Genomic DNA, 57,671 nt, shown 5'->3' with positions numbered 1-57,671 from the left:
TGACCAAACAAGCTCCAGCGCGAGAAACGGTTATCGGCGGCAACCGCCAGGTTCATGGCGACGGACTCATCAATAAAAATGCCCTCTTTGCGCCGCTCCTCCGGCACCAGCGCCAGCCCGCGCGTCACCGAATCAACCGGGTCTTGCGGCGTCCACGGTTGATGATTGAGTTCGCCGCGTTCAACGCGGCTTTTCGACGCGCCGAACAGCGCCTTGCACAGCTCGGTTTTCCCGGCACCCGCCAGCCCGGCGATGCCGAGAATTTCACCTTTACGCAGGTGCAAACTGATATTTTTCAGCAGCAGTTCATCGTGCAGCCCTTCCACGCGCAGCAGCGTTTCATCAGCATGCGGCGGGCGTTTTGGCGGATAGATATCGTTTAACTCATGACCCAGCATCTTCTCGACGATGGCGTCAGCGCTCAGTTCCGCCATCGGCCCGGACTCAATCAACTTGCCATCGCGCAGTACGGTTAAGGTGTCGCAAATGGCCTTTAGCTCATGAATGCGATGGGAGATAAACACCACGCCGATCCCCTGTTGTTGCAGGCGTTTCACCACGGCAAACAGCCGTTCGCTTTCATGCTGATCGAGCGGCGCGGTGGGTTCATCGAGGATCAGAAAACGACAGTGGTGCGAGAGCGCGCGGGCCAGCAGGATCTGCTGCTTTTCGGCGAGCGTGCACCCATCGATGACCCGGCGCACGTCCAGATGAATATCGAGCTGGGCCAGCGCGTCACGCGCCTGCTGGCGAATAGCACGCCAGCGGTAGCGGTGTCCCGGCTGCGCCAGCTGATCGAGCATAATATTTTCCGCAATACTCAACCCCGGGATCAGCGCAACATCCACCTCCTGCTGCACCAGATGAATGCCCAGCCGTTTGGCGTCCAGCGGTTCGCGTATCGGCACCGGCTGGTTATTAATTGCAATTTCCCCTTCGTAATGATCGTGCGTGCCGCAGAGCACCGCCATCAGCGTGGATTTCCCCGCACCGTTCGCCCCCGTCAGCGCGTGCACGGAACCGCCCGTCAGGGTGAAATCAACGCGGGAAAGCGCCTGAAAGCCGGAAAAGGCCAGGCTGATACCACGCATGTCGAGGCGACTGGAGAGCATCCGCTGTAAATCCTTTCTGATAATCATTTGATTTACGAAATTTTTCACAGCTCTCCCTGACTGACAACGACATAAAAAGCATAAGATAAAGCAAAATATTATTAGCCATCCAGATGTCTATGAATGACATCGGGTTAGCCCATCGCAAAGGGATCGCATCATGAGTAAGAACACTGACCACAACGCGGCAACGGGCTTCGCGGAGGGGGCTAAAACCCATCAAGGAAAGCGGGCATTTATCAGCCCTAATAAATCAGCTCTTTTTTATCTTTTAGATTTAGTTTAAGTCGATATATATCAATTCCAGATTATCAACCTGCATTTATGTGTTTCATATTTATGACACGCCAGGTTTATTAAAAATAAAAATTCATTTGAAGTGCTTTCATATAAATGATGATTAGTAGAGAATGTAACACCTCAGATAAAACCGCCATTTACTATTATTTACCTGATGCACAATAGGTGAAATTTGCATTTTATATAAATAGCGTCATGGAGTTTTCATGAAAAACAACACAGCTGTCACGCAAAAAGAATATTTGCTTAACAATAAAACAACGTTATTATCAACCACAGATAAAGACAGTCATATTACCTATGCTAACTCTGCATTTATCGACGCCAGCGGATTTAATGAAACGCAGTTAATGGGTAAACCACATAATATTATTCGCCACCCGGACATGCCCTCTGCCGCTTTCGCTGACATGTGGCACACGATACTGCAAGGCGATAGCTGGACCGGGCTGGTCAAAAACCGGCGACAAAACGGCGATCATTACTGGGTACGCGCAAATGTTACCCCTGTCTGGCAAAATGAAAAATTAACGGGGTATATTTCAGTACGCACCGTGCCTTCCCGGGATGAAGTTTCGCACAGCGAACAGCTTTATCAGAAAATAAACAATAATGGAATTAAAGGGTTTCGACTTTTTAAAGGCATAATTATCCGTCGCGGAGCGCTGTCCTGGCTTTCGATGTTTAAATGGCTGTCGGTTAGCCAACGCGTCAATTATGCTTTAGCCATCACCAGTCTGACAGCCCTGTTATTTATTTTCTTACCTGTTCCTCCTGCTATTCAGGGGGGCAGCATCATCGTATTATTTTTGCTCCTGGCTATTTACCTTAAGGTTCAAATTTGTCAGCCGGTTAATACGCTGCTGGTGCAGATGCAAAAAGTGGTTTCGGGCCGTAAACCCGATAATTGCCATTTGCAGCGCGTGGACGAAATAGGGATGCTCATGCGACTGGTGAATCAATCGGGGCTTAATCTGCGCTCCCTGGTTGATGATGTCAGCACGCAAATATCCGGTATTCAGGCTATCAGTCAGCGCGTGTCTCAGGAAGGCACGGCATTGCAGAGCCGTTCAGAAGAGACATCTGCCGACCTGCAACAAACCGCCGCTGCCATTGAAGAGATCGGTAGCGCAGTGCAACAAACCGCAGATACCGCAGCCCAGACAATGACGATGGCCGACAGTACCAGCGCCAATGCGACTGAAGGCGGCCACATCATGAAGCAAACCATCACCATGATGCAGGCTATCTCGCGCGATAACAATCAAATCGTGGACATTATCGGCGTCATTGACAGTATTGCTTTTCAGACCAACATCCTGGCGCTGAATGCAGCGGTCGAAGCGGCCCGCGCCGGTGAATCCGGGCGCGGATTTGCGGTCGTTGCCGCAGAGGTGCGTAACCTCGCCCAGCATTCTGCGTCTGCGGCAAAAGAGATCAAACAGCTTATCGAGAAAAACGTCACTAACGTCAATACGGGAGTGCAAATGGTCGAGCAGACGGAAACACACCTTACCGGAATGATCGATGACGTGTTGCAGATGTCTACCATGATCAAAGAGATAAGCCTGGCGACGCGGGAACAAACTTTAGCGCTCGAACAGATCAACAATTCAATTTCACGAATTGGTTCCATGACGGACAACAATGCGGAGATGGTGGAACAGGTGACGGATGCCGCGGGGGATTTAACGGGACGCGCGTCACGGCTGCAACAGGCCGTACAGGTTTTTGGCGCCTCACGATAGCAGCGAAAAGCAAAAAGCCCTCAGCATACGCCAGGGGCTTTTCTATTTATCGCGTTCTCAACGCGCAGGGTAATCGCGGTTAATCCACGCGTGATCGTCTTCCCAGGTGAAAATCCATTTGCGCACCGGGCCTGCCATCACATTCAGGTAATAACTGTCATACCCGGCCATTGTCGCCACCGGGTGATAGCCTTTCGGCACCATCACGACGTCACGATTGTAGACCGCCATACACTCATCGAGCGAGCGATCGTCGGTGTATACCCGCTGCATACAAAATCCCTGTTCCGGGTTGAGGCGATGGTAATACGTCTCCTCAAGAAGGGTCTCGTAAGGCGGATTGTCAGTGTCGTGCTTGTGGCTCGGGTACGAACTGCTACAGCCTTCGTGAGTCCACACTTCCACCACCAGCAGACTATCGGCGGGTTTATCTTCCGGCAGAATGTTGTGTACATAGCGCTGGTTATGCCCCTTGCCCCTTGCCTCGCCGTCGATATCCTGCGGCGCAATCAGGCGGGTGGGATACGTCCCCTTGCCCGGCGCGGCGCATACCGCCAGCTCCAGCTTCGTTAACGCCTGTACCTGTACCGTTTCTCCGGGCGTAACGTATACCGCCCACGGCTTAATACGCTCGAACGGGCTCATCCGCTCGCCAATCTCTGAAAACTGCGCGGTTGGCGTGGTGACAGACGCCCTCCCCGCCACCAGCACCAGACAGCGCTCTTCAGCAACGGCGGGAAGATGCAACTGCTGCCCCTCTTCAAGCTCAAACGCGTCAAAACCGACGTAGCCCCAGCCTGCCCGCTCCGGGGTGACGGACTGGGTACGTCCCTGCGCGTCAGGCTGTTGCCAGCGTGACAGTAAACGTGACATAGCGCCTCCTCAGATAAGACCGGCATCCCGCGCCAGGCGGCTCAGGTTGTTATATCCCAGCCGCGCGTAAGTCAGCGGATGGGCAATCGCCGGGTCCTGCTCCGCCTCCACCACCAGCCAACCCTGATAATCGTGCTCTTTCAGCAATCGCATAATCGGCGGGTAATCCACGCAGCCGTCGCCCGGTACGGTAAAGACGCCGCTGAGCACCGCATCCAGAAAGCTGGTTTTACGGTTTTTCACATCTGCCAGCACGTCGGCGCGCACGTCTTTACAGTGCACATGATTAATACGGCTCGCCCAGCGTTGCGCCACCGCCAGCGGATCGGCGCCAGCAAACGTTAAATGACCGGTGTCGAGCAGCAATCCAACCTCATCGCCGGTATGGGTCATCAGATTGTCCACATCCTCTGCGGACTCAATCACCGTCCCCATATGGTGATGATAAGCAATCTGCACTCCCTGCTGCTGTGTATAGCGGGCGAACGCGGTGAGCTTCTCGCCATACTCCGCCCAGCGCGCCTGCGGGAATCGCGGACGCAGGTGAACCGGCGTCTGCTGTTCGCCGTGAATGCAATGGCTCACCTCAGCGAAAACCATCACTTTCGCCCCCAGCTCGCGCAATAACGTCAAATGCGCCTGCGCCGCCGCAATCTCTTCTTCTACGCTCCGCTCCAGCAGGCGACCGGAATACCACCCGGACACCAGCTTCAGATCGTGGCGTTGCAGGATTGGCCCCAGCAGACGCGCCTCGCGTGGGAATTTATTACCGAGTTCAAAGCCCGCAAAACCAGCCTCTTTACCTTCGCTCAGACAGGTATCCAGCGGCGTTTCCGCGCCAAGAGAGGGCAAATCATCATTGGTCCATGTCAGAGGATTAATGCCTAATTGCACAGCCATAATGTTCTCCTAAAGTTATGCCTGCCCGCGCTCGCGCCACCAGGCGATCAGTTGCAGATAGTTATCCCGAATGCGCGTCACCAGTTGCGCATCGTCAATGTCATGTTTCAGCCATGCGCGGGAAGCCTCGCCAAACAGCGTGCGCCCCACCGCAAACCCCTTCACCAGCTCATGTCCGGCAGCGGCTCTGAACCCTGCGCGTAACTGTTCAGCTGGCGCATCCAGCCCAAGAATCACCACGCCACGGCAGTGCGGGTCGCGGCGTTCGATAATGTCACTCAGCGCCGTCCAGCCGTCAGAGGAGAGCGGCGGCAGTTTCCACCAGTCGGGATAAATGCCCAGGTTGTAGAAGCGGGAGATAGCCCGCAGGTAAAGCTCATCGCTGCGCGGCATACCCACAGGTAAAATCACTTCCAGCAGCAGCTCATGCCCCGACTGACAGCAGGCGTGATACACCTCGGCGATTTTCTGTTCCTGCTCCAGGCGCAGGCCGTGGGCATCTTCCGGGTGGAAAAAGACCAGGCACTTCACCACATGCTCCTGCGGCCAACTGATAAGCTGAGTGCCAATGTTGCCGTGCTCCATCTCCAGCGGCCGTGAACCGGGAAGCTCAATCGGGCGGCCAATCCACCACCCTTCGCCGGTTATCGCATTCAGCGCGTCCTGGCCAAACGTTCCGTCGCACAGCAGACCGGCTTTTCCTTCCAGCCCCGCGCTGTTCGCCGCATCGCGGCTGGCCTGTAAGATCAGCGTTTTCAGCGCCGGAATGCGCTTCAGGGAGGCACCGCACTGTAGCGCCATCTCTTCAAGCTGACTGCGGTGATCAAACGCCATCACGCACAGTTCCGGCCAGTTACGCCGACGCGTTGTGACGCGATGCAGATGATTAAGCCGTGGATCAAGATCCGGGCGTGGCACCTGATGCTCGCGGGAGAGGTAGTCATCCAGCTCCACCTTACTCGGCATCGCGGGCGCGCAACCGTGGCGCGAAACCACCAGCGCGCCGCAGGCGTTGGCGTAGCGGCAGGCCTGCTCCCAGCCTTCATCATTGAGATAACCGCGCAGCAGCCCCGACATAAACGCATCGCCCGCGCCGAGCACATTGAGCACCTCGACGCGCACGCCGGTCACCGTCAGCCCGTCATCCAGCGATGGCGGAATCGCGTCGGTATACACCGAGCAGCCCAGCGCGCCGCGTTTACAAACCAGCGTCGCCGCGCTTACCTCACGCACCTGCGCCAGCGCCTGCACGGTATCGGTAGCGCCGCCCGCAATATGAAACTCCTCCTCGGTGCCGACGATCACATCAAACAGGTGCAATACCGCCTGCAACTGGCGAGTGACCTGCTCTGCGGCAATAAAGCGCGTTTCGCCGTCGCCCAGCGAGGTCAGCCCCCACAGCACCGGACGATAGTCGATATCCAGTACCGTGCGCACGCCGTGACGGCGGGCACAGGTCAGCGCGGTCAGCACCGCGTCGCGGGTTTGCGGATGAGAAAGATGGGTCCCGGTGATGGCGAGGCAGCGGGATGAAGCGATGTACTGCTCGTCAACATCGCTGGCGGTAATCGCCATATCCGCGCAGTTATCGCGATAAAAAATCAGTGGAAAGGTGTCCCGGTCTTTAATGCCGAGTAGCACCAGCGCCGTCAGGCGTTCTTTATCCGTTATCAGATGGCTGGTATCGCAGCCAACATGGTTAAGCTCTTCGCGCAAAAAGCGCCCCATATGTTCGTCGCCCACTCTTGCCAGCATTGACGAACGTAGCCCCTGGCGCGCGGCGCCGTAGGCGACATTCCCTGAGGAACCGCCGAGGTATTTGGCAAAACTTGAGACATCCTCCAGCCGTGCGCCAATCTGCTGGCTGTAGAGGTCAACCGCCACGCGGCCCATGCATATCACATCAAACTGCTTTTCCACGTTGATACCTCGTCAGACAATATCGTTCACATTCAGCCAGCGGCCTTCCTGATGCGAGAGCGCGATGGCGTCCAGCACGCGCGACACTTTCCAGCCCTCTTCAAAATCCGGCCACATCGGCGCATCGGCGGCAACGCCGTTCACCAGGTCGCGGATTTCCACCGTTTTCTGATCGTTAAAGCCGATGCCGTGCCCCGCCCCCATGCAAAACGCGGCATAGTCCGGGTGCGCGGGCCCCACCAGCAGGGTGCGAAATCCCTGGCGGTTAACCGGATCGTCATGCAGATAGAGCTTCAGCTCGGCCATTCGCTCCTGGGTAAAACTGATGGTGCCTTTGGTGCCGGTAATCACGTATGACAGCCCCATTTTGCGCCCGCAGGCCACGCGGGAGGTTTCGAGCACCCCCTGCGCGCCGCTGGCGAATCGCACCATCGCGTGCGCCTGATCTTCATTTTCCACGGCCACCTTCTGCGCCGATCCCGCGCTGGCCGGGCGCTCCGGCACCACAATTTTCAGGTCGCCGCAGACCTCGCGAATATCGCCGACCAGGTAGTGCGCCATATTGACGATATGCGCCGCCAGATCGCCCAGCGCCCCTAACCCCGCCGTCTCCTTAAAGCAGTGCCAGTGAATAGGGGAAAGCGGGTCGGCCATATAGTCCTCGTTGTGGGTGCCGTAGAAGTGGATCACATCGCCTATCTCCCCTCGCGCGATGATCTCTTTCGCCAGCGCCGCCGTCGGGTTCTTCATATAGTTAAAACCCACCAGCGTTTTCACCCCGGCCTGTTTTGCGGCCTCAACCATTTCGCGGGCATCGTGAGCGTTCAGCGCCAGCGGCTTTTCCGAATAGACGTGCTTACCGTGGCGAATGGCCGCCAGCGCCATCTCTTTATGCAGATGGTTGGGCGAACAGATATCCACCACATCGATATTCGGGTCTGCCACCAGCTCACGCCAGTCGCCGGTCGAACGGCGAAACCCGAATGCCTGCGCCCGTTCCGCCGCCAGCTCCGGCGTCACTTCCGCCACCATTTCGCGCACCAGCTGGCCTTGCAGGTTGAACACCGTCGGCGCCTGGGCATAGGCAATGGCGTGCGCCTTGCCGATGTATCCCGTCCCAATCAATCCAATTCGCACTTGTTTCATTATTTATCCCTCACAGCGCGCCACGACGGCTCTTGGCATAGGTATCAAACGCCACCGCCAGCACAATAATCAGCCCGGTAATAATTTGTTGGTAGTAGGCGGAGACGTTCATCAGCACCAGACCGTTTATCAGAATGCCCATAATGATCGAGCCGATAACGGTGCCGCCGATGCGACCATAGCCGCCCATCAGCGATGTCCCGCCAATGACCACCGAGGCGATAACGCGCAGCTCAAAGGAGATCCCGGCCACCGCCTCCGCGCTGCCCAGACGGGCGCTCAGTACAAACCCCGCCAGCCCGGCCAGACAGCCAATCACGACATACACGCTGACCAGCACACGTTTGACGTTGACCCCGGCAAGACGCGCCGCCTCCGGGTTGCCGCCAATGGCGTAGACGAAACGGCCCCAGCGCGTTTTGTGCAACGCCAGATAACCGCCGATCGCCACCAGCGCAAAAATCCAGATCGGGATGGAGATACCGAGCAGTTCGCCACGCCCCCACCAGCGGTAGCCCTGATCAAAACCGGCAATGGGCGCGCCGTCGTTAATCACCAGCGTCAGGCCGCGCCAGATGGTCATCCCGCCGAGGGTGACAATGAACGGCGGCAGGCGCAGGCGGGTCACGCCCAGGCCATGCAGGAAGCCAATCGCCGTCCCCATCGCCAGGCAGATGCCGAGGCCAATCAGCCAGCTCATCCCGCCCCAGGCGCTCGGGTCTACAGTGGTGAAGTTATCGCCTTTAATCACGTATGCTGCCGTCATGGCGCATACCGCCAGAATGGAACCGACAGACAGATCGATTCCGGCAGTCAGAATGACGAACGTCATTCCCACGGCCATGATCCCGTAGATCGACACCTCAGTCAGGATGTTGAAAATATTGCGTTCTGACAGGAAGTTACTGTTCTGCGTCTGGAAAAAAATCAGCAGCAGGAACATAAAAATCAGTACTCCAAAGCGCTCGAAAAAAGCGATCGGATCGATACGTCCGTTACGTTTGGCAGGGGGTTGCGTTTTGGTCACTATCTGCGTCATGTGAAACTCCGTTATGCCGCGTTCAGGGCGTTATGGTTGATGGCCATCATCATCATGAGCCGCTCTTCGGTGGCGTCATCGCCGTGGATTTCACCGGTTACCCGGCCTTCGCTTAAGGTGATGATCCGGTCGGAAACCGCCATCACTTCGGGCAGATCGGAAGAGATCACAATCACCGCCACGCCCTGTTTCGCCATATCAAACAGCACCTGGTGCACCTCGGATTTGGTGCCCACATCAATGCCGCGCGTCGGTTCATCAACAATCAGCACCCGTGGATTGAGCGCCATGCAGCGCGCGAGGATCACTTTCTGCTGATTGCCGCCGGAGAGCTTGCGCACCTCCTGCTCGCTGTTGACCATCTTGATTTGCAGCGCCTGGCGGTAAGATTCGATCAGGTCATCTTCCTTGCGGGTATTGACGAAAAAGCGCCAGCGCAGCAGCGAAGATAGACTGGAGAGCGACAGGTTGTCGCGAATAGACAGTCCCAGCACCGCCCCCTCTTTTTTGCGATCTTCCGGCACCAGCGCCACGCCCTGATCCAGCGCGTACATCGGGTCACGGGGGTGATACGCCGCGCCGTCCAGCTCGAACGTCCCGGAAGTAAAGCCGTCAGCGCCAAAAAGACAGCGCGCCACTTCGGTACGCCCGGCGCCGACCAGCCCCGCAATCCCCAGCACCTCCCCGGCATGAACGTGAAAGCTGATGTCGTGCAGCGCAATGCCGTGCGGGTCCAGCGGCGGCTTTTCGCGACACAGCCCCTTCACCGCAAGGCGAATCGGTTTGTCTTCATGATGGGTTTCGCTGGGGGGGCGACGATTAAAGGCCACGTCTCGTCCCACCATCAGGCGGATCAGCTGTTCCACGTTGGTTTCCGCGACCGCGCCGCTGCCGGTAAAGCGGCCATCCTGAAACACGGTAAAGCGATCGCAGAGCTGGAAAACTTCATGCAGGCGATGGGTGACATAAATAATGCTCACGCCCCGACCTTTAAGTTCCCGCACGACGCGGTGCAGGCTTTCCACTTCGCTGTCGCTCAGCGCGGCGGAAGGTTCATCCATAATGATGAGCTTCGCGTTCAGGGTCAGCGCGCGGGCGATCTCCACCATTTGCTGCTGCGCCACGCTCAGGCGGGCAACCGGCGTGGTCGGCGCGACATTCAGTTGCAGATAGTCCAGCACCACCTGCGCCTCCTGGTTCACGGCCTTCGCATCGACGATCACATTACGTTTACGCGGCTCGCGCCCGAGAAACATATTTTCCGCAACGGTCATGTTGGGCAGCAGATTAAATTCCTGATAGATGGTAATGATGCCTTTGTTTTGCCGCTCAACCGGCGAGTCCTCCACCGGCAGCGTTTCGCCATTGAACCAGATGTCCCCACGGGTCTGCGGCTGCGCCCCTGCCAGCGCTTTCAGCAGCGTGGACTTCCCCGCGCCGTTCTCGCCAAGCAGCGCGTGAATCTCCCCCGTCCCGACGGTCAGTTGTACGTTGCTCAACGCCCAGACGCCGGAAAAGCTCTTTGCCAGATCGGTAACGTTCAGTAAGGGTTGCAACATCGGTCTGCTCCTCCTTTAATGCGAGCCGCCGCAGCGACGGCGGCTCCGGGCAAATCAGTTACCGGCTTCGCCGATACGCTCGGCCTGTTGCAGGTTCTCTTTGGTGATTAACGTCGGCGGATAATCCGCACCGGTGATGGCTTTCTTCTCACGCACGTTCGCAACCAGTTGGCTCATCGCCGTCTGTACCGCGAAACCCGGACGCTGATCCGCCGTCGCCGCCATCCAGCCGTCGCGCACCCGCGCCAGCGCTTCCGGCACCGCGTCAAATCCCGTCACCAGAATTTCGCCCGGTTTCACCCCCTGCCCCTGCAACGCTTCAATCGCGCCCAGCGCCATATCATCGTTGGCGGAGAGGATGACCTGCGGACGTTTTTTCAACGACGGCAGCACGCTTTCAACAATGCGCATTCCTTCCGAACGCATCCAGTTACCGGTCTGGTCAGCAACAATGCGGTACGTATCGCCCCCCGCCTTCAGGCTGTCGCGAATGCCTTTGGTGCGTTCAATATTGGAAGAAGACCCCGGCTGGCCGGTCAGCAGCACAATGTCCGCGCCGTCAGGAAATTTGCTTTTGACAAAGTCGCCAATGGCCTGGCCGCCCTTGTAGTTGTTCGCGCCAAAATGCGGAACCTGCTTCTGGCTATCGACGGAGCGATCGAGCGTCACCACCGGCAGATTAGCGTCCTGAATCTCATCCACCGCGCTGGAAACTGCGTTGACATCATTCGGGGAGACGATGAATCCCTGGGCGCCACGGGTGATGGCGTTTTCCAGATCGGCAACCTGCTTCGGCGAACTTCCCTGCCCGTCCAGAACCTGTAGGCTGACGCCCATCTCTTTCGCGGCTTTCACCGCCGTGCGCTGCATGTGAACTTCAAACGGCATTGCCAGGTTCGGCGTGCTAAAAACAATTTGTTCGTTCTCGGCCATTGCCGCCCCGGCTGTCATGGCGATGAAGGCGGCTAAAATCAGCTTTTTCATTGTTATGTCTCTCTGTGTAGGGTGTGTTGTTATGGAAAATCAGAGGAGAACTTCACGCTGGCTGTGCAATGACTCCAGCGCTTTATCAGCCAGATACAGCGCACGCTCACCGTCATCACCGCTGCACTCCGGCACTGCCTCGCCGCGCAAGATGGCGACAAAGTGCTCCCACTCGGCGGCATAGGCAGCCTGATAACGTTGCAGGAAGAAATGCTCAGGCAGCGCGCTGGTGCAGCCGTTCTGGCCAAAGTGCTGCACCTGGTTTTCGAGAATATTGCCCGCCGTAAGCAGACCTTCGGAACCGTGCAGTTCCAGACGCTGGTCATAGCCATAAGACGAGCGACGGCTGTTAACGATGGTCGCCAGCGCGCCGGAGGCATACTTGAGCACGATAAACGCGGTGTCGATATCGCCTGCCGTGCCAATTGCCGGATCGACCAGATTGCTTCCCTGGGCGTAGACCGAAACAGGCTCTTCCCCCATGATGAAACGCGCCATATCGAAATCGTGGATGGTCATATCGCGGAACATCCCGCCGGAGACGCGCACATATTCCGCAGGCGGCGGAGAAGGATCGCGGGAGATAATCAGCAATGATTCCGGCTTGCCGATGCGCCCGCTCTGCGCTTCGGTTTTAACGCGGCGGAACTGTGGGTCGAAACGACGGTTAAAGCCGATAAACAGCGGTACGTCGAACTCTTTGACCACTTTCAGGCAGTCGCACACGCGGGCAAGATCAAGATGTACGGGCTTTTCACAGAAAATGGCTTTGCCGTGGCGGGCGGCCAGTTCAATCAAATCGGCATGGGTATCCGTGGCGGAGGCAATCAGCACGGCATGAACATCAGGATCGGTCATCGCCTCATCAAGACTTTGCTGACGGGCCTGATATTGCGTAGCCAGGCGGGAGGCAAAGGTCTCGTTCGGATCAACGACAGACCACAGGGTAGTCTCTTTGTGGGTTGCGATGTTAGCGGCATGTACCTGACCAATTCGGCCAGCTCCCAGTAAAGCAATGTTAAACATAACGGCTCCCGGTGTTGGTGAATGCGGTGAACTAACGACCCCTTAAATAAAACATTTATTTCATTTTTATAAATAGTGAAAATTATGTTTTTGCGCGCAAGTTAACATTCTTGTGATGATTGAGGTAAATTTTGTTATCAATCTCACAACACAACGATGGAGAAGATGCAGAAATTGGCCCCCTTTCATTCAGAAAGAGGGCGAGGAATGAAAAAACAGGAAAAATGAAATGAAAATTTCGTTGTCGCAGGTTGCCGGATGGCGGCGCGAACGCCTTATCCGGCTTACGGGTTAGCGCCATCCGGCATTACTCACTCAATACTGACGCGCCTTTTTCACCTGATCGAACGTCTGCTCGGCGGCTTTTCGCACCGACGGTGAATCGGCCACCTGCGCATCGCCGGTGCGCCACCATGAGGCGTAATCGTGAGTCATCGTTTTTGGCAGCACTTTAATATCCAGCAGCGTCGGCCCCGGATGCGCGCGCGCCGCCTCCAGCGCCGTCAGCAGGCTCTGCTCATCATGTACCCGCCACGCCCGGCAGCCGTAGCTTTGCGCATTTTGGGCGAAATCAACCGCCACCAGCGGGCCGTCCAACTGACCGGATTGTGGTTGACGGGCGCGATTCTCGGTGCCAAAACTGCCCATCCCATGCCCCATTTGCAGGTTATTGATGCAGCCAAACCCGCCGTTATCAAACAGCAGGATGGTGATTTTTATCCCCTCCTGCACCGCCGTTTGCAGCTCGGAATGCAGCATCATGTACGAACCGTCGCCCACCATCGCATAGACCGGCTGCTGCGGCTTCGCGAGTTTCGCCCCAAGCGCGGCCGCAATTTCATACCCCATACAGGAATAGCCGTACTCCAGGTGGTAGCTGTCGGGCGTTTTCACCTGCCAGAGACGCTGCAAATCGCCCGGCAGCGATCCCGCCGCGCCGACCACAATGGCGTCATCCTCAATGTGCTGGTTGATAATCCCCAGAACGCGAGTCTGAGTCAGCCGCGTGTTCAGCGCTTCACTGTATTCCGCCAGTTGCGCATCAAGGTGCCCGGCAATTTCCGGCGCGTCATCCGGGCGCCACTGGCGAGACCACAGCCGGTGGCACTCCTCGTCCCAGGCCGATTTCGCCTGCGCCACCTCGTCTCCCCAGCCGCTGCGATAATCCTGAAGCCCTTCCGTCAGCGCCGTCAGACCAGCGCGGGCATCGGCCACCAGCGCCGTGGCGTCCAGTTTGAGGGCATCGAACTCGGCGACATTCAGCAGGAGAAATTCTACGTCCGGGTGTGCAAACAGCGCTTTCGAACCGGTGGTGAAATCGGTCAGACGCGTGCCGACGCCGATAACCAGATCGGCCTGCGGCGCAAGCTGGTTTGCCGCCAGCCCGCCGGTAACGCCAATACCGCCCAGATTCAGCGGATGGTCGCTGACCAGCGCGCCTTTCCCGGCCTGGGTTTCCGCAAACGGCAGGTGCAGGTTTTCCACAAACTGACGAAACGCGTCGTGCGCGCCGGAATAACGCACCCCGCCGCCGCAAACCACCAGCGGGCGGCGTTTACGGGCAATCAGCGCCCGCGCCTGCGCCAGCCGGTGTGGGTCCGGCGGTCGTCTTTCAATATGGTGAACGCGACGGACAAAGAAACTCTGCGGGTAATCCCAGGCTTCGCCCTGCACATCCTGCGGTAAACAGATCGTCACCGCGCCGGTATCAGCCGGATCGGTCAGGGTGCGCATGGCGTTAAGCATCGCGCTCATCAACTGTTCCGGGCGGTTGATACGATCCCAGTAGCGCGAAACCGGGCGAAAGCAGTCGTTGGTGCTGATACTGAGATCGTGGTACTGCTCGATTTGCTGTAATACCGGGTCCGGCTGGCGGCTGGCGTAGATATCGCCCGGCAACAGCAGCAGCGGAATACGGTTCGCCGTCGCCGTGGCCGCCGCCGTCACCATATTAGCCGCGCCGGGCCCTACCGAAGAGGTGACGGCGTAAATGCGCTGGCGACGGTGCTGTTTCGCGAACCCTGTCGCCATGTGCGCCATTCCCTGTTCATTACAGCCCTGATGCACCCGCAAATGCCCGGCGTCCTGCTCCAGCGCCTGCCCGATGCCGAGTACGTTACCGTGGCCGAAGATGGTCGCCACGCCTTCGATGAACGGCATCTCCTGCCCGTCTACATCGACGTACTGTTGATTGAGAAACTTGACCAGCGCCTGCGCCATGGTCATACGTACGGTTGTCATAAGTCCCTCCGTCAGCCCAGCGTTGGCATGGAGAACGCGGCGCCGCTATCCTGCTGCATCTCCGGCCAGCGGGCGGTAACGGTTTTCATGCGGGTATAAAAACGCACGCCGTCATTACCATGAACGTTAAGCGGACCAAAAATAGACCGTTTCCAGCCGCCGAAGCTGTGGAACGCCATCGGCACCGGAATCGGCACGTTAACGCCGACCATCCCGGCCTGCACCTCTTCACAGAAACGACGCGCGCAGCCGCCGTCGCGGGTAAAGATCGCCGTCCCGTTGCCATATTCGTGGCGATTAATCAGATCCACCGCGCTGGCGTAATCCTTCACCCGCACCACGGAGAGTACCGGGCCAAAGATCTCTTCTTTGTAAATCGTCATCTCAGGCGTGACGTTATCAAACAAGGTCGGCCCGACGAAAAAGCCCTGCTCGTGGCGCTTCACGCTAAAGCCGCGACCATCCACCCGCAGCCGCGCGCCCTGCGCCTCGCCGCTGTCGATATAGCCCAGCACTTTACTGCGATGTGCGGCGGAGATCAGCGGCCCCATCTCATTTTCCGGCGTTTGATCAAGCCCCGGCCCAACGCGTAACGCGGCGATCTGCGTTTCCAGCCGCGCGCAAAGTTCGTCCGCCGTGTTATCCCCCACCGCCAGCACCACGGAGAGCGCCATACAGCGCTCGCCCGCCGCACCATACGCCGCGCCCATAATCGCATTGGTTGCCATATTCATGTCGGCGTCCGGCATCAGAATGCAGTGGTTTTTCGCCCCGCCCAACGCCTGACAGCGTTTGCCGTGCGCCGACGCCGTCTGATAAATATATTCTGCAATCGGCGTCGAGCCGACAAAACTGACGGCCTGAACGCGCGGATCGGTCAGCAGAACATCCACCGCTTCTTTATCGCCCTGCACAACGTTAAAAACGCCATCCGGCAGACCGGCCTCTTTCAGCAGTTTTGCCAGCGCAAGCGGCAGCGAGGGATCTTTTTCCGACGGCTTAAGCACAAAGGTATTGCCGGTAGCCAGCGCGATGGGGAACATCCACATCGGCACCATCGCCGGGAAGTTGAACGGGGTGATCCCGGCGCACACGCCCAGGGGCTGCATCAGTGAATGGCTGTCAACGCCGGTGCCGACATTCGCCGAATGTTCGCCTTTTTGCAGGTGTGGAATGCCGCAGGCAAACTCGACCACTTCCAGACCGCGCGTCAGTTCGCCCACCGCATCAGAATACACTTTGCCATGTTCTTCACTGACCAGCCGGGCGAGCGAATCCATGTTCTGCTCCAGCAGCGCTTTAAAACGAAACAGCACTCGCGCGCGTTTCAGCGGCGACTGCCTTGACCAGGCGGCAAACGCCTGCTGCGCAGCGGCAATGGCTCGCTCCGTTTCCTGCGCCGTGCTCATCACCACCTGACGAATTTGCTCGCCCGTGGCGGGGTTGAAGATCGCCTGAACGCGCTGGCCTGAGCCCGTAACACATTCGCCGTGAATAAAATTCGCTACCGTCTCCATCCTGAACCTCTCGCTGTTAATACGTGACTGTTACCCGAACACTGTATATGAAACAAACGTTCTATTTTAAGTTGAAATAAAATAAATATTGATTATTGTGATCAGGAATGGATTTTTATGTTAACAGGCTGCATCGCCGGGCCGGATGTATCACTAACATTTAAAATGTACGGTTTTGCGTTTAGAATCAGAAAACTAAGTATGGGGGATAACATGACGACAGCATCCAGTCTGAGCGAGCTACAGCAGCAAATTCGCGACCGTTACGATAGTCTCAGTAAACGATTGCAGCAGGTGTCCCGCTATGTGCTGGATAACACTAACAGCGTAGCGTTCGATACCGTCGCCGTCATCGCCGAACGGGCGGACGTGCCGCCATCGACGCTTATCCGTTTCGCCAACGCGTTTGACTTCACCGGTTTCAACGAAATGAAACAACTGTTTCGTATGAACCTGGTGGAAGAAACGGCCAGCTACAGCGATCGCGCGCGGCTGTTCAGAGAGATGGAGAGCGAATCCGTACCGGAAACGCCGTTAGACATCCTGCAAGAATTTGCCCGTTCGAATGCTCAGGCGCTGCAACAGCTGGCGTCGCGTACCGATCCCGACATGCTGCAACGCGCCGTTCAATTACTGGCGGAGGCCGACACGATTTATATCGCAGGCCTGCGGCGCTCTTTTAGCGTGGCCGCCTATCTGACTTACGCGCTCAGCCACCTTGAATGCCGCCCAATACTGCTTGATGGCATGGGGGGGATGCTGCGAGAGCAAATCAGCCGAATCAAGAGTCGCGATATCGTTATCTCCATCAGCTTTTCCCCTTACGCAGAAGAGACGGTCATGGTCAGCGAAACCGCAGCCAGCGTCGGCGCAAAGCAAATTGTCATTACCGACAGTCAGATAAGCCCACTGGCGACCTTCAGCGATCTCTGCTTTGTAGTCAAAGAGGCGCAGGTAGACGCTTTTCGCTCACAATCCGCGACGCTTTGTCTGGTGCAGTCATTGGTTGTCGCTCTGGCTTACAGGCAGGGAAACAGTCATAAATAATCGTTAAGGCGTGGACGAAGATAATATTGCTTAAAATAGCGTTATTTTTTGATCATGCGTTAATTCAAAATGCCCCTTTACAGGGGCACAAACGCAATGCTTTTCGTGTGTAGTGTTACTCTTTATTTATCTTTTCGCTGGCGCGAAAACTTTTTCATGTAAATCCAGATATAACTCATCAATCTGCGTAAACGGATTGATACAATCGTTCTTCTCAAGCCATGCTCTGAGCCTGGCGCTTTCCTCACACGCCTTAAGACCATTTTTCTTTATTAGGCTATAGAGTCCATTATACTTTTCGCTATAATCTTTCAAATGCGTATTTTTAAGGTATTCCTTGCAGTTCTGTGCCGCGCTTTTATTTGCTTTAACAAATGGCCGTCTTAACACTTCATAATGGAGTAAAAACCAGACCTCGATGCAGGGATCAGAACGCAGGATCTTCGCCTGAGGATACCGGTCGCCACCAAGGGACTTTTTACGCCGTGAAAAAGTATGTTCTTTTAACATACTGGATGCCAGGTCAATATCTTTCCCAAACTCATCCGTATCAATTAGGCAATAGATCAACTCAAATTCAAGATCCTGCTCATAAAGATCAATGGCGGTGCGTACAACGCTACTTGGGTTTGAATGGCGCCCAGGTTCAATATAAACGTCTGTATTCGCTATTTTAAGGTCTTTAACCATATCCTTAAAATAGGTTGGTTCGGTCTCCGTACCTTCGCAAACGATCAGGGTTTTCTTACGTTCAGATTTAACTTTACCGCTGCCTCGTTTTTTCAATGCAGAAGGAGAAATTAACTCTTTCATTTTCCTGGCCATCATTCACCCCAAAAAAGGAACGCCACCAAATTTACCCAAATCCCAGCCTTTTATAATAGAGTCCTCAAACCTGGGGGCAAAATCGCTCAGTGGATAAAGCACGGTTTCAAGCTCGCTATTTTTCTCCAGGAACCATATTTGATCCCGTCTGACGAGTTTTTCCGTATCTAATAGAACGTTTGAATGCGTTGTGAGAATCAGCTGCAAAAGACGTTCAGAGTGTTTGACCATTAACTCAAAAATCGCTCTGACGATATAAGGGTGGAGCGATGATTCAAACTCATCAAGAACCAGTACGCTTTTTTCACCGGCCTCACAGCACAGTAACAGAATGCCTGATAGATCGAATAACTTCTTCGTTCCCGAAGATAATCTTTCATAAGGGATGTTTTTCTTGATACCGCTGGACGTCGTATGTTCTAAGACAATTTGAAAACCGACATCGCTCAATATCATTTTTTTCATTTCTTCTGGCATCTCATCAGGTAACGTCACATTCTTTTTCGTTACCGAAATATCAGAAATAGAAAGATCAAACTTGTTTAAAAACTCAAGTATTTTATTTTTTTTCTGTTCATCGCCATCAGCCAGATCGTCTAAAAAAGAGTATCTGGATGCCATTCGGAAAACATCATCATTGCGATTACTGGATACAATTAAATCGCCTCTGAACCAGTTAATAAACTCATCCAGTTGTGAGACATCATAAGCATGCAGAATGGATACGAATGGCGAGCGTTTGCTGTTATTGGCTTTTTCTATCGCCACTTCATACGTTTTTTTATCTATCTGCAACGATGGGCAGTAGTATTCGAACTCATTGGTTTCAGCATTATATACTCTGGAGATAATCGTCTTTGGTCTTACCCCTTTTTTTGAGTAAACCCATAAACCTTCAGCTTCTATCGCGTCTGTACCGATAGATAACGTATACTGATATCGTTCACCGGTCGTGCCGATAAAACTGATCTCAAAATCAGTAGGCGCGGTTAACTGTTCCTCATCAAAAATAAATTTAGGTATTTCTCTGTCGATAAACCGCGTTCTTATTGAATCATTCTGTGAACTATCAGCAAACCCTCTAAGGATATAGGATTGCAGAAAATCTAAAGCTTCAACAAAACTACTTTTGCCTGCGCCGTTAGCACCATAAATTACTGCGACCTTATTAATCAGCAGATCATCAAAATGCTCAGCTGTTGCCGTCGTCTCTGGATGCTCTTTATAAGATTTTTTAGCAGCCATCGATAAAGTTTGTTTTTGGCTAAAAACTTTAAAATTCTGCACTGAAAATTCAATAAGCATTTATAACTCCTTTTTTTGTGAAAAAATCACAAATTTTCCGGTTAAAGCCTATCACGCAACCTTCCCGATTGCCAGATCAACGTTGTCTGATTGTCAACCCATATGACCGCTTATCACGGCAGTTTCTACAATATTCACGACCCCCTACGGAGCCCCCGTCTCTCCCGCCGCCAGACCTCATTGATTCAATTACAGTTTATTCCTAAAGCCACCGCCTTTCTGCCGTGTCATGCTTAACCACGCATATAACTGATAACGTTAAGCGAGGTTCTTATGAAAAAAACAATGATCGCCTTATCTGCACTTCTGCTGGCTTCCCCTGTTTTTGCTGCGACCACACACGCGACCGATAACGACGTTGCAGCCGCTCATGAAAGCGCAAATACCGCCAAAGAGAAACTGCACCAGGCGCAGAATCAGGGTGAAGAGCTGAAACTGAAATCTGAACATGCCGCTGAAGGTAAAAGCGACAACCTGAGCAGTAAAGTGAGTGAAGGCTCGCAGAAGGCCTGGAATAAGACCAAAGAAGGCACCGAAAAAGGCTGGAATGCCACGAAAGAAGGTGCTGAGAAAGGCTGGAACAAAACCAAAGAAGGCGCAGCAGAACTTGAGAAAAAAGTCAGCGAATAATTTTGCCTGACATGAGAAAAAAGCCGCTAATGCGGCTTTTTTTATTCCTGCGAATCACCCTTTATCCGGCCTGCGGTGATGACCTTTTTATTTACTGCGCCGTCGTTAAAAACCGTACCCGCACACGCAGACCGCCCAGCGTTTCACTGCGCGACAGCTGTGGATGGGTACGGTGCAGGCGGGCAATGTCGTTAACCAGCGCCAGACCGATCCCCGCCCCGCTCTCATTCCCCACGTTAGCAAGCCGATGAAACGGCATCAGCGCCTGCGGGATCTGCTCAGCGTCAATCCCTGGCCCATTGTCTTCCACCACCAGCACAACAGCCTCGCCATCCCGCAATAGCCGTGCCGTTACCGTTCCCTGCGACGGCGTATATTTCAGCGCATTATCCAGCAAATTCGCGCACAGCTCGCCGAGCAAAACGTCATCCCCTTCAATCCACACCGCCTCTTGCTCACCTTCATACCCCAGATCGATAGCCTTGCTGCGCGCCTGCGCCAGACGGCTAAAACAGCTCATCTGCACCACCTCATACAGATTAACCGGCAAGAACTGTCGCTCCCCCTGCTCTTTACGTTTCACCGCCGACAGTTGCAACAGCCGCTCCGTCAGCAAAATCGTGCTATCCAGCGTCGCGCTCATCGCCCGTAAACTTTCGTGCCACTGCTGCGGCTGTTGACTGGCTAACGCCACCGCCGCCTGCGTTTTCAACACGGCCAGCGGCGTTTTTAACTGATGGGACGCATCGGCGCTAAAGCGTTCCTGACGGGAGATCAGCGCGCGCAGGCGATCAATGTAGCGGTTAAAGGCGACGATCAGCAGCCGGGTCTCTGACCAGGGCAACAGTTCCGGCAAGGGCGTCAGCAAGCCCGGTTCACGACGCACCATCAGCGAGGAGAGCTGGCGCATCGGCTTCAGAATGCGTCGCAGCAGCCAGCCAACGAGAATCAATGTCAGCAGCACCAGCAGCCCTTGCGACACCCATGAGGAGAACAGCAGTTGCCCGGCCAGATAGCGCCGGGACTGTAGCGTCTCGGCAACGTAGATCTCCGCCATCCCGAATATCGCCCCTTCATTTACCGGCTGGAGCAGACGCGCCACGCGGATCGCCTGTCCGCGATACTGGGTGTGATAAAACCACGCCAGCGCCGGGTAGAGCCGGGTTCGCGAGGTGGAAGGCGGCATCGCGGGCAGATCGTCATAACCGGAGATCACCTTGCCGCCCGGGTCCACGACTTTGTAATAGAGACGGTCGTTCATGTTGAGTTCAAAGCTGTCGAGCACCACCCAGGGGACATTCACCTCCAGTTTGTCGTGGCGCACCACCAGCCGTTCCGCCACCGTTCTCGCAGAAGAGAGCAGCGTCCTGTCGTAGGCCTGCGTCGCCGCCTGTAACGCGCTAACGTAGCTGTTAAATGCCGACAATCCCCACAGCAGCACCAGCGGCAATCCGAGGAACAGCAACAGTTGCAAGTACAGCGACTGGGGTTTAGCCCACCTCATCGCCGCACTCCAGCACGTAACCCAGCCCACGCAGGGTGGTGATCCGCACGTTACTGCCCTGTAATTTTTTCCGCAGACGATGGATATAGAGTTCGATGCTCTCCGGGCTGACCTCATCGCTCAGGCTGAAGACCTGTTCAAACAGCTGCTGGCGCGACACCGGTCGCGTTCTGCGGTACATCAATACCGTCAGCAACGCCTGCTCACGCGGGGTCAGCGCCAGCGGCTGCGCCTGAAGCAAAAAGTAACCTTCATCGTGAAACGCCAGATCGCCAAGCTGCTGTAACTCCTGCACCTGACCTGCGCTGCGCCGCAGTAATGCCCGCAGCCGCGCATCAAGTTCTTCAATCTCAAACGGTTTTGGCAGATAGTCATCCGCTCCGACGTTCAGCCCTTTCACCCGATCCGCCACCGCGCTGCGCGCCGTCAGCAGCAGCACTGGCAGCGTTTGTCCACGCTTGCGCAGGCGCTGCACCACTTCCAGTCCGTCCAGCCCCGGCATGTTGATGTCGAGCACCGCCAGCGCATAGGTTTCAGTGTGCAGAAGATGATCGGCCGCCTGGCCATCAAATACGCAGTCCACGGCAAAACCGTTCTGCACCAGCGCTTTTTCCAGCCAGTGAGCCAGTTCACGGTTATCTTCCGCTAATAAGAGACGCATATCACATCCTGTAAAGTTTCTGCCGCATTGAAAGGGAATTGAAAGGTTATTGTTTTAACAATCACGCAACCGAACTGCTACATGTCGGCTCACATAATCACAAAAATCTTCTTCCGTATCTGAAAACTCGGACGTCCGCGTGAGGATAAACAATGAAAAAACAATTACTTCGTGCCCTTACTGCCAGCGTTTTACTGATGAGCACCGCTGTGCTGGCGCAGGACGCGCCGTCGCGTACTGAGTGTATCGCCCCGGCCAAACCCGGCGGCGGGTTTGACCTCACCTGTAAGCTAATTCAGGTGAGCATGATGGAAACCGGCGCTATCGAAAAACCGATGCGCGTCACCTACATGCCGGGCGGCGTCGGCGCGGTCGCCTATAACGCTATCGTCGCCCAGCGTCCTGGCGAACCGGGGACGGTCGTCGCCTTCTCCGGCGGCTCGCTGCTTAATCTGTCGCAGGGGAAATTTGGTCGTTACGGCGTGGATGACGTGCGCTGGCTGGCGAGCGCCGGTACTGATTACGGCATGATCGCCGTGCGCGCCGACTCCCCGTGGAAGTCGCTAAAAGATCTGCTCGCCGCGATGGAGAAAAATCCTGACAGCGTGGTGATTGGCGCTGGCGCATCGATTGGCAGCCAGGACTGGATGAAGTCGGCGCTGCTGGCGCAAAAGGCCAATGTCGATCCGCACAAGATGCGCTACGTGGCGTTTGAAGGCGGCGGCGAGCCGGTCACTGCGCTGATGGGCAACCATGTGCAGGTGGTTTCCGGCGATCTCAGTGAAATGGTGCCTTACCTGAGCGGCGATAAAATTCGCGTGCTGGCGGTATTTTCTGAAGAACGCCTGCCGGGTCAGTTAGCCAACGTCCCGACCGCCAAAGAGCAAGGATACGACCTGGTCTGGCCGATCATTCGCGGCTTCTACGTGGGGCCAAAAGTCAGCGATGCCGACTACCAGTGGTGGGTAGAGACCTTCAAAAAGCTCCAGCAGACCGACGAGTTTAAAAAGCAGCGTGAGTTGCGCGGCCTGTTTGCATTCGACATGACCGGCAAGCAGCTTGACGACTACGTCAAAAAGCAGGTCGCCGATTACCGCGAGCAGGCGAAAGCCTTCGGCCTCGCGAAATAAACCTGGAGGCAATCATGAGCGATCGTATTTTTGCAGGTATCTGGCTGTTGCTCTGCGTTGCCGGGCTGTTCATCGCCTGGCAGATTCAGAGTGAATACAGCTACGAACCGGTCGGCCCTCGCCCGTTTCCGCTGGGCATTATCGGTCTGATGGCGCTCTGCGCGCTGGCGCTGTTATTGCGTCATCCCGATACCGTTAGCTGGCCTCACCACCATGTGCTGCAAAAGCTGCTCACGATGGTGATTGTCCTGCTGATGTACGCCTGGGGATTTGAGTGGCTGGGCTTCCCGATTGCCACCGCCATTCTCACCCTGGTCATCGGCATTCTGTTCGGCGCAACAATCCCGGCTGCGGGCATTTCCGGCGCGGTTCTCGGCATCCTGCTGTGGTATGCCTTCGACCGTCTGCTTGACGTCACCTTACCTCTCGGCGCCTGGCTGAGTTAACGGAGAAACGATGGATACCTGGATATATCTTTCTCAGGGTTTTGCGGTGGCAATGACGCCGGAAAACCTGGTAATCGCGCTGATCGGCTGCTTCGTCGGCACCATTGTCGGCCTGCTGCCGGGTCTTGGCCCGATTAACGGCGTGGCGATTTTACTGCCGCTGGCTTTCGCCCTGCATCTGCCTGCGGAGTCCGCGCTGATCCTGCTGGCTACGGTTTATATCGGCTGTGAATACGGCGGGCGTATTTCGTCGATTCTGCTCAACGTGCCCGGCGATGCGGCGGCGATCATGACCGCGCTCGACGGTTATCCGATGGCGCAACAGGGGCGCGGCGGCGTCGCGCTTTCCATCTCGGCGGTCAGTTCATTTTTTGGATCGCTTATCGCCATCGGCGGGATCATCCTGTTCGCGCCGTTGCTGGCGCAATGGTCGCTGGCGTTTGGCCCGGCGGAATACTTTGCGCTGATGGTCTTTGCCATCGCCTGCCTCGGCAGCATGATGGCGCAAAATCCACTGAAATCATTTCTGGCAGCGCTGATCGGTCTGGGTCTGGCGACCGTCGGCGTAGACGCCAACACCGGGGTTTATCGCTTTACTTTTGACAGCGTACATCTCTCCGACGGTGTGCAGTTCATCGTGGTGGTGATCGGTTTGTTCTCTGTCTCAGAAATTCTATTAATGCTGGAACATACCAGCAGCGGCCAGAAACTGGTACGCAAAACCGGGCGCATGTTGTTTAACGCCAAAGAAGGGGCGCAGTGCGTAGGCGCAACGTTACGCTCATCGGTGATTGGCTTCTTCGTCGGCGTGCTGCCGGGCGCAGGCGCCACCATCGCCAGCGCCATCACCTACATGACCGAGAAGAAGATCAGCGGTAACAGCGACAGCTTCGGTAAAGGTGATATCCGTGGCGTGGCGGCACCGGAAGCCGCTAACAACGCGTCGGCCTGCGGTTCATTCATCCCCATGCTGACCCTCGGCGTACCAGGTTCCGGCACCACGGCGGTAATGATGGGAGCGCTGACGCTGTATAACATCACGCCAGGGCCTGCGATGTTCACCGAACAGCCGGATATCGTCTGGGGGCTGATCGCCGCGCTGCTGATCGCCAACGTGATGCTGCTGGTCATGAACATCCCGCTAATTGGCATGTTCACCCGTATGCTGACCATCCCGCTGTGGTTCCTTGTCCCGGCGATTGCCGCCGTGTCTGCGGTCGGCGTGTACGCGGTACACAGCACCACGTTCGATCTGGTGCTGATGGTAGCGCTCGGCATACTGGGCTACATTCTGCGCAAAATGCACTTCCCCATGTCGCCGCTGATCCTCGGCTTTGTGCTGGGTGAAATGCTGGAGCAGAACCTGCGCCGCGCGCTCTCTATCAGCAACGGCAATATGGCGATTTTATGGGAGAGCGGTGTGACGAAAGCGCTGCTGACAATGGCGATGGCGGTGATTGTCATCCCGCCGCTGCTGCGCCTTATTCGCAAGCGCAACAGCAAGCCGCAGGTGGATATCGGCTAACGGATTGCCGGATGGTGTTGCGCCATCCGGCAATCATCACTGTCGCGCCTCAATCCGTTGTAGCATATACGGGAAGAAAGGATTCGACGTCACGCGCATCAGCGTATCCAGCCCCACCGCCAGCGTGGACGTTTCCCCGCGCAGCGCGATAGTCCCGATACTGATTCCATAGCGGTTCAGTTCGTCCGGTTGCAGACCATACAGCGAATCGCTGAGCGGAAACGGCACCGCCACATGCGACAGCGAATACATCTCCTGCGGCCAGGCCAATGGCAACGGCTGAACCTGCTCCACATGCTCCCCGGCCGGGGTATCGCGCGCCACGGCGTTCAGCGTTTCCGGCGTCGCATTCGTGATGATGGTTGTGCGATAGTTGCGCGGCGCAGGCGGTAACAACTGAGTAATGGCGGTATACGATGAGGTGCGCAACAGCGGACGCAGACTGGCGGCCTGATTGATATCGAACAACACCAGCTCACTGCCGTTATTGCCAAGATAACGATAAAACGAATCCACCACCGCACGGGTGCTCACCGTAGAATCCATAATTGACTGGAAGGTCAACACCGGCGGCAGTTCGTTAAGGCGGGAACTTCGCGCATCCCGCGAAATCTGCTGTTGTAATGCTTTTGTCAGCAGATAAGACTGACGCGCGGCGTTAACCGGAAACGAGTTATATTTGAACGGATTATATTCTGGCGTGACGTTCAACCACGCCGCTTTGGCAAACGGCGGAAAGAGCGCAGGCAAACCCGCCAGTCCGGCAAAACGAGCAAATGCCGTCACGCCGATCATCGGCGACAGCAGGATAAGCTGCTGAGGACGCCGCAACGTGTTGTCTTCCAGCGCGTCCAGCGTGTACTTGAGCGCCAGCGCCCCGCCGTTTGAGTAGCCCACCAGATGCAACGGCACATCTCGCCCTGCAAGCCGCGTCGCTTCCCGAACCGCCAGCCGCGAGGCGGCAAGCCACTGTTCCCACTCCACCGCCGTTAACGCACCGGGCGCAGTGCCGTGCCCAGGCAGACGCGGCACAATGGCGATAAAGCCACGCTGCTGATAATCCTTAGCAACGTATTTCATGCTGTAGGGCGAATCCGTTAAGCCATGCAGTAACACGGCAACGCCACGCGGTTTACCCTGCGGCATGAGTACGTACGAGCGATTGCCGTTGGGCGAAAACTGCGGCGGCCAGACCCGGCTGTTATGGTAAAAACGGTTGATGGGCGTCTGCTCATCCGGCTTCAGCTTATCCGTCACTCCGGTTTTCAGATGGCTAAACAGCGCCTCTTCCCGCGCCAGGTACTGCGAAAAAGTGGCCTTATCCAGCGCGTTGGCAGACATTTCGCTACCGGTCCAGGTATGCCAGAGATGAAGATCGGGCCCGCTTTCTGTCTGGTAAACCCGCACGCCAAGAAAAACGATCAGAACCACAAGCAGCGTCAACGCCACATGCCTGATGAGCGATGCCAGTCCGGTACTCATCCATTTAAGGCGTCGGAATAGATTTTTTATCAATGGCTTAATCCCTGTCTCCCGCTCATCTGCTATTTCACAAACAGAATCAGTTTAGGCTGCGGATGTAAATCCTGTCTCATTTCTTAATCCCTGATATTTATAATGTTAAATATTTGTTGCTTTTGATCACAAAAATTAAACAAATAGTCAGTTTTGTATGCGTTTATCAAAAATGTAGATATTTTTAGTTTATGGCTACGAAATGAGCATCGCCATGTCTCCCTGACCATTTACTGAGAGGATCGATTCTGATGAATGCACTGACCGCCGTAAAAACAAATGCTGATAGTGTCACCCGCAGCGACGCCGGATTTACCTTCGCCCCTTCCGTACAGTCGCCGCGTCTGCTGGAACTGACCTTTAGCGCAAAAACGACGGCGCAATTTTTGCAGCAGGTGGAACAGTGGCCGGTACAGGCGCTGGAATACAAATCCTTTTTACGTTTTAAGGTCGGTCAGATCCTCGACGCCTTATGTGGCAACCAGCTACAGCCGCTGCTTATTAAAACGCTGCTGAACCGCGCCGAAGGCGCACTGCTGATCAACGCCGAAGGGATCGACAACGTAGAACAGGCTGACGAGATGGTCAAGCTGGCGACGGCGGTGGCGCACCTTATCGGGCGTTCTAATTACGATGCGATGAGCGGCCAGTACTACGCGCGCTTTGTGGTGAAGAACGTCGATAATTCAGACAGCTACCTGCGACAACCGCACCGCGTGATGGAGCTGCATAACGACGGCACCTACGTTGAGGAAGTTACCGACTACGTGCTGATGATGAAAATCGACGAACAAAATATGGCGGGCGGAAATTCACTGTTGCTACACCTTGATGACTGGGAGCATCTGGAGCGCTTTTTCAGCCACCCGCTGGCGCGTCGCTCCATGCGTTTTGCCGCGCCGCCGAGCAAAAACGTCAGCCACGATGTTTATCATCCGGTATTTGACGTTGACCAGCAGGGGCGCCCGGTCATGCGCTATATCGACCAGTTCGTCCAGCCAAAAGATTTTGAAGAGGGCGTCTGGCTCAGCGATCTCTCCGATGCGCTGGAAACCAGCAAAAACATCCTCTCTGTTCCGGTGCCGGTCGGTAAATTCCTGTTGATTAACAACCTGTTCTGGCTGCACGGGCGCGATCGTTTTACGCCACACCCGGATCTGCGCCGTGAACTGATGCGCCAGCGCGGTTATTTCGCTTATTCCACCCGTTGCTACCAAACTCATCAATAAGCGCGGTCAGACGAAGGAATTGAGCGGATGTATGATTTTGTAATTATTGGCGGCGGCATTATCGGCATGTCGACCGCCATGCAGCTTATTGATGTGTATCCAGACGCCAGCATCGCCCTGCTGGAAAAAGAGTCCGAACCGGCCTGTCATCAGACGGGTCACAACAGCGGCGTGATCCATGCCGGGGTCTACTACACTCCCGGTAGCCTCAAAGCGCAGTTTTGCCTCGCCGGAAATCGCGCCACCAAAGCCTTTTGCGATCAAAACGGCATTCGCTACGACACCTGCGGAAAAATGCTGGTGGCGACATCCGAACTGGAAATGACGCGGATGCGGGCGCTGTGGGATCGCACGGCGGCAAACGGCCTGGAACGCGAGTGGTTAAGCGCGGCGGAACTGCGGGAGCGGGAGCCGAACATCACCGGTCTGGGCGGGATTTTTGTCCCCTCCAGCGGAATTGTCAGCTACCGGGACGTGACGGCGGCGATGGCGAAAATCTTCCAGGCCAAAGGCGGTGAGATTGTCTACAACGCGGAGGTCAGCGCGCTGAAGGAACATGCGGCGGGCGTGGTGATCACAACCCGGGGCGGGCAGATATACGAAGCCTCAACCCTGATTAGCTGTTCCGGGCTGATGGCCGACCGGCTGGTTAAAATGCTGGGAGTCGATCCCGGTTTTATCATCTGCCCGTTCCGTGGCGAATATTTCCGCCTGGCGTCGCAGCATAATCAAATCGTTAACCATTTGATCTACCCCATTCCCGATCCGGCGATGCCGTTCTTGGGCGTCCACCTCACCCGGATGATCGACGGCAGCGTTACCGTCGGGCCTAACGCCGTGCTGGCTTTTAAACGAGAAGGCTACCGGAAAGGCGATTTTTCATTATCCGATACGCTGGAAATTTTCGGTTCGTCCGGCATCCGCCGCGTGCTGCAAAACAATCTGCGCTCAGGGCTTGGCGAGATGAAGAACTCACTGTGCAAAAGCGGCTATCTGCGGCTGGTGCAAAAATATTGCCCCAGCCTGACCTTAAAAGATTTGCAGCCGTGGCCTGCTGGCGTGCGGGCGCAGGCGGTGTCGCCGGATGGCAAGCTGATCGACGATTTCCTGTTTGTTACCACGCCACGATCCATTCACACCTGCAATGCGCCCTCTCCGGCGGCCACATCAGCCATTCCCATCGGGGCGCATATCGTCAGCAAAGTGCAGACGCTGCTGGCAAGCCAGAGTCATCCCGGACGCACGCTACGTGCGGCGCGTCGCGTGGACTCATTAAACGCCGCATTCACCCGTTAACCCTTTTAAGACAGGAAGCAATCATGCAACTTAACGATCCCACCTTGTTCCGCCAGCAGGCGTTTATTGAGGGGCAATGGCGCGACGCCAGAAGCGGCGACACAATCGCCGTAACCAACCCAGCGAACGGCCAGCCGTTAGGCAGCGTACCGAAAATGGGGGCAGAAGAGACCCGCGAAGCCATTGACGCCGCTAACCGCGCGCTGCCCGCCTGGCGCGCGCTCACCGCCAAAGCGCGGGCGAATATTCTGCGTCGCTGGTTCAATTTGATGATGGAGCACCAGGACGATCTCGCCCGTCTGATGACGCTGGAACAGGGGAAGCCGCTGGCGGAAGCAAAAGGAGAAATCAGCTATGCCGCCTCTTTTATTGAATGGTTTGCCGAAGAAGGTAAGCGCATCTATGGCGACACGATTCCAGGCCACCAGGCCGATAAGCGCCTGATCGTTATCAAGCAGCCGATTGGCGTTACCGCCGCCATCACGCCGTGGAATTTCCCCTCGGCGATGATTACCCGCAAAGCCGGCCCGGCGCTAGCGGCCGGTTGTACGATGGTTCTGAAACCCGCCAGCCAGACGCCGTTTTCCGCCCTGGCGCTGGCTGAACTGGCGAACCGCGCCGGGGTTCCCGCAGGCGTCTTTAACGTCATCACCGGTTCTGCGGGAGCGGTCGGCAATGAACTGACCAGCAACCCGCTGGTGCGCAAACTGTCGTTTACCGGCTCAACCGAAATTGGCCGTCAGCTGATGGAACAGTGTGCGAAAGACATCAAAAAGGTGTCGCTGGAGCTGGGCGGCAACGCGCCGTTCATCGTCTTTGATGACGCCGATCTGGATAACGCCGTGGAAGGCGCGCTGGCCTCTAAGTTTCGCAACGCCGGGCAGACCTGCGTCTGCGCTAACCGCCTGTATGTACAGGACGGCGTGTATGACCGCTTTGCGGAAAAACTCCAGCAGGCGGTGAGCAAGCTGCATCTCGGCGACGGCCTGCAAGCGGACGTCACCACCGGGCCGCTGATTGACGAAAAAGCGGTAGCCAAAGTGCAGGAACACATCGCCGACGCGCTGGAGAAAGGCGCAAAAGTGCTCTGCGGCGGTAAGGCGCATGCGCTCGGCGGCAACTTCTTCCAGCCCACCATCCTGGTGGACGTCCCCAATAACGCGAAAGTGGCTAAAGAAGAGACGTTCGGCCCCCTCGCCCCGCTATTCCGCTTTAAAGATGAAGCTGACGCGATCGCGCAGGCGAACGATACCGAGTTCGGTCTGGCGGCCTATTTCTACGCCCGCGATTTAAGCCGCGTGTTTCGCGTCGGCGAAGCGCTGGAGTACGGCATTGTCGGCATCAACACCGGCATTATCTCCAACGAAGTCGCGCCATTCGGCGGGATTAAAGCCTCCGGTCTTGGCCGCGAAGGTTCTAAGTACGGCATCGAAGACTATTTAGAAATCAAATACATGTGTATCGGTCTTTAAAAAAACAATACTGGAGAACACCTGATGAGCAGCAATAAAGAATTAATGCATCGCCGCAGTAACGCCGTTCCTCGCGGCGTAGGACAGATCCACCCTATTTTTGCCGATCGCGCGGAAAACTGCCGGGTCTGGGATGTGGAAGGCCGCGAGTATCTCGATTTTGCAGGCGGTATTGCGGTGTTGAATACCGGGCACCTGCACCCGGAGATCGTCTCGGCGGTCGAAGCACAACTGAAAAAGCTGTCGCATACCTGTTTTCAGGTGCTCGCCTACGAGCCGTATCTGGAGCTGTGCGAACTCATGAACCAGAAGGTGCCAGGCGATTTCGCGAAGAAAACCCTGCTGGTGACTACCGGTTCCGAAGCGGTGGAAAACGCGGTGAAAATCGCCCGTGCGGCGACAAAGCGTAGCGGCGCCATCGCTTTTAGCGGCGCTTATCATGGCCGTACCCACTACACCCTGTCGCTGACCGGAAAAGTCAATCCCTACTCTGCCGGAATGGGGCTGATGCCAGGCCACGTTTACCGCGCGCTCTACCCTTGCGCCCTGCACGGCATCAGTGATGATGACGCGATTGCCAGCATCCAGCGCATCTTTAAAAACGATGCCGCGCCGGAAGATATTGCCGCCATCATCATTGAACCGGTACAGGGAGAAGGCGGTTTTTATGCGGCCTCGCCCGCTTTTATGCAGCGTCTGCGCGCACTCTGCGACGAACACGGGATCATGCTCATTGCCGATGAAGTGCAAAGCGGCGCGGGGCGTACCGGTACGCTTTTCGCGATGGAGCAGACGGGCGTCGCCCCGGACCTCACCACCTTCGCCAAATCGATTGCCGGCGGCTTTCCGCTGGCGGGAGTAACCGGTCGCGCCGATGTGATGGACGCCATCCCGCCGGGCGGTCTGGGCGGCACCTACGCCGGTAATCCTCTCGCCTGCGCCGCCGCGCTGGCGGTACTGAACATTTTCGAGCAGGAAAACCTGCTGCAAAAAGCCAAAGACCTGGGGCAAACCCTGCGTAAAGGGCTGCTGAATATTGCTGAAACGCACCGCGAGATTGGCGACGTGCGCGGCCCGGGAGCGATGATCGCCATTGAGCTGTTTGAAAACGGCGATCGCAGCAAACCGGACGCGAAGCTGACCGCCGACATCGTCGCCCGCGCCCGTGATAAAGGGCTGATCCTGCTCTCCTGCGGGCCGTACTACAACGTGCTGCGCATTCTGGTGCCGCTGACTATCGAAGAAGCGCAAATTCAGCAAGGGCTGGACATCATCGCCCAGTGTTTTGATGAGGCGAAGCAAGGTTAGGTCGTTGTAGGCCGGATAAGGCGCTTGCGCTGCCATCCGACAATGTTTTGATGCCCGGTGGCGCTCCGCTTACCGGGCCTACGCATCAAGAGCAGCCAACAGCTTCAATAACAATAACGGGGTAAGAAGATGGGGCAATTGTCAGAATCACATGCTTTAGGTGGCGGACTGAAATCCCGCCACGTCACCATGCTGTCTATCGCCGGCGTCATTGGCGCCAGTCTGTTTGTCGGTTCCAGCGTCGCGATTGCGCAAGCCGGGCCTGCGGTACTGCTGGCTTACCTGTTTGCCGGGTTGCTGGTCGTTATGATTATGCGAATGCTGGCCGAAATGGCCGTCGCCACGCCGGATACCGGCTCTTTCTCAACTTATGCGGATAAAGCCATCGGCCCCTGGGCGGGCTACACCATCGGCTGGCTGTACTGGTGGTTCTGGGTGCTGGTTATCCCGCTGGAGGCCAATATTGCCGCCATCATCCTGCATTCATGGATACCGGGCGTCCCCATCTGGCTGTTCTCTCTGGCGATCACCATCGCATTAACCGGCAGTAATTTGCTGAGCGTCAAAAATTACGGCGAGTTCGAATTCTGGCTGGCGCTGTGCAAAGTGATTGCCATTCTGGCGTTTATCGCGCTGGGCGCGGCGGCAATTAGCGGCTTTTATCCCTACGCAGACGTGAGCGGCGTTTCACGCCTGTGGGATCACGGCGGCTTTATGCCCAATGGCTTCGGCGCGGTACTGAGCGCGATGCTGATCACCATGTTCTCGTTTATGGGCGCAGAGATTGTCACGATTGCCGCCGCCGAGTCCGACACGCCGGATAAGCATATCGTGCGCGCCACCAACTCGGTGATCTGGCGTATTTCAATCTTCTACCTGTGCTCTATTTTCGTGGTGGTCGCGCTCATCCCGTGGAACATGCCGGGACTCAAAGACGTTGGTTCCTACCGTTCGGTACTGGAATTGCTGAATATTCCTTATGCCAAAGCGATCATGGACTGCGTGATTTTATTGTCAGTCACCAGTTGCCTGAATTCCGCGCTGTATACGGCGTCGAGAATGCTCTACTCCCTCAGCCGTCGTGGCGATGCGCCCGCCGTTATGGGCAAACTCAACCGCAGCAGGACGCCGTATGTGGCGGTGCTGTTATCCACAGGGGCGGCATTTCTCACGGTGGTGGTAAATTATTACGCCCCGGCGAAAGTGTTTAAATTCCTGATCGACAGCTCCGGCGCGATCGCCCTGCTCGTCTACCTGGTGATTGCGGTTTCCCAGCTCAGAATGCGGAAAATCCTGCTGGCGGAAGGGAGCGAAATTAAGCTGAAAATGTGGCTCTATCCGTGGCTGACCTGGCTGGTTATCGCTTTTATCTGCTTTGTGCTGGTGGTGATGCTATTCCGACCGGCGCAACAGCTGGAGGTGATTTCTACCGGGCTGTTAGGACTGGGGATCATTTGTACCGTGCCGATTATGTCCCGCTGGAAAAAACTGGTATTGTGGCAAAAAACGCCGTTGCAAAATACGCGTTAGACCTGTGTCCCGGCGCGCGCCGGGATATCAGCCCAATGCTATTCAGGAGTTGTACCATGACCGCCTCTGCCCAACCGACGGCCATAGATGGATACCGATGGCTCAAAAACGATATTATTCGCGGCGTTTATCAGCCCGATGAGAAGCTGCGCATGAGTCTGTTAACATCACGCTATGAGTTAGGCGTGGGGCCGTTGCGGGAAGCGCTTTCTCAACTGGTGGCGGAACGGCTGGTCACGGTGGTGAACCAGAAAGGCTATCGTGTGGCGTCGATGTCGGAGCAGGAACTGCTCGATATTTTCGATGCCCGCGCCAATATGGAAGCCATGCTGGTGCAACTGGCTATTGCGCGTGGCGGCGATGAGTGGGAAGCCGATATTCTCGCCAGGGCGCATATGCTCAACAAACTGGAATCGAGCGATGCCAGCGAACGTATGCTGGACGAGTGGGATCAGCGCCATCAGGCATTTCATACGGCCATTGTTGCCGGTTGCGGCTCACATTATCTGCTGCAAATGCGCGAGCGACTTTTCGATCTGGCGGCACGCTACCGTTTTATCTGGCTGCGCAAAACGGTTCTGTCCGTTGAAATGCTCGAAGATAAACATATTCAGCATCGGGCGCTTATGGAGGCTATTCTGGCGCGCGATGCCGCACGCGCCAGCGAATTAATGCGCCAGCATTTACTGACGCCAATTCCGATTATTCAACAGGCGATGGCCGGTAAACTTCAGCAGGAACAGAGCTGAGTCCGGTTACTCTTCCGGGATACGTAAAACCTGCCCGGGATATATTTTATCCGGGCTTTTCAGCATCGGTTTATTCGCTTCAAAGATTTTGTTGTACAGATTGGCATTACCGTAAACCTGTTTTGAAATAGCGCTCAACGTGTCGCCTGATTTCACCGTATAAAATTGACTCTCCGCCGCAGGCGCTGACGTTTTAACCTGATCTTCCACACTGCCGATCCCGGAAATATTCCCGATCGCAATGAGGATTTTTTCTTTCGCTTCCTGACTTAAACCGTCGCCCGTTACCGTCGCTTTACCGTCCGTCACCTGCACATTGACTTTATCGGCATCAGGAATACCGGTTTTGTTTAAGTGTTCCTGCACCTTTTTCGCCAGATCATCTTTATCATGATTTCCGGTTACGGCATCCCAGAGCTTTTCGCCCGCATCTTTCACAAAATTGAAGAGACCCATATTTACCTCGGTTGTACACAATAGACACCCAGAGAGTGTAGCAGAGGGAAGCGGCTTAACAGGGAAACGGCATGACATATTGCTGGCGCAAACTGTAAGGCGAACAAGACATTCCTCATTTACACCCTTTACGCTGCCAGGAAGCTGATTTACGCTGCTAAATACACCGTATTGTCCACCAGGAGAAACCATGACAACCGGGACGATTTCCCCGCGCGAAGCACAGGCGCTGATAGCACAAGGGGCAACGCTGATTGATATCCGTGACGCCGATGAATACCTGCGCGAACATATTCCCGACGCGCAGCTGGCGCCGCTCTCCACGCTTGAGCACGGCGCTTTTCCGGCGGCGTTACGGGCTGAACGCGTCATCTTTCACTGTCAGTCAGGCAGGCGTACCAGCGGCAATGCCGCAACGCTCCAGGCAGTCGCCGCCCCCGCAGAAGTCTGGCTGCTGGAGGGGGGAATCGAAGGCTGGAAAGCTGCGGGCCTGCCCGTGGCGGAAGATAAGTCTCAGCCGCTGCCGCTGATGCGTCAGGTGCAAATTGCCGCCGGAGGGCTGGTTCTACTGGGCGTTGCGCTGGGTTACACCGTCAGTAGCGGTTTCTTCCTGATCAGCGGCTTTGTTGGCGCCGGGTTAATGCTGGCGGGATTCACGGGTTTCTGCGGCATGGCGCGACTGCTCGAAAAGATGCCCTGGAACCGGCGAACACATTAAGCGGTAGCGCCAGAATCGCCGCAGTCACCGGCGGGCCGGGTGGTTTGTACTGACCAGGTTGATATCAGCCGGATAAGCACCGTCTCATCCGGCAAAATACCGCGAAATTAGATCAGAAAATCATCCAGAGATTTCCCCACCGCCAGCGCCTGGGCAATCGGCTTAGGCGTACGCCCCTGACCAGTCCATGTTTTCGTCTCACCATCAAAATCGGTAAAACGATATTTCGCCGGGCGCGGCTGACGTTTTTTACCTGAACGCGGCGTTGCCGCCCCCATATTTAATAAGTCTTCTGGCTTGATGCCGTCGGCTTTCATCATCTCCAGAAAGGTATTAATCTTTTCTTGCTGTTCAGCGCGCAGACGCTGTTGCTCTTCTTCTTCTTCGCGTCTTTCTTTAGTGACAACCCTGAATTTTTCGAGCATTTCTTCAAGAACGTCAATGGAGAATTCGCGGGCCATTGCGCGCAGTGTACGGATATTATTTAAATTCTGTAACATCAAAGTCATAACAATAAAACCTTTTAACGCAGGGGAAAACAAGTATTACGCCAGAAAGTATATTCGATTATTGATTATATTTCCAGAGAGTGGGATATACAGCAATATCCGGCCTGCACACCGCCGCTTATATTTATTCACCTTCGCCGTTATATATTCAGCCTGAATAACGCACGCCTGCGAAATTAAAAAAGCGGCCTCTCCCCGGCGTACACAACAGCAGCCGTCGATGCCCTTTCGCTCCCGCCTCGCTTGCGCAAAACGCCGAAAAAAACAATAAAAGTTAAGCCATTGATTTGGAAAACATTAGTCACGGCGGACAACGAAAATCCCGAAACGAACAAAAAACAGACACTGGCAGAGTATTTTATCGACAAAAAGACAATAAATAAAAATTTTACACTAGTTGCTAGTTATTATGTAGAGATATACGCTATGCATTAGCGAAAGCACTACGCTAAATCACTACAACCACACGTTCAATGGCGATTTTTACTCTTTTACAAGGAGCATTAACATGTTCTCACCGCAGTCACGCTTGCGTCATGCAGTCGCAGACACGTTCGCGATGGTTGTTTATTGTTCTGTCGTGAACATGTTGATCGAGATATTCCTCTCTGGAATGACCTTTGAACAGTCGCTGTCTTCCCGTCTGGTCGCCATTCCGGTCAATATTCTGATCGCGTGGCCCTATGGAATGTATCGTGATGCGATTATGCGCGTCGCGCGTAAGGCGAGCCCGGCGAGTTGGGTGAAGAATCTGGCGGATGTACTGGCTTACGTCACCTTCCAGTCTCCGGTTTATGTCGCGATTTTGTTGACGGTCGGCGCAGACTGGCACCAGATTACAGCGGCAGTCAGTTCGAATATCGTGATATCCATGCTGATGGGCGCGGTTTACGGCTACTTCCTTGATTATTGCCGCCGCCTGTTCAAAGTCAGCAGCTACCACCAGGCCAAAGCCTGAGACCCGCTTTCTTCGCGACTGGCAAGGCCAGTCGCTTCATTAGTTTGAATTTGGTTTTGCTTCGCCAAACAGTCCATGCAAATAGCGCTCAAGCGCAATCCGTGAACTAAAGCCGTGCGGTATGCCGTAATGTTCGTGAATTTCTCCGCCTAAATAAAGCGGGAACTGATGATAATGATCGCAGGTTTTAATTTCCGAAGCGGGTTCTGCCAGCGAAGAACTGCGTTCTTTTAGCGTCGGATGAATCACTAATGCGGTACGCCCCATACGCGCTTCACGATTAACGTACACATAATTTTCGCCACGTCGATAACCGTATGCTTTCTGTGTTACCACATCTACGGTAAAACCCACTTTTTCAAGTACGCGCGCCACCTCATCGGGTCGTAAATACATATTTTATCCTCGTTATCCTTTACTGCGGGCTTACCTTACCCGATCCAGCATTAGCAACGCTTTCAGAAAAATCCATAAACTCGCGAATATACCGTGACGCGCCTCAGAAGATAAAAAATATGGACTACACTGAAGTTCACATCGAAATCAATGGAGGATCATATGTTTAACCGACCGAGCCGAAAAGACGCCGATGAAAATGTTCAGGATATTCAGAACGATGTCAGTCAATTAGCCGATACCCTTGAAGACGTGCTGAAATCATGGGGAAGCGATGCCAAAGATGAAGCGGAAACCGCGCGGCGCAAAGCGCAGGCATTGCTGAAAGAAACCCGTGCCCGTATGCATGGCCGCACGCGAGTAGAACAAGCGGCGCGTGATGCCGTAGGATGCGCGGATACCTTTGTGCGAGAAAAACCCTGGTGCAGCATGGGGACAGCCGCCGCTGTCGGCATCGTTGTCGGGGCGCTGTTAAGTTTACGCCGTTAACGGGGAATCTTGCCGGATGCGACGCAGAGCGTCTTATCCGGCCGACGGCGTGTCGGTTATGGCTTCCCGAAGCTGACGTGCGACCTGTTTTGCCATTTCCGCTGAAGTGATGTTGGTAAACGACAGCAGCAGTCCTCCCCTTCCTTCTGACTTAAGCCGCCAGCGGCTCAATGCCTGCACCGCCAGTCCGGCCTGATTGGCTTTCGCCGTCAGCAACCGGTCATCAGCATCCACCGCAACCACCAGCTGAATGCCGCCTTCCTGCGGGACAACGGCGAATCCCTGCTCACGCAGCGCCTCTTCCATCCAAAGCCGTCGCCTGGCGTAATGCTGGCGCATCTTTTTCAAATGCCGCCAGAAATGACCATCGCGGATAAAATCCGCCAGCGTCTGCTGCCACAACACCGGCACGCTACAGGCCATCAGCCCCGCCAGTTGACGAAAACGCGCCACCTGATTAAGCGGAACCACCAGCCATGCGGTACGCAGCGCCGGAAACAGCGACTTGCTGAACGTTCCGGCATAGATCACCCGCTGCGGCGCATCGAGGCTTTTCAGCGGCGGAAGCGGCTTGCCGTGGTAACGAAATTCACTGTCATAATCGTCTTCGATAATCCATGCCTGCGCGCTCGCCGCCCATTCAAGTAACTGGCGGCGACGGGTTAAAGAGAGCGCCACGCCGAGCGGGCTTTGGTGGGCCGGCGTTAACAACACAAAACGCGCCTGCGGGTAATCGTGAATGCCTGCCGCCACATTCAGTCCATGATCATCGACCGGAACCGGCATCAGCCCGATATTTTCCTGGGCAATCACCGGGCGAATAAGGGGAAACCCGGGATCTTCAACCCACATGCCTTCTCCAGGTTTCGCCAGTGCGCGCAGGATAAGGGTCATTGAGGACGCATAGCCGGAAGTGATAACCACCTGTTCCGGCAGGCATTCAATACTGCGCGACACCCGCAGATAATCGACAATGGCTTCGCGCAAAACCGCTTCGCCGCAGACATCGCCCAACGCGAGATCAAAACGGGTCTGCGTACGCAGGCGACGCCCCATCACCCGCGCCCAAATCTCACGCGGGAAAAGATCCAGCGCAGGTAATCCCATTTGAAATGGATCGGGCGTCTGGCTTTCTCCGGCGAAAACGGCAGGCGTAGCGACCGTTTTTTCTGGACGTACATGCCCGCTGACAAACGTACCGGCCTGCCCGCGCCGCTCCAGCCAGCCTTGCGCCACCAGCTCGCCGTACGCGTTTTCGACCGTCGAGCGTGAAACGCCTAACTCTTGCGACCATGTCCGGCTGGACGGCAAACGCGCCCCGGCCTTGAGTTCGCCATGCTCAATGGCGTTTTTTAACTGACGGGCGATTTGCTGGTAGCGTGGCACAGGTGAACGATCCTTTATGGTCTGCTTTTTTCATAAAAATATGGCTCTCTTTAGCAGTCCATTATAGTGCTACATTGCTGACGTCTAAACGAGGAGAAGTATGATGACGACATTACGTCAGCCCTATTATGAACTTAGCCCTGAAGTCTATAGTGCGCTGGGCCAGGCTAAAAAAGCGTTGGAAAACAGCGCGCTGGACACCACGCTGATGGAACTGATTTATCTGCGTATCTCACAGATCAACGGTTGCGCATTTTGTCTGGAGATGCACAGCAAAGCCCTGCGTAAATCCGGCGTGGCGCAAAGCAAACTGGATGCGCTGGCCGGGTGGCGGGTAAGCCATCACTTCAGCGAACAGGAGCGTGCGGCGCTGGCCTGGGCGGAATCCGTCACGGATATCGCAAGAACGCATGCCGAAGATGACGCGTATCTGCCGCTACTCGAAAGTTTCAGCGCCCGTGAAATCAGCGATCTGACTTTTGCTATCAGTCTGATGAACTGCTTCAACCGTCTGGCCGTTGGGATGCGGATGTAAACCCGCTATTGCCGGATGGCGGCGTAAACGCCTTATCCGGCCTACACCGTAGGCCCGATTAGCGTAAGCGCCATCGGGCGACGTTTAACCATACCCCCCCATTCCCGCTGAGCTAATCAGCAGAAGCAAATTAATCGATATTTCCCATATCTTGTGTGGTTGAAACTTTATTCATCTACATCTAGTATTCTCTCTATCAAGACACACACAACCCGACGCATATCATCGCGCCGTTCTCTCATTTTAAATGGAAATACGAATCATGCGCATTACTATTTACACTCGTAACGACTGTGTTCAGTGCCACGCCACCAAACGGGCGATGGAAAGCCGTGGATTTGACTTTGAGATGGTGAACGTCGATCTGGTTCCCGACGCGGCAGATACCCTGCGGGAAAAAGGTTTTCGCCAGCTGCCGGTGGTCATCGCGGGCGATACCAGTTGGTCAGGCTTCCGCCCGGATATGATCAACCGTCTGCATCCTGATGCGCGCGTGGCCAGCGCATGAGCCAACTCGTCTACTTTTCCAGCAGCTCCGAAAATACGCACCGCTTTATGCTGCGTCTGGGGCTGCCCGCTATTCGCATTCCGCTTAATGAACGCGAGCGAATCAGGGTAGACGAACCTTACATTCTGGTCGTCCCCTCTTACGGCGGCGGCGGTACGGCAGGCGCGGTTCCACGACAGGTGATCCGCTTTTTAAATGATGAACATAACCGGGCGTTAATTCGCGGCGTGATCGCCTCCGGCAACCGTAACTTTGGCGAGGCTTACGGTCGCGCTGGCGAGGTCATTTCACAAAAATGCGGCGTCCCCTGGCTGTACCGCTTTGAACTGATGGGAACGCAAAGCGACATCGACAACGTCCGAAAAGGAGTGAGCGAATTTTGGCAACGACAACCGCAGAACGTGTGAAGCAAGAAACGATGGATTATCACGCGCTGAATGCCATGCTGAATCTGTACGATAAAGCAGGCCATATTCAGTTCGACAAGGATCGGCAGGCGGTAGAGGTGTTCTTTGCCACCCATGTCCGCCCCAATTCCGTCTCCTTTGCCAGCCAGGACGAGCGCCTGGAGTATCTGCTTCGCGAAGGCTATTACGACGAAAGCGTTTTAACCCGCTACGATCGCGCTTTCGTGGTGAAGCTGTTTGCTCACGCCCACGCCAGCGGTTTTCGCTTCCAGACGTTCCTTGGCGCGTGGAAATATTACACCAGCTATACGCTGAAAACGTTCGACGGCAAACGCTACCTTGAAGACTTTGAAGACCGGGTGACAATGGTGGCGCTGACGCTGGCGCAGGGCAATGAAGCGCTGGCGATGCAGCTTACCGATGAAATCCTCTCCGGGCGCTTTCAGCCGGCCACGCCGACCTTATTAAACTGCGGCAAACAACAGCGCGGCGAGCTGGTCTCCTGCTTCCTGTTACGCATTGAAGACAATATGGAGTCCATTGGTCGGGCGGTTAACTCGGCGCTACAGCTTTCCAAACGCGGCGGCGGCGTGGCGTTTTTGCTCTCGAATCTTCGTGAAGCGGGCGCGCCGATCAAGCGTATTGAGAACCAGTCTTCGGGCGTAATCCCGGTAATGAAGATGCTGGAAGACGCCTTTTCTTACGCCAATCAGTTAGGGGCGCGTCAGGGGGCGGGCGCCGTGTATCTGCATGCGCACCACCCGGATATCCTGCGTTTTCTCGACACGAAACGCGAAAACGCCGATGAAAAAATCCGCATTAAAACGCTGTCGCTGGGCGTGGTGATCCCGGACGTAACGTTCCGTCTGGCGAAAGAAAACGCGCAGATGGCGCTGTTCTCGCCTTACGATGTCGAACGCATTTACGGCAAACCGTTCGGAGATATCGCCATTAGCGAACGGTACGATGAACTGCTCGCCGACGAACGCGTACGCAAGCAGTACATCAATGCGCGCGAATTTTTCCAGCGGCTCGCGGAAATCCAGTTTGAGTCAGGCTATCCCTACATCATGTACGAGGATACGGTAAACCGCGCGAATCCGATTGCCGGTCGCATCAACATGAGCAACCTGTGCTCGGAGATTTTGCAGGTCAACAGCGCCTCCACCTATGATGAAAATCTGGATTACGCGCAGACCGGGCATGATATCTCCTGCAACCTCGGTTCGCTGAACATCGCCCATACGATGGACTCCCCGAATTTTGGCCGCACGGTGGAAACGGCGATTCGCGGCCTGACGGCGGTATCGGATATGAGCCATATCCGCAGTGTACCGTCAATTGAAGCCGGAAACGCCGCGTCACACGCGATTGGCCTGGGGCAGATGAATCTGCATGGTTATCTGGCGCGAGAAGGCATTGCCTACGGCAGCCCGGAGGCGCTGGATTTCACCAACCTCTATTTCTACACCGTGACCTGGCACGCGCTGAATACCTCAATGATGATGGCGCGTGAACGCGGTAAAACCTTCGCCGGATTCAAACAATCGCGCTATGCCAGCGGCGAGTATTTCGAACAATATTTGCAGGGCGACTGGCAGCCGAAAACCGACACGGTTCGTGCGCTCTTTGCCCGTAGCGGCATTACGCTTCCGGGCCGCGAAATGTGGGCGCGGCTGCGGGATGAGGTGATGCGCTACGGCATCTATAACCAGAATTTACAGGCGGTGCCGCCGACCGGTTCCATTTCCTATATCAACCACGCGACGTCAAGCATTCACCCGATCGTGTCGAAGATAGAGATCCGCAAAGAAGGAAAAACCGGGCGCGTTTACTACCCGGCCCCGTTTATGACCAATGAGAACCTGGACATGTACCAGGACGCCTATGAAATCGGCCCGGAAAAAATCATTGATACCTATGCCGAAGCCACACGCCACGTTGATCAGGGACTGTCGCTGACGCTGTTCTTCCCGGATACCGCGACAACCCGCGATATCAACAAAGCCCAGATTTACGCGTGGCGAAAAGGGATCAAAACGCTGTATTACATCCGTCTGCGTCAGCTGGCGCTGGAAGGTACTGAAATAGAAGGCTGCGTATCATGCGCGCTATAAGGAGAGCAGGATGAAACTATCACGCGTGAGCGCCATCAACTGGAACAAGATTCAGGATGATAAAGACCTGGAAGTGTGGAACCGCCTGACCAGCAACTTCTGGCTGCCGGAAAAGGTGCCGCTTTCCAATGATATCCCCGCCTGGCAGACGCTGAGCGCCGCCGAGCAGCAGCTTACCATCCGCGTGTTTACCGGATTAACGCTGCTCGACACCATTCAGAATATCGCCGGGGCCCCCGCGTTGATGCAGGACGCGCTGACGCCGCATGAAGAGGCGGTGCTGTCAAACATCAGCTTTATGGAAGCGGTACATGCCCGCTCGTACAGCTCGATTTTCTCTACGCTTTGCCAGACGAAAGACGTAGACGCGGCCTATGCCTGGAGTGAGGAAAATGCGCCGCTGCAACGCAAGGCGCAGATTATCCTGCAACATTACACCGCCGACAATCCGCTGAAAAAGAAAATCGCCAGCGTATTCCTGGAATCTTTCCTGTTCTATTCCGGCTTCTGGCTGCCAATGTATTTTTCCAGCCGGGGCAAGCTGACCAACACCGCCGACCTGATTCGTCTGATTATTCGTGACGAAGCGGTACATGGGTATTACATCGGCTATAAATACCAAAAAGGGCTGGAGAAACTGTCGGAATCCGAACGCGACGAATTGAAGCATTTCGCCCTTGATTTGCTGATGGAACTTTATGACAACGAGTCTCGCTATACGGAAGAACTGTATGCCGAAACCGGTTGGGTGGCAGACGTTAACGCCTTTCTCTGTTACAACGCCAATAAAGCGTTGATGAACCTGGGCTACGAAGCGTTATTCCCCGCAGAAATGGCGGAGGTCAATCCTGCCATACTTGCTGCGCTTTCACCGAATGCGGATGAAAACCATGATTTCTTCTCCGGTTCAGGCTCCTCCTATGTGATGGGAAAAGCCATCGAAACCGAAGACGAAGACTGGAATTTTTGACGGCGATTATCGCGGTAAATATCGATCACACTTCCGCGATAATATTTTAACGGGATCACGTTTTTATCACACAATTATTTCTGTGTGATCTACACTCAATATCTGCCACATTATTCGCCTGAATTTCAGCAATTCAGGCGCGTTTTCGGTGGTCGTTACAAAAAATATCGCTCTCCCCCCACTCCCGCTCAGCCCTTATATCATGGGAAATCCCGGCAAATGGCCTCTGGCAATATTTGTGTCTGAGGGAAATTCAGGGTTGTCTCAGATTCTCAGTATGTTAGGGTAGAAAAAGGTGACTATTTCTATCAGGTATCGTATCGACATAATAAATAACAGGAATCTTTCTATTGCATGGCAATTAAATTAGAAGTTAAGAATCTCTATAAGATATTTGGTGAGCATCCGCAGCGAGCTTTCAAATATATTGAAAAAGGACTTTCGAAAGAGCAAATTCTGGATAAAACAGGGCTATCGCTTGGCGTTAAAGACGCCAGTCTGGCCATTGAAGAAGGCGAGATTTTTGTCATCATGGGATTATCCGGTTCGGGTAAATCCACAATGGTACGCCTTCTCAATCGCCTGATTGAACCCACCCGCGGGCAAGTGCTGATCGACGGCGTTGATATTGCAAAAATATCTGACGCCGAACTTCGCGAGGTGCGCAGAAAGAAAATTGCGATGGTTTTCCAGTCATTTGCATTAATGCCGCACATGACTGTACTGGATAATACGGCATTCGGCATGGAATTAGCCGGCGTTGCCGCTGAAGAGCGCCGTGAAAAAGCGCTGGATGCCTTACGCCAGGTGGGGCTGGAGAATTATGCGCACGGCTACCCGGATGAACTCTCCGGCGGTATGCGTCAGCGTGTCGGTCTGGCCCGCGCATTAGCGATCAACCCTGACATTCTGTTAATGGATGAGGCCTTCTCGGCGCTCGATCCCTTAATTCGTACCGAGATGCAGGATGAGCTGGTAAAACTACAGGCAAAACATCAGCGTACCGTCGTTTTTATTTCCCACGATCTCGATGAAGCGATGCGTATTGGCGATCGTATTGCCATTATGCAAAACGGCGAAGTCGTTCAGGTGGGAACGCCAGATGAAATTCTGAATAACCCGGCGAATGATTATGTCCGCACCTTCTTCCGTGGGGTCGATATTAGCCAGGTGTTCAGCGCCAAAGATATTGCCCGCCGCAGCCCGGTGGGATTAATTCGTAAAACGCCAGGTTTTGGTCCGCGTTCCGCACTGAAATTATTGCAGGATGAAGACCGTGAATTTGGTTATGTGATTGAACGCGGTAATAAGTTTGTCGGCATTGTTTCCATCGACTCATTAAAAGCGGCATTAAGCCAGGCGCAAGGTATTGAAGCAGCACTTATTGACGAGTCACTGGCGGTGGATGCGCAAACACCTCTTAGCGAGTTGCTCTCTCATGTTGGCCAGGCGCCTTGTGCGGTGCCGGTTGTCGACGAGGAACAACAGTATGTCGGTATTATTTCAAAACGCATGCTGCTACAGGCTTTAGATCGCGAGGGGGCAAACAATGGCTGAACAAACTAATCCGTGGGATACCGCGCCAGCGGCGGATAGCGCCGCGCAATCCGCCGACGCCTGGGGAACGCCTTCGGGCGCGCCTGCCGATGGCGGCGGCGCAGACTGGCTGACCAGCGCGCCCGCGCCTGCGCCAGAACATTTTAATATTATGGACCCGTTCCATAAGACGCTGATCCCGCTGGACAGCTGGGTCACTGAAGGGATCGACTGGGTCGTTACGCATTTCCGCCCCGTTTTCCAGGGCATCCGTGTGCCGGTGGATTACATTCTCAATGGCTTCCAGCAGCTGTTGCTGGGTATGCCAGCTCCGGTGGCGATTATCATTTTCGCACTGATCGCCTGGCAGATCTCCGGCCTGGGGATGGGGGCCGCCACGCTGGTGTCCCTGATTGCCATCGGCGCGATTGGCGCCTGGTCACAGGCGATGATTACCCTGGCGCTGGTGCTGACCGCCCTGCTGTTCTGCGTGGTCATCGGTTTGCCGCTGGGGATATGGCTGGCGCGCAGTCCGCGTGCGGCGAAGATTGTCCGCCCGCTGCTGGATGCGATGCAAACAACGCCTGCGTTCGTCTATCTGGTGCCGATCGTGATGCTGTTCGGTATCGGTAACGTGCCGGGGGTGGTAGTGACCATTATCTTTGCCCTGCCGCCGATTGTGCGTCTGACCATTCTGGGGATTAACCAGGTTCCGGCGGATTTGATCGAAGCCTCGCGCTCATTTGGCGCCAGTCCGCGTCAGATGCTGTTCAAAGTACAGCTACCGCTGGCCATGCCCACCATTATGGCGGGTGTTAACCAGACGCTCATGCTTGCCCTCTCCATGGTAGTGATCGCCTCTATGATTGCCGTCGGCGGGCTTGGTCAGATGGTGCTGCGTGGTATTGGCCGCCTCGACATGGGGCTGGCAACCGTCGGCGGGGTCGGTATTGTGATCCTCGCTATCATTCTGGACCGCCTGACCCAGGCCGTTGGTCGCGACTCGCGCAGCCGTGGCAACCGCCGCTGGTATACCACCGGTCCCGTTGGGCTTATCACTCGCCCTTTCGTTAAGTAATTCACCCGTTGCCCGGTGGCGCATTGCTTACCGGGTCTACAATTCATTAGCTTACACAGAATCGTTCAAGTTGCATCGCGGCGGCAAACGAATGTGTCCCCAGGAGCGTACACGCAGTACGTGACCGGGGTGCATGAGTGCAGCCAACAAAGAGGCAGCTTGAAAGATGAAGTGTAATAAGGAACAACGATGCGACATAACATTCTATTTGCCACAGCGTTTGCCACCCTTGTCTCTACCAGCGCATTCGCTGCCGACCTGCCGGGCAAAGGCGTTACCGTACAGCCGGTGCAGAGCACCATCACCGAAGAAACCTTCCAGACGCTGCTGGTCAGCCGCGCGCTGGAGAAACTGGGTTATACCGTTAATAAGCCAAGCGAAGTTGATTACAACGTCGGTTACACCTCCATTGCCTCTGGCGATGCAACTTTTACCGCCGTGAACTGGCAGCCGCTGCATGATGATATGTACGCCGCTGCGGGCGGAGACAAAAAGTTCTATCGCGAGGGGGTATTCGTGACGGGCGCCGCGCAGGGTTATCTGATCGACAAGAAAACCGCTGAGCAGTACAAGATCACTAACCTCGCCCAGTTGAAAGACCCGAAAATCGCCAAAATCTTTGACACCAACGGCGACGGCAAAGCTGACATGATGGGTTGTTCGCCAGGCTGGGGTTGTGAAGCGGTGATTAACCACCAGAACAAAGCGTTCGATCTGGAAAAAACCGTCGACGTCAGCCACGGTAACTATGCCGCGATGATGGCCGACACCATCACCCGCTTCAAAGAAGGCAAGCCGATTCTGTACTACACCTGGACGCCGTACTGGGTGAGCGACGTGATGAAGCCGGGTAAAGATGTTGTCTGGTTGCAGGTGCCGTTCTCTTCCCTGCCGGGCGAGCAGAAAGACATTGATACTAAACTGCCGAACGGCGCGAACTATGGCTTCCCGGTGAACACCATGCACATTGTCGCCAACAAAGCCTGGGCAGAGAAAAACCCGGCGGCGGCGAAGCTGTTCGCCATCATGAAGGTACCGCTGGCGGATATCAACGCGCAGAACGCGATGATGCATGAAGGCAAATCGTCCGAGGCCGATGTTCAGGGTCACGTTGACGGCTGGATCAAAGCCCACCAGCAGCAGTTTGACGGCTGGGTAAAAGAAGCGCTGGCCGCGCAGAAATAACCCACTCGTCGGCCTTAAAGCTGCGCGCCATCAGGCGCAGTAACCACACCAATGCCGGATGGTGGCGCGATGCGCCTTATCCGGCCTATACGCCCTCCCCCAACCGCACAATCCATCACTCAACAAACCACTCACATTCATAAACATCCGCTATGATTGATACCCCAGGAAATCATATCTGACTCAAAATAATGACCAAATCCACTCACGGGCTTAGCCCGGCGCTGATTGTTTTAATGTCCGTGGCAACCGGTCTGGCCGTCGCCAGTAACTATTACGCCCAGCCGCTGCTCGATACTATCGCAAACAATTTCTCGCTTTCCGCCAGCTCGGCGGGCTTTATCGTTACCGCCGCTCAGTTGGGCTATGCCGCCGGATTGCTCTTTCTGGTGCCGCTGGGCGATATGTTCGAGCGCCGGACGCTCATCGTCTCCATGACGCTGCTGGCCGCAGGCGGCATGCTGATTACCGCCAGCAGCCAGTCGCTCGGTATGATGATTCTCGGCACGGCGCTCACCGGGCTGTTCTCCGTCGTGGCGCAAATCCTGGTGCCGCTGGCGGCGACGCTCGCCACGCCGGATAAGCGCGGCAAAGTGGTCGGTACCATCATGAGCGGCCTGCTGCTGGGGATTTTACTGGCACGTACCGTTGCCGGATTGCTGGCGAATCTTGGCGGCTGGCGCACCGTCTTCTGGGTCGCTTCTGTGCTGATGGCGCTGATGGCCATCGCGCTGTGGCGCGGTTTACCAAAGGTGAAATCAGAAACGCATCTTAACTATCCGCAGCTATTGGGTTCCGTGTTCAGCCTGTTTATCCACGACGGCCTCCTGCGTACCCGCGCGTTGTTAGGCTGCCTGACGTTCGCCAACTTCAGCATTCTCTGGACATCGATGGCCTTTTTACTGGCCGCGCCGCCGTTTAACTATTCCGAAGGGATGATTGGGCTGTTTGGTCTGGCGGGAGCCGCTGGCGCGCTGGGCGCACGTCCGGCGGGCGGTTTTGCCGATAAAGGGAAGTCTCATCTCACCACGACTTTCGGCCTGCTGTTGCTGTTGCTCTCCTGGCTGGCTATCTGGTACGGACACAGCTCGGTGCTGGCGCTGATTATTGGCATCCTGGTGCTGGATCTCACCGTGCAGGGCGTACACATCACCAATCAGACGGTGATTTACCGCGTCCACCCGGATGCGCGTAACCGGCTCACCGCCGGGTATATGACCAGCTACTTTATCGGCGGCGCCGCCGGTTCGTTGATTTCGGCATCGGCCTGGCAGCATGCCGGCTGGGCCGGCGTTTGTCTGGCCGGTACCACCGTCGCCGCGCTCAATCTACTGGTCTGGTGGCGAGGTTTTCACCGACAAGAAGCCGCAAATTAAGCAGATGGCAAGCGTTTACCTTTGATTGAGCTCCCCAGGGTGTTAAGGCGTCCCCCACTCTGTTAAGGTTATATGATTCATTTATGCTGGTTATTTTAACATCGGTGACGAATCAGATAATCTTATGGAAAGCCCTGCACCCCAGTCTGAGCCCCGTCCGGCAACATTAACGGAAGGATTCAAAGACAGTTTACCGATAGTCATAAGTTATATTCCGGTGGCGTTTGCGTTTGGCCTTAACGCCACCCGTCTGGGCTTTACTCCCCTCGAAAGCGTTTTTTTCTCCTGCATTATTTACGCAGGCGCCAGCCAGTTCGTCATCACCACCATGCTCGCGGCGGGCAGCACATTATGGGTCGCCGCGCTGACCGTGATGGCGATGGACGTACGCCATGTGCTGTACGGCCCTTCCCTGCGTAGTCGCATCAGCCAACGGCTCAGTAAACCTAAAACCGCCCTGTGGGCATTTGGCCTCACCGATGAAGTGTTTGCTGCCGCCACGGCCAAACTGGTACGGGATAACCGCCGCTGGAGTGAAAACTGGATGATCGGCATCGCGTTCTGCTCCTGGGCTTCCTGGGTGCTCGGCACGGTCATTGGCGCATTTTCCGGGAGCGGATTGCTGAAAGGCTTCCCCGCCGTTGAGGCGGCATTAGGTTTTATGCTGCCAGCCCTGTTTATGAGCTTTTTGCTCGCCTCTTTTCAACGCAAACAAACGCTGTGCGTCACGGCGGCGTTAATCGGCGCGCTGGCAGGCGTCACGCTGTTTTCCATTCCTGCGGCTATCCTGGCGGGTATCGCCAGCGGGTGTCTGACCGCCTTGATCCAGTCGTTCTGGCAAGGAGCGCCCGATGAGTTATGAGGTTTTGCTGCTGGGGCTGCTGGTTGGCTGCGCCAATTATTGTTTTCGTTATTTACCGCTTCGTCTGCGAATGGGAAACACCCGTCCCGCCAGGCGCGGGGCAACGGGCGTGTTGCTCGACACCATTGGCATCGCGTCCATCTGCGCCCTGCTGGTGGTGTCTACGGCTCCCGAAGTGATGCACGACGCCAGCCGGTTCATTCCGACGCTGGTCGGGTTTGCCGTCCTGGGCGTCAGTTTCTACAAGACGCGCAGCATCATCATCCCAACGCTACTGAGCGCTCTGGGCTATGGACTCGCCTGGAAGATAGGGGTCATTTTATAACCCAAAAGAATCATTTTAAATTAATAATACATTTACTTTATTTGTCACTGTCGTTACTATATCGGCTGAAATTAATGAGGTCATGCCCAAATGGATAGTTCGTTTACGCCCATTGAACAAATGCTAAAATTTCGCGCCAGCCGCCACGAAGAGTTTCCTTACCAGGAGATCCTTCTGACCCGCCTTTGCATGCATATGCAAGGCAAACTGCTGGAAAACCGCAATAAGATGCTGAAAGCTCAAGGGATTAACGAGACGTTGTTTATGGCGTTGATTACGCTGGAGTCTCAGGAAAACCACAGTATTCAGCCATCTGAACTGAGTTGCGCGCTGGGCTCGTCCCGTACCAACGCAACACGTATCGCAGATGAGTTAGAGAAACGCGGCTGGATCGAACGTCGTGAAAGCGATAACGACCGTCGCTGCCTGCATCTGCAACTGACTGAGAAAGGTCACGCGTTTTTGCGCGAGGTGTTACCGCCTCAGCATCACTGCCTGCACCAGCTATGGTCCTCTCTCAGCACCGCCGAAAAAGATCAACTTGAGCACATCACTCGTAAGCTCCTGACGCGTCTCGATCAGATGGATCAGGATGGCGCCGTTCTTGAGGCGCTACGCTAACGCGTCGACACGCTCAATCATCCAGATTTATAAAAGAAAAAACTGACAGGCCAGCACGTCATACTGCTGGCCTTTCTGACAAAAACGTCGGCCCAGCCGATATGAAAAATAAGATCGTGGAGAACAACATGAGCGCAAATGCGGAGACTCAAACCCCGCAGCAACCGGTTAAGAAGAATGGCAAACGTAAAAGCGCGCTAATCCTTTTAACCTTGCTCTTTATCGCAATTGCCGTGGCATATGGGATTTATTGGTTTTTAGTACTGCGTCATATCGAAGAAACGGATGATGCGTACGTGGCAGGGAACCAGGTTCAAATCATGGCGCAGGTATCAGGCAGCGTGACGAAAGTCTGGGCTGATAACACTGACTTTGTAAAACAGGGCGACGTGCTGGTCACGCTCGACCAGACGGATGCCAGACAGGCATTCGAAAAAGCGAAAACGGCGCTGGCCTCCAGCGTTCGCCAGACGCACCAGTTGATGATCAATAGCAAGCAGCTCCAGGCCAGCATTGAAGTGCAGAAAACCGCACTGGCGCAGGCACAAAGCGACTTTAATCGTCGCGTGCCGCTGGGCAATGCGAACCTGATCGGTCGCGAAGAGCTGCAACACGCGCGTGATGCCGTCGCCAGCGCGCAGGCGCAGCTGGATGTGGCAATTCAGCAATATAACGCAAACCAGGCGATGATCCTCGGCAGCAAGCTGGAAGATCAGCCTGCCGTGCAACAGGCGGCCACGGAAGTGCGCAACGCCTGGCTGGCGCTGGAACGTACCAAAATCGTCAGCCCGATGACCGGCTACGTCTCCCGCCGCGCCGTACAGCCTGGCGCGCAGATTAGCCCGACCACGCCGCTGATGGCGGTCGTGCCTGCCACCAACCTGTGGGTGGACGCGAACTTCAAAGAGACGCAGCTCGCCCATATGCGTATCGGCCAACCGGCAACGGTCATCAGCGATATTTACGGCGATGACGTGAAATACACCGGTAAGGTTGTCGGCCTGGATATGGGGACAGGCAGCGCCTTCTCCCTGCTTCCGGCGCAAAACGCTACCGGCAACTGGATCAAGGTCGTGCAGCGCTTGCCTGTACGTATTGAACTGGATGCGCAGCAACTGGCGCAGCATCCGCTGCGTATCGGCTTATCAACCCTCGTCACCGTGGATACGTCGAACCGCGACGGACAGGTGCTGGCAAGCCAGGTTCGTAGTACCCCGGTTTCTGAGAGTAACGCACGAGAAATTAATCTCGCTCCGGTCAATAAGCTGATCGAAGAGATTGTGCAGGCCAACGCGGGATAATCCTGAGGTGCGTGTAATGCAACAGCAAAAACCGCTGGAAGGCGCGCAGCTGGTCATTATGACGATTGCGCTGTCGCTGGCGACATTCATGCAGGTGCTGGACTCCACCATTGCTAACGTGGCGATCCCCACCATCGCCGGGAACCTTGGCTCATCGTTGAGCCAGGGGACATGGGTTATCACCTCATTCGGGGTGGCGAACGCGATCTCCATCCCGATTACCGGCTGGCTGGCGAAACGCGTCGGGGAAGTGAAGCTGTTCATGTGGTCAACCGTCGCCTTTGCCATTGCGTCATGGGCGTGCGGGGTCTCCAACAGTCTGAACATGCTGATCTTCTTCCGCGTGGTTCAGGGTGTCGTCGCAGGGCCGTTAATCCCGCTCTCACAGAGCCTGTTGCTGAATAACTATCCTCCCGCAAAACGTTCTATCGCGCTGGCGCTATGGTCGATGACGGTGATTGTCGCGCCGATCTGCGGCCCGATACTGGGCGGCTACATCAGCGATAACTATCACTGGGGCTGGATTTTCTTCATCAACGTGCCGATTGGGGTTGCGGTCGTGCTGATGACGCTGCAAACCCTGCGCGGTCGCGAGACCCGCACCGAGCAGCGACGTATCGACGCTATCGGCCTGGCGCTGCTGGTGATTGGTATCGGCAGTCTACAGATCATGCTTGACCGCGGGAAAGAGCTGGACTGGTTCGCCTCGCAAGAGATTATCATCCTGACCGTGGTCGCCGTCATTGCCATCAGTTTCCTGATTGTCTGGGAGCTGACCGACGATAACCCAATCGTTGACCTCTCCTTGTTCAAGTCGCGTAACTTTACGATTGGCTGTTTGTGTATCAGTCTCGCCTATATGCTCTATTTCGGCGCGATTGTGTTGTTACCGCAGCTGTTGCAGGAGGTATACGGCTATACCGCGACGTGGGCCGGCCTGGCCTCAGCACCGGTCGGGGTAATCCCGGTGATCCTGTCGCCGATTATCGGACGTTTCGCCCACAAGCTGGATATGCGCAGGCTGGTCACGTTCAGCTTTATCATGTATGCCGTCTGCTTTTACTGGCGTGCATGGACGTTTGAGCCGGGTATGGATTTCGGCGCATCGGCCTGGCCGCAGTTTATTCAGGGCTTCGCCGTAGCCTGCTTCTTTATGCCGCTCACCACCATCACGCTCTCCGGCTTGCCGCCTGAGCGTCTGGCGGCGGCGTCGAGCCTGTCTAACTTTACGCGAACGCTGGCGGGGTCAATTGGTACATCAATCACCACCACCATGTGGACCAACCGTGAAGCGATGCACCATTCGCAATTGACCGAGTCGGTGAATCCGTACAACCCCAATGCCCAGGCGATGTACGATCAGCTACAGGGGCTGGGGATGACGCAGCAGCAGGCGTCAGGCTGGATCGCCCAGCAGATTACCAATCAGGGGCTGATTATTTCCGCCAATGAGATCTTCTGGATGTCGGCCGGGATCTTCCTCGTGCTGCTTGGGCTGGTCTGGTTCGCCAAACCACCTTTCGGCGCGGGCGGCGGCGGCGGAGGCGCGCATTAATGAAAAAGCCAGTTCATGATGAACTGGCTTTTTTTTGCCGGATGGCGGCTGCGCCTTATCCGGCCTACAGAACACACGTTGTAGGCCCGGTAAGCATCGCGCCACCGGGCATAATGCCGGATGGCGGCTGCGCCTTATCCGGCCTACAGAGCACGCACGTTGTAGGCCCGGTAAGCATCGCGCCACCGGGCATAACGCCGGATGGCGGCGGCGCCTTATCCGGCCTACAGAACGCGCACATTGTAGGCCCGGTAAGCATCGCGCCACCGGGCATAACGCCGGATGGCGGCGGCGCCTTATCCGGCCTACAGAACACGCACATTGTAGGCCCGGTAAGCATCGCGCCACCGGGTATTGCATTCGACTAGATATGCAGTTCCTGCAATTTATCTTTCGGCAGGGCCAGCTCTTCGTTGCTGTTGATGCGAACGTCGTGTTCCAGAATATGACGTGCAATATCCTGCGCTTCGCTCAGAGAGTGCATCTGATACGTACCGCACTGATAAACGTTCAGTTCCGGGATCTGATTCTGCTCCTTCACTTTCAGCACGTCAGCCATCGCGGCTTTCCAGGCGTCCGCCACACGTTGCTCGTCAGGCGTACCGATCAGGCTCATGTAGAAACCGGTACGGCAGCCCATCGGGGAGATATCGATAATCTCAACGCCGTTGCCGTTCAGATGATTACGCATAAAGCCAGCGAACAGGTGCTCCAGCGTATGGATACCCTTCTCAGGCATCACTTCTTTATTCGGGATGCAGAAACGCAGGTCAAACACGGTAATGGTATCGCCATGCGGGGTGTTCATCGTTTTCGCGACCCGGACTGCTGGTGCTTCCATCCGGGTATGATCGACTGTGAAGCTATCTAACAACGGCATTTAGCCACCTCCGATAATATTTTTTAAAATAAACTGAACTCTTCGTTCCGGGGCGAGTCTGAGTATGTGAAAGACGCGCATTTGTTATCATCATCCCTGTTTTCAGAGATGAAATTTTGGCCACTCACGAGTGGCCTTTTTCTTTTCTGTCAGGCGTGCTTTTCCAGCCACGCATCAAACGGTTCGGTATCCGCCGCTTCAACCTCAAGCTGACGACGCGTTGACGCCTCACGCTCAGCAATGAAGTCCTCTTCACGCAAAATTTCCAGCGGTTCTTCGCGCAGCAGATTGCGATAAGCCTCGCCCAGCGCTTTGCCAGTGCCGCCAATCCCGGTATCAATCATCGAGCGCAGAATACGCGCTGAGAACGTCAGCTCCGGGTTGTCGAAACAGGCAACCAGTTCATCACATACCTTCTGATAATCCTCTCCCCCGTGGATGCTGTCCAGCGTTTGCGCCACACGTTTCAGGTCGCGGAACAGATCTTTACCCACTTTCGGCAGCGGGAACTGCGCGGTTTCACAGCCAATCCCTAACGTCAGCCCCGGTTTACGCCCTTCCAGAATCACCCGATTCCAGTTCGTGCGCGTGCACAGCAGCTCGTCGCTGCTCATTTCCGGCGCATCGGCCAGTACGCACCAGACCATAAACAGATCCAGGAAACGCACCTGCTGCTCGTCCACGCCAATAGGCGAGAACGGGTTAATATCCAGCGAACGCACTTCGATATATTCAATCCCGCCGCGCAGAAGCGCATCTGACGGCGTTTCTCCGCTACGCGTCACGCGTTTAGGGCGGATCGGCGCATACAGCTCGTTCTCAATCTGTAGCACGTTGCTGTTGATTTGCAGGCGTTTACCGTCCTTCTCCAGACCGATCTCCGCATACTCCGTGGACGGCGTTTTGATCGCGCGCTTCAATCCTGCCACATATTCATGCAGATCGTTAAACGTAATTCCAAGATTGCTTTGCGACTTATTGGTATAACCCAGGTCGCTCAAACGCAGCGACGTTGCATACGGCAGGTAGTACATACCGCAGTCCGTTTTTTCAAACGGCAGCGTGGTGGGTTTGCCCTGCAAGAATGAGGAACAAATAGCCGGAGAGGCGCCAAACAGATACGGAATGACCCACCCAAAACGGTAATAGTTACGGATCAGGCGGAAATAGCCTGCGGAAATTTTCTCTTTCGCATCTTCCCCGTCCACGACGCCACACTTCGCCTGCCAGAATGCCATCGGCAGCGAAAAATTGTAGTGTACGCCGGAGATGGTTTGCATCAACGCGCCGTAACGGTTTTTCAACCCTTCCCGGTAAAGCGTTTTCAAACGACCAATATTTGACGTACCGTACTGCGCCAGCTCAATATCCTGCCCTTCAGCAATATAGCAAGGCATACTCAGCGGCCACATCCGCTCATCACCCAAATTTCTGGCCGTATAGCGATGCAGGTCGCGCATCAATGTGAGCATATGCTGAATATCGCCGTCTACCGGGGTAATAAACTCCAGCAGGGCTTCAGCAAAATCTGTCGTGACCCATTTGTGCGTCAGCGCCGAGCCTAACGCGTCAGGATGACCCGTGGTTGCCAGCGTGCCATCAGCGTTAACACGCAGCGTTTCGCGCTCCAGCCCGCGTTGAATCCCCTTTAGTGCCTGAGGATGCCTTTCCAGCCAGGTCAGAGCCTGTGATACGTCCGGGATCAAATTGACCTCCCGCCTGTCAAAATCGTTTTAATTAGCATAATTGTAATGGTGACGGTAAATGTCTATCCCACAATTAGTGCCACCACATAATGCCCTGAACCGTAGCGGCTGCGACGATAACGTAACGCAACGCTTTACCAAGGCATAAAAAAAAGAGCACTGGCCCCCACGAGATGCGCATCCATCCCGCTAACAGGCACAACAAATCACCGATAACCGGCGCCCAGCTTAATAATAGTGTGACTGCACCGTAGCGCTTAAGCCAGCCAGTGGCTTTTTCCTGCCAGCGCGATGTTTTGCGCAACGGAAAAAAACGCCCAAGGATAACGTTAGTTAACCCTCCAAGGCTATTACCCATTGTTGCTGTTAAGACTAAGACCCAGGGATGACTTACCCCGTAGACTAACATGGCAACTAAAACAACTTCGGAATTACCGGGCAACAGCGTGGCGCTGAGAAAACTGCTGGCAAACAGTGACAGGAGCGACAGCCCGTCACTCACAATAGTCGAACGTCCACGGCATCCATTCCCGCCGCGCGTGCTGCCTGCAAGCCGAAATCCGCATCCTCAAACACGACGCATTGCGTCGGTACAACGCCCATACGCTCCGCACACAGCAGGAACGTGTCCGGCGCGGGTTTGTGGTGCAGAACATGATCCGCAGCGACAACCGCATCAAAATAACGACGCAGCCCCAGATGGGTCAATAGCGCTTCGGCAATTGCGCTTTCGCTGCCTGTTCCCACCGACAGAGGTCGACGGCCATACCAGGCTTTGACCACCTCAACCAGCGGCAGAGGCTCTACGCTATCCAGCAACATGCTTTTCACTGCATCAGTTTTTTCTTGCGCCAGCGCATGAGGGTCAAGATCGGCGTGATTCAGTTCGATAATCGACTGCGCGATACGCCAGGTTGGAGAACCGTTAAGCGCCACCATCGCTTGCAGATCAAAGCGAAGGCCATAGCGCCCTAATACCTCGTCCCACGCCTTACGGTGCGTCGGCTCGGTATCCAGGATGGTGCCATCCATATCAAAAATCAAACCCGCATAACGTTCGTACATCGTGTTCTCACAAACCAAATGACCAGATGTTACTTTATCGTAATTGACTGATTTTGTCGCTGACAGAGAAATGAGGATTGTTCAGGGTAGAGAGGTAATGGAGGTATTCAGGAGAAGATGGTGCATCCGGGAGGATTACTCGGCTGCGCCTCGCCCTACGGGCCGTTGCTGAAGCAACGTTATCCTCCCTGGTGC

Annotated in this window: 55 protein-coding genes (1 of these 55 cut by a window edge); 31 read left to right on the top strand and 24 right to left on the bottom strand. The window is 55.4% G+C overall.

Annotation, left to right across the window (positions count from 1 at the left end):
* Positions 1–1,112, bottom strand: partial view of a sugar ABC transporter ATP-binding protein gene (locus OGX93_RS17150; RefSeq protein WP_286448886.1) — the 5' portion only. The gene continues 391 nt to the left of window position 1, outside the view; only the first 1,112 of its 1,503 coding nucleotides appear in the window; it begins with the start codon at positions 1,110–1,112; the stop codon falls past the left edge of the window.
* Positions 1,113–1,272: 160 nt separating this feature from the next.
* On the opposite strand from OGX93_RS17150, the gene OGX93_RS17145 reads away from it, so the two are divergent.
* Both OGX93_RS17145 and OGX93_RS17140 read left to right on the top strand, forming a co-directional pair.
* On the top strand, positions 1,273–1,398 hold the full coding sequence (locus tag OGX93_RS17145; protein WP_286448831.1) for a hypothetical protein: 126 nt from the start codon (positions 1,273–1,275) through the stop codon (positions 1,396–1,398).
* A 220-nt stretch (positions 1,399–1,618) separates the two neighbouring features.
* The gene (locus tag OGX93_RS17140; RefSeq protein ID WP_286487818.1) at positions 1,619–3,160 is read left to right on the top strand and encodes a methyl-accepting chemotaxis protein; all 1,542 of its coding nucleotides are present in this window, start codon (positions 1,619–1,621) and stop codon (positions 3,158–3,160) included.
* A gap of 57 nt (positions 3,161–3,217) precedes the next feature.
* On the opposite strand, the gene iolB is transcribed toward OGX93_RS17140, so the two are convergent.
* From iolB to OGX93_RS17090, 10 genes are all read right to left on the bottom strand, one after another.
* Complete coding sequence (iolB, locus tag OGX93_RS17135) at positions 3,218–4,033, bottom strand: 5-deoxy-glucuronate isomerase (protein WP_198448573.1); 816 nt, start codon at positions 4,031–4,033, stop codon at positions 3,218–3,220.
* 9 nt (positions 4,034–4,042) lie between these two features.
* Positions 4,043–4,933 carry a myo-inosose-2 dehydratase gene (gene iolE / locus OGX93_RS17130; RefSeq protein WP_112001714.1) on the bottom strand — a complete coding sequence of 297 codons (891 nt, stop codon included), beginning with the start codon at positions 4,931–4,933 and terminating at the stop codon, positions 4,043–4,045.
* A gap of 15 nt (positions 4,934–4,948) precedes the next feature.
* Positions 4,949–6,853, bottom strand: coding sequence for a bifunctional 5-dehydro-2-deoxygluconokinase/5-dehydro-2-deoxyphosphogluconate aldolase (locus OGX93_RS17125; RefSeq protein WP_047461790.1), 1,905 nt, complete (start codon positions 6,851–6,853; stop codon positions 4,949–4,951).
* A gap of 12 nt (positions 6,854–6,865) precedes the next feature.
* Positions 6,866–7,999, bottom strand: coding sequence for a Gfo/Idh/MocA family protein (locus OGX93_RS17120; protein ID WP_286448828.1), 1,134 nt, complete (start codon positions 7,997–7,999; stop codon positions 6,866–6,868).
* Between the two features lie 10 nt (positions 8,000–8,009).
* On the bottom strand, positions 8,010–9,038 hold the full coding sequence (locus OGX93_RS17115; RefSeq protein WP_047461785.1) for an ABC transporter permease: 1,029 nt from the start codon (positions 9,036–9,038) through the stop codon (positions 8,010–8,012).
* Positions 9,039–9,049: 11 nt separating this feature from the next.
* Positions 9,050–10,597 (bottom strand): sugar ABC transporter ATP-binding protein, encoded by a 1,548-nt coding sequence (locus OGX93_RS17110; protein ID WP_047461783.1) that lies wholly within the window; start codon positions 10,595–10,597, stop codon positions 9,050–9,052.
* A 54-nt stretch (positions 10,598–10,651) separates the two neighbouring features.
* Positions 10,652–11,581 carry a substrate-binding domain-containing protein gene (locus OGX93_RS17105; RefSeq protein ID WP_115608930.1) on the bottom strand — a complete coding sequence of 310 codons (930 nt, stop codon included), beginning with the start codon at positions 11,579–11,581 and terminating at the stop codon, positions 10,652–10,654.
* A 39-nt stretch (positions 11,582–11,620) separates the two neighbouring features.
* Complete coding sequence (gene iolG / locus OGX93_RS17100) at positions 11,621–12,607, bottom strand: inositol 2-dehydrogenase (protein WP_200076272.1); 987 nt, start codon at positions 12,605–12,607, stop codon at positions 11,621–11,623.
* A gap of 315 nt (positions 12,608–12,922) precedes the next feature.
* Positions 12,923–14,848: a 3D-(3,5/4)-trihydroxycyclohexane-1,2-dione acylhydrolase (decyclizing) gene (gene iolD / locus OGX93_RS17095; RefSeq protein WP_286448826.1), complete on the bottom strand. Its 1,926-nt coding sequence runs from the start codon at positions 14,846–14,848 to the stop codon at positions 12,923–12,925.
* 11 nt (positions 14,849–14,859) lie between these two features.
* On the bottom strand, positions 14,860–16,365 hold the full coding sequence (locus OGX93_RS17090) for a CoA-acylating methylmalonate-semialdehyde dehydrogenase (RefSeq protein WP_198448576.1): 1,506 nt from the start codon (positions 16,363–16,365) through the stop codon (positions 14,860–14,862).
* Positions 16,366–16,578: 213 nt separating this feature from the next.
* On the opposite strand from OGX93_RS17090, the gene OGX93_RS17085 reads away from it, so the two are divergent.
* A complete protein-coding gene (locus OGX93_RS17085; RefSeq protein ID WP_047463948.1) occupies positions 16,579–17,412 on the top strand; it encodes a MurR/RpiR family transcriptional regulator in 834 nt (277 codons plus the stop codon).
* Positions 17,413–17,538: 126 nt separating this feature from the next.
* On the opposite strand, the gene OGX93_RS17080 is transcribed toward OGX93_RS17085, so the two are convergent.
* The gene (locus tag OGX93_RS17080) at positions 17,539–18,225 is read right to left on the bottom strand and encodes an RloB family protein (protein WP_024130874.1); all 687 of its coding nucleotides are present in this window, start codon (positions 18,223–18,225) and stop codon (positions 17,539–17,541) included.
* Between the two features lie 15 nt (positions 18,226–18,240).
* Positions 18,241–19,542 (bottom strand): AAA family ATPase, encoded by a 1,302-nt coding sequence (locus OGX93_RS17075; RefSeq protein WP_012134761.1) that lies wholly within the window; start codon positions 19,540–19,542, stop codon positions 18,241–18,243.
* Positions 19,543–19,815: 273 nt separating this feature from the next.
* Here OGX93_RS17075 and OGX93_RS17070 point away from each other — a divergent pair, with 273 nt between their 5' ends.
* On the top strand, positions 19,816–20,172 hold the full coding sequence (locus OGX93_RS17070; RefSeq protein WP_012134762.1) for a KPN_00521 family repetitive protein: 357 nt from the start codon (positions 19,816–19,818) through the stop codon (positions 20,170–20,172).
* A gap of 91 nt (positions 20,173–20,263) precedes the next feature.
* On the opposite strand, the gene OGX93_RS17065 is transcribed toward OGX93_RS17070, so the two are convergent.
* On the bottom strand, positions 20,264–21,676 hold the full coding sequence (locus tag OGX93_RS17065; RefSeq protein ID WP_047461775.1) for a sensor histidine kinase: 1,413 nt from the start codon (positions 21,674–21,676) through the stop codon (positions 20,264–20,266).
* Positions 21,663–22,337, bottom strand: coding sequence for a transcriptional regulator TctD (gene tctD / locus OGX93_RS17060; RefSeq protein ID WP_012134764.1), 675 nt, complete (start codon positions 22,335–22,337; stop codon positions 21,663–21,665). Before tctD ends, OGX93_RS17065 begins: the two co-directional genes overlap by 14 nt.
* Before the next feature lie 152 nt (positions 22,338–22,489).
* Between tctD and OGX93_RS17055 the strand changes: the two genes are divergently transcribed.
* From OGX93_RS17055 to OGX93_RS17045, 3 genes are read left to right on the top strand one after another with little or no spacing between them, the layout of a single operon-like run.
* Positions 22,490–23,467: a Bug family tripartite tricarboxylate transporter substrate binding protein gene (locus OGX93_RS17055; protein WP_049010221.1), complete on the top strand. Its 978-nt coding sequence runs from the start codon at positions 22,490–22,492 to the stop codon at positions 23,465–23,467.
* An 11-nt stretch (positions 23,468–23,478) separates the two neighbouring features.
* On the top strand, positions 23,479–23,913 hold the full coding sequence (locus tag OGX93_RS17050; RefSeq protein ID WP_175479745.1) for a tripartite tricarboxylate transporter TctB family protein: 435 nt from the start codon (positions 23,479–23,481) through the stop codon (positions 23,911–23,913).
* Positions 23,914–23,923: 10 nt separating this feature from the next.
* Positions 23,924–25,438, top strand: a complete 1,515-nt coding sequence (locus OGX93_RS17045) for a tripartite tricarboxylate transporter permease (protein ID WP_275055580.1) — start codon at positions 23,924–23,926, stop codon at positions 25,436–25,438.
* Positions 25,439–25,474: 36 nt separating this feature from the next.
* On the opposite strand, the gene OGX93_RS17040 is transcribed toward OGX93_RS17045, so the two are convergent.
* Positions 25,475–26,950, bottom strand: coding sequence for an alpha/beta hydrolase (locus tag OGX93_RS17040; protein ID WP_286448884.1), 1,476 nt, complete (start codon positions 26,948–26,950; stop codon positions 25,475–25,477).
* A gap of 254 nt (positions 26,951–27,204) precedes the next feature.
* Here OGX93_RS17040 and glaH point away from each other — a divergent pair, with 254 nt between their 5' ends.
* The 6 genes from glaH (at position 27,205) to csiR (ending at position 34,537) form a co-directional block, all read left to right on the top strand.
* Positions 27,205–28,182 (top strand): glutarate dioxygenase GlaH, encoded by a 978-nt coding sequence (glaH, locus tag OGX93_RS17035; protein ID WP_200092771.1) that lies wholly within the window; start codon positions 27,205–27,207, stop codon positions 28,180–28,182.
* 27 nt (positions 28,183–28,209) lie between these two features.
* Entirely contained in the window at positions 28,210–29,478 is a 1,269-nt protein-coding gene (gene lhgD / locus OGX93_RS17030; protein WP_047461764.1) for an L-2-hydroxyglutarate dehydrogenase, read from the top strand.
* Positions 29,479–29,501: 23 nt separating this feature from the next.
* Positions 29,502–30,950 carry an NADP-dependent succinate-semialdehyde dehydrogenase gene (gene gabD, locus OGX93_RS17025; protein ID WP_058667994.1) on the top strand — a complete coding sequence of 483 codons (1,449 nt, stop codon included), beginning with the start codon at positions 29,502–29,504 and terminating at the stop codon, positions 30,948–30,950.
* Between the two features lie 24 nt (positions 30,951–30,974).
* Positions 30,975–32,258: a 4-aminobutyrate--2-oxoglutarate transaminase gene (gabT, locus tag OGX93_RS17020; RefSeq protein ID WP_012134773.1), complete on the top strand. Its 1,284-nt coding sequence runs from the start codon at positions 30,975–30,977 to the stop codon at positions 32,256–32,258.
* 129 nt (positions 32,259–32,387) lie between these two features.
* A complete protein-coding gene (gene gabP / locus OGX93_RS17015; protein WP_024130878.1) occupies positions 32,388–33,788 on the top strand; it encodes a GABA permease in 1,401 nt (466 codons plus the stop codon).
* A gap of 56 nt (positions 33,789–33,844) precedes the next feature.
* A complete protein-coding gene (gene csiR, locus OGX93_RS17010) occupies positions 33,845–34,537 on the top strand; it encodes a DNA-binding transcriptional regulator CsiR (RefSeq protein WP_012134775.1) in 693 nt (230 codons plus the stop codon).
* A 6-nt stretch (positions 34,538–34,543) separates the two neighbouring features.
* On the opposite strand, the gene lysM is transcribed toward csiR, so the two are convergent.
* Complete coding sequence (gene lysM / locus OGX93_RS17005) at positions 34,544–34,993, bottom strand: peptidoglycan-binding protein LysM (RefSeq protein WP_012134776.1); 450 nt, start codon at positions 34,991–34,993, stop codon at positions 34,544–34,546.
* Between the two features lie 190 nt (positions 34,994–35,183).
* On the opposite strand from lysM, the gene OGX93_RS17000 reads away from it, so the two are divergent.
* The gene (locus tag OGX93_RS17000; protein WP_049011667.1) at positions 35,184–35,711 is read left to right on the top strand and encodes a rhodanese family protein; all 528 of its coding nucleotides are present in this window, start codon (positions 35,184–35,186) and stop codon (positions 35,709–35,711) included.
* Positions 35,712–35,818: 107 nt separating this feature from the next.
* On the opposite strand, the gene stpA is transcribed toward OGX93_RS17000, so the two are convergent.
* Positions 35,819–36,220 (bottom strand): DNA-binding protein StpA, encoded by a 402-nt coding sequence (gene stpA, locus OGX93_RS16995; RefSeq protein WP_110494886.1) that lies wholly within the window; start codon positions 36,218–36,220, stop codon positions 35,819–35,821.
* 508 nt (positions 36,221–36,728) lie between these two features.
* Between stpA and alaE the strand changes: the two genes are divergently transcribed.
* Positions 36,729–37,178: an L-alanine exporter AlaE gene (alaE, locus tag OGX93_RS16990; RefSeq protein ID WP_024130879.1), complete on the top strand. Its 450-nt coding sequence runs from the start codon at positions 36,729–36,731 to the stop codon at positions 37,176–37,178.
* A gap of 39 nt (positions 37,179–37,217) precedes the next feature.
* Here alaE and OGX93_RS16985 read toward each other — a convergent pair whose 3' ends face one another.
* Positions 37,218–37,574 carry a DUF2002 family protein gene (locus OGX93_RS16985; protein WP_012134782.1) on the bottom strand — a complete coding sequence of 119 codons (357 nt, stop codon included), beginning with the start codon at positions 37,572–37,574 and terminating at the stop codon, positions 37,218–37,220.
* A 162-nt stretch (positions 37,575–37,736) separates the two neighbouring features.
* On the opposite strand from OGX93_RS16985, the gene OGX93_RS16980 reads away from it, so the two are divergent.
* Entirely contained in the window at positions 37,737–38,063 is a 327-nt protein-coding gene (locus OGX93_RS16980; protein WP_024130880.1) for an ElaB/YgaM/YqjD family protein, read from the top strand.
* A gap of 33 nt (positions 38,064–38,096) precedes the next feature.
* On the opposite strand, the gene pdxR is transcribed toward OGX93_RS16980, so the two are convergent.
* On the bottom strand, positions 38,097–39,449 hold the full coding sequence (gene pdxR / locus OGX93_RS16975) for a MocR-like pyridoxine biosynthesis transcription factor PdxR (RefSeq protein ID WP_286448825.1): 1,353 nt from the start codon (positions 39,447–39,449) through the stop codon (positions 38,097–38,099).
* 103 nt (positions 39,450–39,552) lie between these two features.
* Here pdxR and OGX93_RS16970 point away from each other — a divergent pair, with 103 nt between their 5' ends.
* The 15 genes from OGX93_RS16970 (at position 39,553) to OGX93_RS16900 (ending at position 54,193) form a co-directional block, all read left to right on the top strand.
* Complete coding sequence (locus OGX93_RS16970; protein ID WP_024130881.1) at positions 39,553–39,984, top strand: carboxymuconolactone decarboxylase family protein; 432 nt, start codon at positions 39,553–39,555, stop codon at positions 39,982–39,984.
* Between the two features lie 262 nt (positions 39,985–40,246).
* Positions 40,247–40,492, top strand: a complete 246-nt coding sequence (nrdH, locus tag OGX93_RS16965) for a glutaredoxin-like protein NrdH (RefSeq protein ID WP_024130882.1) — start codon at positions 40,247–40,249, stop codon at positions 40,490–40,492.
* Positions 40,489–40,899, top strand: coding sequence for a class Ib ribonucleoside-diphosphate reductase assembly flavoprotein NrdI (nrdI, locus tag OGX93_RS16960; protein ID WP_198448580.1), 411 nt, complete (start codon positions 40,489–40,491; stop codon positions 40,897–40,899). The genes nrdH and nrdI overlap by 4 nt, the downstream gene beginning before the upstream one ends.
* Positions 40,872–43,016: a class 1b ribonucleoside-diphosphate reductase subunit alpha gene (nrdE, locus tag OGX93_RS16955; RefSeq protein ID WP_286448824.1), complete on the top strand. Its 2,145-nt coding sequence runs from the start codon at positions 40,872–40,874 to the stop codon at positions 43,014–43,016. Before nrdI ends, nrdE begins: the two co-directional genes overlap by 28 nt.
* Before the next feature lie 10 nt (positions 43,017–43,026).
* A complete protein-coding gene (gene nrdF, locus OGX93_RS16950) occupies positions 43,027–43,986 on the top strand; it encodes a class 1b ribonucleoside-diphosphate reductase subunit beta (protein ID WP_012134789.1) in 960 nt (319 codons plus the stop codon).
* Positions 43,987–44,340: 354 nt separating this feature from the next.
* Positions 44,341–45,543, top strand: a complete 1,203-nt coding sequence (proV, locus tag OGX93_RS16945; RefSeq protein WP_012134791.1) for a glycine betaine/L-proline ABC transporter ATP-binding protein ProV — start codon at positions 44,341–44,343, stop codon at positions 45,541–45,543.
* Entirely contained in the window at positions 45,536–46,600 is a 1,065-nt protein-coding gene (gene proW, locus OGX93_RS16940) for a glycine betaine/L-proline ABC transporter permease ProW (RefSeq protein WP_047461746.1), read from the top strand. The genes proV and proW overlap by 8 nt, the downstream gene beginning before the upstream one ends.
* A gap of 189 nt (positions 46,601–46,789) precedes the next feature.
* Complete coding sequence (proX, locus tag OGX93_RS16935; RefSeq protein ID WP_012134793.1) at positions 46,790–47,785, top strand: glycine betaine/L-proline ABC transporter substrate-binding protein ProX; 996 nt, start codon at positions 46,790–46,792, stop codon at positions 47,783–47,785.
* Positions 47,786–47,976: 191 nt separating this feature from the next.
* A complete protein-coding gene (locus OGX93_RS16930; protein WP_110493909.1) occupies positions 47,977–49,161 on the top strand; it encodes an MFS transporter in 1,185 nt (394 codons plus the stop codon).
* 124 nt (positions 49,162–49,285) lie between these two features.
* On the top strand, positions 49,286–50,023 hold the full coding sequence (locus OGX93_RS16925; RefSeq protein WP_012134795.1) for an AzlC family ABC transporter permease: 738 nt from the start codon (positions 49,286–49,288) through the stop codon (positions 50,021–50,023).
* Entirely contained in the window at positions 50,013–50,348 is a 336-nt protein-coding gene (gene ygaH, locus OGX93_RS16920) for an L-valine transporter subunit YgaH (RefSeq protein WP_047461737.1), read from the top strand. Before OGX93_RS16925 ends, ygaH begins: the two co-directional genes overlap by 11 nt.
* A 90-nt stretch (positions 50,349–50,438) precedes the next feature.
* Entirely contained in the window at positions 50,439–50,969 is a 531-nt protein-coding gene (mprA, locus tag OGX93_RS16915) for a transcriptional repressor MprA (RefSeq protein ID WP_012134797.1), read from the top strand.
* 128 nt (positions 50,970–51,097) lie between these two features.
* Positions 51,098–52,270 (top strand): multidrug efflux MFS transporter periplasmic adaptor subunit EmrA, encoded by a 1,173-nt coding sequence (gene emrA / locus OGX93_RS16910; protein ID WP_024130884.1) that lies wholly within the window; start codon positions 51,098–51,100, stop codon positions 52,268–52,270.
* 16 nt (positions 52,271–52,286) lie between these two features.
* Positions 52,287–53,825, top strand: coding sequence for a multidrug efflux MFS transporter permease subunit EmrB (gene emrB, locus OGX93_RS16905; protein ID WP_012134799.1), 1,539 nt, complete (start codon positions 52,287–52,289; stop codon positions 53,823–53,825).
* Positions 53,825–54,193, top strand: a complete 369-nt coding sequence (locus tag OGX93_RS16900; RefSeq protein ID WP_286448821.1) for a hypothetical protein — start codon at positions 53,825–53,827, stop codon at positions 54,191–54,193. The genes emrB and OGX93_RS16900 overlap by 1 nt, the downstream gene beginning before the upstream one ends.
* On the opposite strand, the gene luxS is transcribed toward OGX93_RS16900, so the two are convergent.
* The 4 genes from luxS to yqaB all read right to left on the bottom strand — a co-directional run bounded on the left by luxS (position 54,190) and on the right by yqaB (position 57,476).
* On the bottom strand, positions 54,190–54,705 hold the full coding sequence (gene luxS / locus OGX93_RS16895) for an S-ribosylhomocysteine lyase (RefSeq protein ID WP_012134800.1): 516 nt from the start codon (positions 54,703–54,705) through the stop codon (positions 54,190–54,192). The two genes, OGX93_RS16900 and luxS, sit on opposite strands and share 4 nt — an antisense overlap.
* A 149-nt stretch (positions 54,706–54,854) precedes the next feature.
* Positions 54,855–56,411, bottom strand: a complete 1,557-nt coding sequence (gshA, locus tag OGX93_RS16890; protein WP_012134801.1) for a glutamate--cysteine ligase — start codon at positions 56,409–56,411, stop codon at positions 54,855–54,857.
* A 73-nt stretch (positions 56,412–56,484) separates the two neighbouring features.
* Positions 56,485–56,913, bottom strand: a complete 429-nt coding sequence (locus OGX93_RS16885; RefSeq protein WP_286448819.1) for a YqaA family protein — start codon at positions 56,911–56,913, stop codon at positions 56,485–56,487.
* The gene (gene yqaB / locus OGX93_RS16880) at positions 56,910–57,476 is read right to left on the bottom strand and encodes a fructose-1-phosphate/6-phosphogluconate phosphatase (RefSeq protein WP_012134803.1); all 567 of its coding nucleotides are present in this window, start codon (positions 57,474–57,476) and stop codon (positions 56,910–56,912) included. Before yqaB ends, OGX93_RS16885 begins: the two co-directional genes overlap by 4 nt.
* Positions 57,477–57,671 lie beyond the last annotated feature (195 nt).

It is taken from the genome of Citrobacter sp. CK195 (genome assembly GCF_030333365.1).
Classification (GTDB): Bacteria; Pseudomonadota; Gammaproteobacteria; order Enterobacterales; family Enterobacteriaceae; genus Citrobacter_B; species Citrobacter_B koseri.
Note: the sequence above shows the minus strand (reverse complement) of the source record. Positions and strands in the feature narration are given on the sequence as shown.

Bases quoted from the DNA above. Each gene is read 5' to 3' on its own strand.
- OGX93_RS17120 (WP_286448828.1), bottom strand. From the start codon at position 7,999: ATGAAACAAGTGCGAATTGGATTGATTGGGACGGGATACATCGGCAAG.
- OGX93_RS17145 (WP_286448831.1), top strand. From the start codon at position 1,273: ATGAGTAAGAACACTGACCACAACGCGGCAACGGGCTTCGCGGAGGGG.
- ygaH (WP_047461737.1), top strand. From the start codon at position 50,013: ATGAGTTATGAGGTTTTGCTGCTGGGGCTGCTGGTTGGCTGCGCCAAT.
- OGX93_RS17075 (WP_012134761.1), bottom strand. From the start codon at position 19,542: ATGCTTATTGAATTTTCAGTGCAGAATTTTAAAGTTTTTAGCCAAAAA.
- iolD (WP_286448826.1), bottom strand. From the start codon at position 14,848: ATGACAACCGTACGTATGACCATGGCGCAGGCGCTGGTCAAGTTTCTC.
- tctD (WP_012134764.1), bottom strand. From the start codon at position 22,337: ATGCGTCTCTTATTAGCGGAAGATAACCGTGAACTGGCTCACTGGCTG.
- glaH (WP_200092771.1), top strand. From the start codon at position 27,205: ATGAATGCACTGACCGCCGTAAAAACAAATGCTGATAGTGTCACCCGC.
- nrdF (WP_012134789.1), top strand. From the start codon at position 43,027: ATGAAACTATCACGCGTGAGCGCCATCAACTGGAACAAGATTCAGGAT.
- nrdH (WP_024130882.1), top strand. From the start codon at position 40,247: ATGCGCATTACTATTTACACTCGTAACGACTGTGTTCAGTGCCACGCC.
- iolE (WP_112001714.1), bottom strand. From the start codon at position 4,933: ATGGCTGTGCAATTAGGCATTAATCCTCTGACATGGACCAATGATGAT.
- stpA (WP_110494886.1), bottom strand. From the start codon at position 36,220: ATGACTTTGATGTTACAGAATTTAAATAATATCCGTACACTGCGCGCA.
- gabP (WP_024130878.1), top strand. From the start codon at position 32,388: ATGGGGCAATTGTCAGAATCACATGCTTTAGGTGGCGGACTGAAATCC.
- csiR (WP_012134775.1), top strand. From the start codon at position 33,845: ATGACCGCCTCTGCCCAACCGACGGCCATAGATGGATACCGATGGCTC.
- lysM (WP_012134776.1), bottom strand. From the start codon at position 34,993: ATGGGTCTCTTCAATTTTGTGAAAGATGCGGGCGAAAAGCTCTGGGAT.
- OGX93_RS16980 (WP_024130880.1), top strand. From the start codon at position 37,737: ATGTTTAACCGACCGAGCCGAAAAGACGCCGATGAAAATGTTCAGGAT.
- OGX93_RS16985 (WP_012134782.1), bottom strand. From the start codon at position 37,574: ATGTATTTACGACCCGATGAGGTGGCGCGCGTACTTGAAAAAGTGGGT.
- OGX93_RS17110 (WP_047461783.1), bottom strand. From the start codon at position 10,597: ATGTTGCAACCCTTACTGAACGTTACCGATCTGGCAAAGAGCTTTTCC.
- luxS (WP_012134800.1), bottom strand. From the start codon at position 54,705: ATGCCGTTGTTAGATAGCTTCACAGTCGATCATACCCGGATGGAAGCA.
- proX (WP_012134793.1), top strand. From the start codon at position 46,790: ATGCGACATAACATTCTATTTGCCACAGCGTTTGCCACCCTTGTCTCT.
- OGX93_RS17045 (WP_275055580.1), top strand. From the start codon at position 23,924: ATGGATACCTGGATATATCTTTCTCAGGGTTTTGCGGTGGCAATGACG.
- OGX93_RS17090 (WP_198448576.1), bottom strand. From the start codon at position 16,365: ATGGAGACGGTAGCGAATTTTATTCACGGCGAATGTGTTACGGGCTCA.
- OGX93_RS16930 (WP_110493909.1), top strand. From the start codon at position 47,977: ATGACCAAATCCACTCACGGGCTTAGCCCGGCGCTGATTGTTTTAATG.
- OGX93_RS17000 (WP_049011667.1), top strand. From the start codon at position 35,184: ATGACAACCGGGACGATTTCCCCGCGCGAAGCACAGGCGCTGATAGCA.
- alaE (WP_024130879.1), top strand. From the start codon at position 36,729: ATGTTCTCACCGCAGTCACGCTTGCGTCATGCAGTCGCAGACACGTTC.
- emrB (WP_012134799.1), top strand. From the start codon at position 52,287: ATGCAACAGCAAAAACCGCTGGAAGGCGCGCAGCTGGTCATTATGACG.
- OGX93_RS17070 (WP_012134762.1), top strand. From the start codon at position 19,816: ATGAAAAAAACAATGATCGCCTTATCTGCACTTCTGCTGGCTTCCCCT.
- lhgD (WP_047461764.1), top strand. From the start codon at position 28,210: ATGTATGATTTTGTAATTATTGGCGGCGGCATTATCGGCATGTCGACC.
- OGX93_RS17085 (WP_047463948.1), top strand. From the start codon at position 16,579: ATGACGACAGCATCCAGTCTGAGCGAGCTACAGCAGCAAATTCGCGAC.
- proV (WP_012134791.1), top strand. From the start codon at position 44,341: ATGGCAATTAAATTAGAAGTTAAGAATCTCTATAAGATATTTGGTGAG.
- OGX93_RS17065 (WP_047461775.1), bottom strand. From the start codon at position 21,676: ATGAGGTGGGCTAAACCCCAGTCGCTGTACTTGCAACTGTTGCTGTTC.
- OGX93_RS17105 (WP_115608930.1), bottom strand. From the start codon at position 11,581: ATGAAAAAGCTGATTTTAGCCGCCTTCATCGCCATGACAGCCGGGGCG.
- gabD (WP_058667994.1), top strand. From the start codon at position 29,502: ATGCAACTTAACGATCCCACCTTGTTCCGCCAGCAGGCGTTTATTGAG.
- iolB (WP_198448573.1), bottom strand. From the start codon at position 4,033: ATGTCACGTTTACTGTCACGCTGGCAACAGCCTGACGCGCAGGGACGT.
- yqaB (WP_012134803.1), bottom strand. From the start codon at position 57,476: ATGTACGAACGTTATGCGGGTTTGATTTTTGATATGGATGGCACCATC.
- mprA (WP_012134797.1), top strand. From the start codon at position 50,439: ATGGATAGTTCGTTTACGCCCATTGAACAAATGCTAAAATTTCGCGCC.
- gabT (WP_012134773.1), top strand. From the start codon at position 30,975: ATGAGCAGCAATAAAGAATTAATGCATCGCCGCAGTAACGCCGTTCCT.
- OGX93_RS17115 (WP_047461785.1), bottom strand. From the start codon at position 9,038: ATGACGCAGATAGTGACCAAAACGCAACCCCCTGCCAAACGTAACGGA.
- emrA (WP_024130884.1), top strand. From the start codon at position 51,098: ATGAGCGCAAATGCGGAGACTCAAACCCCGCAGCAACCGGTTAAGAAG.
- proW (WP_047461746.1), top strand. From the start codon at position 45,536: ATGGCTGAACAAACTAATCCGTGGGATACCGCGCCAGCGGCGGATAGC.
- OGX93_RS17080 (WP_024130874.1), bottom strand. From the start codon at position 18,225: ATGAAAGAGTTAATTTCTCCTTCTGCATTGAAAAAACGAGGCAGCGGT.
- OGX93_RS16970 (WP_024130881.1), top strand. From the start codon at position 39,553: ATGACGACATTACGTCAGCCCTATTATGAACTTAGCCCTGAAGTCTAT.
- OGX93_RS17055 (WP_049010221.1), top strand. From the start codon at position 22,490: ATGAAAAAACAATTACTTCGTGCCCTTACTGCCAGCGTTTTACTGATG.
- OGX93_RS17140 (WP_286487818.1), top strand. From the start codon at position 1,619: ATGAAAAACAACACAGCTGTCACGCAAAAAGAATATTTGCTTAACAAT.
- nrdI (WP_198448580.1), top strand. From the start codon at position 40,489: ATGAGCCAACTCGTCTACTTTTCCAGCAGCTCCGAAAATACGCACCGC.
- iolG (WP_200076272.1), bottom strand. From the start codon at position 12,607: ATGTTTAACATTGCTTTACTGGGAGCTGGCCGAATTGGTCAGGTACAT.
- OGX93_RS16900 (WP_286448821.1), top strand. From the start codon at position 53,825: ATGAAAAAGCCAGTTCATGATGAACTGGCTTTTTTTTGCCGGATGGCG.
- OGX93_RS16925 (WP_012134795.1), top strand. From the start codon at position 49,286: ATGGAAAGCCCTGCACCCCAGTCTGAGCCCCGTCCGGCAACATTAACG.